We start from the raw sequence: 54,022 nt of genomic DNA on the forward strand, positions 1-54,022 counted from the left end.
CGTCTGCTTGTTGGACAGAATGGCCTGCAGCCCGACGACATCCTTGGCGAGCGTCTGGATATTGTTCTGTGCGGCATCGATGACCGCCAGCCGCTCCTGCAGCCGCTGCAGGTTCTCATGCGTCGATTTCGTCTGCTCGGTGATCGTCGAGCTGACGCGCTGCGACATGCCGTCGAGGCGTTGGCTGATCGTCTGGTTGAGTTCGCTCTGCCGCGCGCCGAAGACCTCGGTCATCGCCGCGATGCGGCCCTGCATCTCCGCCTGGATCTTCAAAAGCTCTGCCATCCGCGCTTCGTTTTCCTCAGCACGAAAGCTCGCTTCCTCCGCCTGCTCGCGGCGAAGGCTGGCGCCGCGCAGGAGAAGCACGATCACCAGCACGAAGAGGACGGCGAGGGCCCCGCCGATAAGCGCCAGCATGGCCGGGCTGATCGAGGCAAGGGAAAGAGCGAGCGATTCGGAATGGATGGTCATGCCCCGAGCATAACAGAAGAAATGGCAATATATAGATCAAAACGTGAACGGAATGGGCGGCCCCCAATATCCTCGCAAGCTATCGCTCTTCCTCGCTCGGGGAGAAGAAATCGCCGTCCGATTTAACGATTGCTCAACCATATTGGCCAAAACCTGCGGCGCAGAAATTCCTTCCCGCGCGCGTCGCGCCAAGTACAGAGATCCCCATGACCGCCCAGCAGACCGACAGTGCCCTCAGGCAGCGCCTCGATTTCATCGAACTGGATGAGGCAGCGCGCAAGTCGATGCGGGATCTGCGCCCTGTCATATCAGAGCTGATCGGCGGCGCCCTCGATAAATTCTACGCCAAGATCGCCAAGACCCCCGCTGTCGCAGGCTTCTTCGCCGATAGGAACCATGTCGGCCATGCCAAGAAGCGCCAGCAGGATCATTGGGCCAATCTGGCCGGCGGCGCGTTCGACGAGAGCTATGTCAACGGCGTGACCGCGGTCGGCCGGACGCACGCCCGCATCGGGCTGGAGCCGCGCTGGTATATTGGCGGTTACGCCATCGTCATGTCAGAACTCGTCAAAGGCATCATGGAGAAGCAGTGGCCGTCGATGTTTGCGCGCCAGCAGGGCAAGCAGTTGGCCGAGAAGCTGTCGGCCGTCATCAAGGCCGGCATGCTCGACATGGACTATTCCATCTCGGTCTATCTCGAGACGCTCGAAGCAAAGCGCCGTGCCTTGGAAGAGGAGCGTGCCCAGGCCGAATCCGATCAGGCGATCGCGCTGGAGCAGCTGCGCCGCGGTCTGGAAGCGCTGTCGAACGGCGATCTCGAAGCCACCCTGCCGTCCGACCTGCCGGGCAATTTCCAGCAGATGGCCGAGGACTACAACCGCGCCGTCAGCGCCCTTCGCCAGTCCTTCGCGTCCGTGCGCGAGACTTCTGGCCATATCATGAGCGGCGCCGACGTCATTTCCAATGCAACCAACGATCTGGCGCTGCGCACTGCCCAGCAGGCGGCAGGCGTCGAGGAGAGTTCGGCCGCCCTGCAGCAGCTGTCCGTCAGCGTCGGCCAGACGGCCGCCAATGCCGAGAAGGCTTCGGACGCCGTGCGCGAGACGCAAGAGAAGGCGAAGAACTCCGGCGAACTCGTCACTAGCGCCGTCTCGGCGATGGCCGGCATCGAGAAATCTTCGACGGGGATCTCCAAGATCATCGGCGTCATCGATGAGATCGCCTTCCAGACCAATCTGCTGGCGCTGAACGCCGGCGTCGAGGCGGCCCGCGCCGGTGATGCCGGCAAGGGTTTTGCCGTCGTCGCCCAGGAAGTCCGCCAACTCGCCCAGCGCACCGCGGAAGCGGCCAAGGAGATCAAGAACCTGATCTCGCAGAGCTCGACCCAGGTCAATCAGGGTGTCGGCATCGTCTCCAGCACCGGTGAGGCGCTGAACGACATGATCAGTCGCATCGACATCATCAACCGTTTCGTCGCTGATATCGCCGCCGCCGCCCGCGATCAGGCGACCGGCGTCAACGAGGTCAGCGTCGCCGTCCGCAACATGGGTGCGATTACCCAGCAGAATTCGGACATGGTCGAGCACTCCTCAGCGGAAACCCGCCGCCTCAAGGACGAGGTGGAAACCCTGATCGAGCTGCTGCGGCGCTTCCGCGCCCGGCCGGATGGCCGTTCCGCCAGCGCTGCCCGCCGGGCGGCCTGAGGCGAATATGGCGAAATTCCAGGCGGGGATGCAAAAAAGCGTATTCCCCGCCTGCCGGATAATTCCATAGTCGGAAAAGATGGGTTATGGGAACGCCATGACCATCAAGCCACTCATCATTCTTCCCGATCCCGTTCTCCGCCAGCTGTCCAAGCCGATCGAGCGGGTGGACTCCGACCTGCAGCGTCTTGCCGACGATATGCTGGAAACCATGTACGACGCGCCGGGCATCGGCCTTGCCGCCATCCAGATCGGCGTGCCGCGCCGCATGCTCGTCATCGACATCTCGCGCGAGGGCGAGGAAAAGCAGCCGCAGGTCTTCATCAATCCTGAGATCGTCAAATCCTCCGACGAGCGCTCCGTCTATGAGGAAGGCTGTCTTTCGATTCCGGATTATTATGCCGAGGTCGAGCGCCCGGCTGTCGTCTCGGTCAAATATCTCGACCGCAACGGCAAGGAACAGACCGTGGAAGCCGACGGACTGCTCGCCACCTGCCTGCAGCACGAGATCGACCACCTGAACGGCGTACTCTTCATCGATTATATCTCGCGGCTGAAGCGGGAGATGGTCATCAAGAAATTCACCAAGGCGGCAAAGTCCAAGGCGCTCTGACGCTGCGTTGAAAATTCACCGGCCAGGCACTATGATATCACTGATATCATGACGGAGGTGCCGAATGGGTGATTTTCTGATCAGAAATATTTCCGAAGCAATGAAGCGAGACATTGCGGAATCGGCGCAGCGGAGCGGAAACAGCCTTTCTGACGAGGCCAAGGAGCTTCTGCGGGAAGCGCTGAAAAGAAAAACCGAAGCAAGGCCCGAGACCTTGTCGGCGTATGAAGCAATACGCGCCGCTTTCGTCAGCGAAAACGCAGTAGACAATGAATTCGCTGCAATCATGGACGAAATCGAGGCCGCGCGGAAAAAGGATTTCGGCCGACAGTTCGAGGATTTCGAATGATCGTTCTCGATACGAATGTGATTTCCGAGTTCGCCAGGCCATTGCCGAGTGAAAAGGTGAAGGCCTGGATATTGCGGCAGGATGGCTCGAGAATCTGGCTTTGCACGGTCGGTTTGACGGAGCAGATTCACGGAGCCGAAAGGGTTTTCTTGAAGACAGGATCGGACCGCTTCTTTCGCGCGATCGAGAATTTGGTGAAAGGCCAGTTTCGCGATCGTATCGTCGGCTGGGATTTGGAAACGGCTATGGCAACCGGTCGCTTGCGAGCGAAACGCGAAAGCATGGGGCGGCCTATTTCGGTCCAGGATGCTATGATTGCCGCCATCTGCCTTGCAAACGGCGCGACGCTTGCGACCCGCAACACCAGAGATTTCGAGGGGCTTGATCTCAAGCTCGTAAACCCGTTTGAAGACGGGTGATCCTCAATTGGCGAGATAAAATGTCTCTTCGCATCATCTTCATGGGAACGCCGGAGTTCTCGGTCCCGACCCTGCGCCTGCTCGTCGATGCCGGGCACAGGATCGTTGCGGTCTATACGCAGCCGCCGCGGCCGGGCGGGCGGCGCGGCCTCGATCTGCAGAAATCGCCGGTGCATCAGGCGGCCGAACTGCTCGGCCTCCCTGTCTTCACGCCGGTCAATTTCAAGGACCCCGAGGAGCGCGAGAGGTTTCGCGCTTTCAATGCCGATGTCGGCGTCGTCGTTGCCTACGGATTGCTGCTGCCGGAGGCGATTTTGAACGGCACCCGGGATGGCTGCTACAATGGTCATGCCTCGCTGCTGCCGCGCTGGCGCGGTGCTGCTCCGATCCAGCGGGCGATCATGGCCGGCGATACAAAGACCGGCATGATGGTGATGAAGATGGACAAGGGTCTGGATACCGGCGCCGTCGCACTGACCCGCGAGGTCGAGATCGCCCCGAATATGACGGCTGGCGAGTTGCACGACCGGCTGATGCTCGTGGGCGCCAAGGCGATGGCGGAGGCCATGGTGAAACTCGAGATGAACGACTTGCCGCTGACGCCGCAGCCGGAAGACGGCGTGCTCTATGCCGCCAAGATCGACAAGGCCGAGACGCGCATCGATTTTTCCAGGGATGCCAAGGACGTGCACAATCACATCCGCGGCCTGGCGCCGTTTCCGGGGGCCTGGTTCGAGCTCGAAATCGGCGGCAAGCCGGAGCGGGTGAAGGTGCTGGCTTCCGAACTGGCTGAGGGGCAGGGTGCTGCCGGGCAATTGCTGACGGATGATCTCGTGGTCGCCTGCGCTTCGGGCGCGGTGCGGCTGATCAGGCTGCAGAAGGCCGGCGGCAAACCGCTGGCGGCGGCCGATTTCCTCAGGGGCACGCCGCTTGCGGCGGGCACGAGGCTTACCTGATGCCGCGTTTCCGCATGACCGTCGAATATGACGGCGGCCCCTATGTCGGCTGGCAGCGGCAGGAGAACGGGCCCTCGGTGCAGGGCGCGATCGAGGCCGCGGTGTTGTCGCTGACCGGCGAGACGGTGTCGATCCGCGGCGCCGGACGCACTGATTCCGGCGTCCACGCCATGGGGCAGGTGATCCATGCCGATCTTTCGAAGCAATGGTCGCCCTACCAGCTGCAGAATGCCTTGAACGCGCATCTGAGGCTCGCTGGCGAGCGCGTCTCCATACTCGACGTTGAGGCGGTTGCCGATTTCTTCGATGCGCGCTTTTCGGCGCTGCGGCGCCATTACCTCTATCGCATCGTCAGTCGCAAAGCGCCGCTGGCGCTCGAAGCCGGTAAGGCCTGGTGGGTGCCGAAGGTGCTCGATCACGAGGTTATGCACGCTGCCGCCCAGAGGCTGGTCGGCAGGCACGATTTCTCCACCTTCCGCGCCGCCCATTGCCAGGCAAACAGCCCGGTGCGCACGCTCGACCGGCTGGATGTGACGCGCAACGGCGAGCTGATCGAGATCCGCGCCACGGCGCAGAGTTTTCTCCACAACCAGATCCGTTCCTTCGCCGGCACGCTGAAGCTCGCCGGCGAAGGCAAATGGACGCCCGATGATGTCGAGGCGGCGCTTAAGGCGCGCGACCGCAAGGCCTGCGGCCCGGTGGCGCCGCCGGACGGACTCTATTTTATGCAGGTGGATTATCCCGAGGTGATCGTCGATCGCCGAAGGCCGGTCACCGATACCGATGATGATCTGTCATGAAAATACCGCTCCAGCAGGAGCCTGATCAGGCGGGATAGATGCCGAGGAAGTGCTGCAGATATTCCGAAAGGATCATCGATGGCACGAGCAGCACCAGTGTCAGCGCCCCGACCATCAGCGCGTGACCGTGGCAGATCATCCGGAGGATGCGCGCCAGCACGAAGACCTGCGCCAGCATGAAGGCGAGCAGCAGCAGCGAGACGAGGCCGACGGAGCCGGGCAGGAAGAACACCAGCGCCAGCAGCAGCCCGTTAATATAGGAGAGCGGCACGCCGAGCCAGTTGACGCTGACGACGACCGGGGCGAAACGCTCGCCCATGCGGACGGCAAGCAGCAGCAGTCCGGCAAAGACCAGCGGCACGAACCAGTTGGCGACCTCGACGAGGCCGAGCCTGATATAGAAGGCAAAGTCGACATCGGCTTCCGGCGGCATCGACCGCAGGAAGGCCTGCCGCCACCAGAGCCAGGAAATACCCATCGGCGGCAGGCACCAGAGCATTGCCCAGAACGAACGGTTGACCCCGCGCTCGGACATATCGAGGTAGCGGAAGCCGCGCGGATCCAGCCGGATCAGCAGCCAGAGGCCGGCCAGGTAATATTGAACCTCCCTAAAGCCCGGCATTGGCGAACCAGCGGGCGATGAAGGTTTCGTAGATCGCCGTCAGCGTCTCTAGATCGGCGACAGCCACGCGCTCGTCGACCATGTGCATCGTCTGGCCGACGAGACCGAACTCGACGACCGGGCAATAATCCTTGATGAAGCGCGCATCCGATGTGCCGCCGGTGGTCGAAAGCCGCGGCGACTGGCCGGAAACGCTTTCGACGGCTGAAGACAGCGAAGCGATCAGCGCATTGTTGCGTGTCAGGAAGACATGGCTCGGCCGATCGGCCCAGACGATATCGTAGGCCACCGGTTCGCGGCCCGGCCGCAACGCGCCATCCCGGGCGGCAACGTCCAGACGGCGCAGGATTTCGGCACGCAGCGTTTCGACGGTCCAGCTGTCGTTGAAGCGGATGTTGAAGCTTGCCGATGCCTTGGCCGGAATGACGTTGGTCGCCGGATTGCCGACATCGACCGTGGTCACTTCGAGGTTCGACGGCTGGAAATCGTCGGTGCCGCCGTCAAACGGCGGGTTCATCAGCGCGTGAGTGAGCTGCAGCATGCCGCGCACCGGATTGTCGGCAAGATGCGGATAGGCGGCATGGCCCTGGACGCCGTGAACGGTGATTTTACCCGACAGCGAGCCACGCCGGCCGATCTTGATCATGTCGCCGAGCCTGTCCGGATTGGTCGGCTCGCCGACCAGGCAGGCATCCCAGCGTTCGTCGCGTTCGGCCGCCCATTGCAGCAGCTTGATCGTGCCGTTGATCGCCGGCCCTTCCTCGTCGCCGGTGATCAGGAAGGAGATCGAGCCGTTGGGCGGCCCGTTTTTCTCGATATGCCGGGCGACGGCGGCGACGAAACAGGCGATGCCGCCCTTCATGTCGACGGCGCCGCGGCCGAAAAGCTCGCCCTTGGAAATCTCGGCGGCAAACGGCGGATGCGTCCAGGCAGCTTCGTCGCCGACCGGCACGACATCGGTATGGCCGGCAAACATCAAATGCGGGCCATCCTTGCCGAGGCGAGCATAGAGGTTTTCGATGTCGGGTGTCCCGGCCTCGCTCGCCTTCACCCTGTCGACCGAAAAGCCGAGCGGCGCAAGCATTGCCTCCAGCGCCGATAGTGCGCCGCCTTCGGCGGGCGTCACGGACGGGCAGCGAATCAGCGTCTGAAGATTGGCGACGGGGTCGGTAGCGGTCATGGCGGTCGAACTATCCGGCGGGAATGGCAAAGACATGGCAAGGCGGGGCCGCCTCGCGTAAAAAGACGCCGTCTATTTACCGGATCAACGTCCCGGTGTCATCAATCTCTGAGCAGCTCGTTGATGCCGGTCTTCGAGCGAGTCTTCTCATCGACACGCTTGACGATGACGGCGCAGTAGAGATGCGGCGCCGGCTGGCCGTTGCCCATCGTCGCATTGCCCGACGGCATCGAGCCGGCGACGACGACGGAATAGGGCGGCACTTCGCCGTAGGTCACCTCGCCGGTGGCGCGGTCGACGATCTTGGTCGACTTGCCGATATAGACGCCCATGCCGAGCACCGAGCCTTCGCGGATGATGCAGCCTTCGACCACCTCGGAACGGGCGCCGATGAAGCAATTGTCCTCGATGATCGTCGGGCCAGCCTGCATCGGTTCCAAGACGCCGCCGATGCCGACGCCGCCGGAGAGATGCACATGCTTGCCGATCTGCGCGCAGGAGCCGACCGTTGCCCAGGTATCGACCATCGTGCCTTCGCCGACATAGGCGCCGAGATTGACGAAAGAGGGCATCAGGATCGCGTTCGGGGCGATATAGGCCGAGCGGCGCACGACGCAGTTCGGCACGGCGCGGAAGCCGGCAGCGCGGAAGTGGTTCTCGCCCCAGTTTTCGAATTTCGAAGGAACCTTGTCCCACCAGCTCGAGTTGCCCGAGCCGCCCTTCACCACATCCATGTCGTTGAGCCGGAAGGACAGCAGCACGGCCTTCTTCAGCCATTGATTGACCGTCCAGGCACCGTCGGCGGAGCGTTCGGCGACGCGGGCCTGGCCGGCATCGAGCAGATCGAGTGCTGATTCGACCGCATCGCGAACCTCGCCCTTCGTCGACGTGTTCACATTGTCGCGATTGTCGAAGGCGGCTTCGATGATCTTTTCGAGGGATGCGAGGTCGGTGGCGCTCATGAGAATTCCTTAAACTTCGATCTTTATCGTGGAGACGGGGTGTCTCCGGAAGTGCGGTTGGCGGGGTTTACCCTGCTCTACAGCATGAAGCCGTAGAACGGAATGATTTTTCCGACAAGATCATACCTGGATTCAAGGCGTTGTAGCGACATATCCGGCTTCGTAGCCGGCAATACCGAAAGGCATTTCGACATGGCGAAGGGACGAAACGGCGGTTCGCGGCGCAAGGATGGCGTATGGGACCCGCTGAAGAGCAGCTCGACCGATAGGCAGCGCGCCGAAGCCGTGCCGAAGACGCCGCAGACGATGTCGCCTGCCTACCGCCTTGCCTATGTCGACGAGGATTTCCTCTGCCGCGAGGAGCTGCGGCCGATCCGCCTGCAGCTGGAACTGATGAAGCCGGAGATGATGCTGACCGAACGCGGCATCAAGTCGACCGTCGTCATGTTCGGCGGCGCCCGCATTCCCGCCCCCGGTCAGAGCGCCTGGGCGGCCCGTAACGATATCCAGCGCGTCAACCTGGAGGCCGCTTCCGTCTATTATGACGAGGCGCGCAAATTCGCCCGGCTCTGCTCGAAATATTCGGCCACCTTCAATTTCCACGAATATGTCATCGTCACCGGCGGCGGCCCCGGCGTGATGGAGGCCGGCAATCGCGGCGCGGCCGACGAGGGTGCCCCTTCGATCGGCCTCAACATCGTGCTGCCGCACGAGCAGGCGCCGAACGCCTATGTCACGCCGGAACTCAGCTTCAACTTCCACTATTTCGCCATCCGCAAGATGCACTTCATGGTGCGCGCCAAGGCGATCGCGGTCTTTCCCGGCGGCTTCGGAACGCTCGACGAATTCTTCGAATGCCTGACGCTGATCCAGACCGGCCGCATGGAGCGCCTGCCGCTGATCCTCTTCGGGGAGGCGTTCTGGCGGAGCATCATCAATTTCGACGCATTGGCGGAATTCGGGACGATTGCGCCCGACGACGTCAAGCTGATCAGCTTCGTCGACACCGCTGAAGCCGCTTGGAAGATCGTCCAGGATTTCTACGAACACCGCGAATAGGCGCTTCGGAGGGACGAGCTGCAGAGCCTCTCCCCGCTGAGGCGGGGAAAGGCAAGGGGAAGTCGCCATCCTGTTCTAGAGCAACGGCCGGTCCGGCATGTCGTCGATCGAGATGACGCCATCCTTGTTGCGGTCCATCCGGGTGAACAGCTTGTCGAAGGCGGTTTCAGCTTCCTGTTTGGAAATCTGACCGTTCTGGTCGGTGTCGATCCGTTGCATCATCATCGAGGCGCGCATGAAATTGCCGCCATGGCGCATCCAGCGATGCCCGTCACGACCATCGTGACCTTCGCGAGGCGGCCGTCCCTGGTCGTTATTGTCTGGCGTCGCGGCTGCGGCATTCGCATCCTTATTTTCGCCGGCCTCCTGCTTGCGCTGATCTCTCATCGCCTGCATCTGCGTTTTCCGATACTCACGGATTTCGCCCGGGGTCAGCGAACCGTCCTTGTTGGTATCGATCGCGGCGAAGATCTTGTCGAGGCCGGCGGTCGCCTCGTCCTTGGAGACCTGTCCATCCTTGTTCGTATCGAATTGCTTCAGCATGCGGACATAGGTGATTTCGCGGAAGGCTGCAGGCCCCGGACCGTGCCTGCCGGGGTGCTGACGCGGCCCGTCACCGGGTGCGGCAAAAACTGCCCCGGCGGCTGCGCCGAAGATGAGGGTGGAGGAAAGCGCTGCCAGTATCAGCTTGTTGCGGTACATCATGTTTGCCTTTCGTAAGGTGTCCCCTCACGAAAGAAGATATGGCCGCAGGCCCGGAAGACCCAGTTAAACATCGGTAAGCTGAGTGAAAACTTCGTAATGCTTCAGCCGGTAATCTTGCGGAGAAAAGCGGCGAGATCGTCGGTGACGAAATCGATGTGATCCTCCTCGCCGCTGGTCTTTTCCCACCATTCGACCACCGTCTCTTCCAGATTGCGCGGCACGAGCAGCACGGTCTGCATGCCGAGCGCTTTGGGCACCGTCAGGTTGCGCGGCAGATCCTCGAACATGGCGGCCTTGGTGGTTTCGACCCGCTTCAGCGCCGCGAACTTGTCGTAGGTCGCCTGCGCCGGCTTCGGCACGTAATCGGCGGCGACGATATCGAAGATGTCGTCGAAATGCTCGAGAATGCCGAGCGCCTCCGCCGTCATTTCGGCATGCTTGACGCTGCCATTGGTGAAGATGAACTTGCGCCCCGGCAGCGCCTTGATTGCCTCGCCGAGTTCCGGCTGCGGCGTCAGCGCCGTGTAGTCGATCGCATGTGCCTTTTCGAGGAAGTCGTTCGGGTCGATGCCGTGATGGATCATCAGGCCCTGCAGCGTCGTGCCATGCTCGAGGTAGTATTGCTTCTGCAGCTTGCGCGCCTCTTCCCGCTCCATCTGCAGGAGTGCCGCGACATAGGCGGTCATGTTCTTGTCGATCTGCGCGAAGAGATTGACATGATGCGGATAGAGCGTGTTGTCGAGGTCGAAGACCCAGTCTGTGACGTGCTCGAAATCGGTTTTATCAGGCGTGCGGTCGATCTTGGTCATGGCGGTCTTATGGCACGGCTTATCCGCCAAGGAAATCGACAAGAAAGAATAGACGCCCGATTTTCGGCGGACGGCGCGGGGGCGGGATGCTAGAAAGCGGTCATGCTTTTCGAACGCCCCGACGATGATACGCTCTATGATGCCCTGATCGCGCGCAGCGCCGATTATGAGGGGCAGGCCTATGTCTGCGTCAAGACGACAGGCATCTTCTGTCGTCTGACCTGCCCGGCACGCAAGCCGAAGCGGGAAAATACGCTCTTTTTCGATACGATCGCCGCCTGCATGCATTCCGGCTTCCGCCCGTGCCAGCGCTGCAGGCCGCTGGAGCAGCCGGGCAGGGAGCCAATCGTCGACGAGCTGCTTGCCGCTCTCGACCGCGAGCCGCAGCTGCGCTGGACCGAAGATGAGCTCGTGCGCCGCGGCCACGATCCCTCAACCGTGCGTCGCGCCTTCAAGCGGGCGCTCGGCATGACCTTCCACGATATCGTCCGCTATCGCCGGTTGGGCGAGGCGGCCCGGCAACTGGCTGATGGCGCGCGCGTCATCGATGCGCAGCTTGAGGCGGGATATGAATCTCCAAGTGGTTTCCGGACGGCTTTTCAGCGGCTCGTCGGCAAGGCGCCGGCGCTCTCGCAGAACCGTGAACTTCTCTTTACCGACTGGTTCGAGACACCGCTCGGGCCGATGGTGGCCGTTGCTGACCGGACGCATCTGCATCTTCTCGAATTCCACGACCGTAAGGCACTGCCGACCGAGCTCGAGGCGCTACAGAAGCGCGTCCGCTCCTCGGTTGCGATCGGCCGCACGCCGGCGATCGACCAGATCGAGGCGGAGATCCGGGATTATTTCGAAGGGCGGCTGACAGTCTTCAAGACGCCGTTGGCGCTCGGCGGCGCACCCTTCGAAAAACATGTCTGGGCAAAGCTCATGGATATCCCTGCCGGCCAGACGCGCGCCTATGGCGATCTTGCAAGGGAGATGGAAAGGCCGGAGGTCGTGCGTGCCGTCGGCCGCGCCAACGGCGCCAATCAGCTTGCCATCGTCGTGCCCTGCCATCGCATCCTCGGCGCTGACGGTTCGCTGACGGGATATGGCGGTGGGCTCTGGCGCAAGCAATGGCTGCTGCGGCATGAAGAGAAGATCAGCGCACAAGCACCCAACATGGAGGAGACGGCATGAACCAGACTGAAAAGGCCAAGGCATTCGGAGCATTGCACCGTAAGGGCGACCCGGTTGTTCTTTACAATATCTGGGATGCCGGCACGGCCAAGGCCGTCGCCGATGGCGGCGCTAAGGCGCTTGCGACGGGAAGCTGGTCGGTGGCCGCTGCTCATGGTTATGCCGACGGCGAGAAGCTGCCGATGTCGGTGCTGGTCGAAACGGCGAAGTCCATCACTGCTGCGGTCGATCTGCCGCTTTCGGTCGATTTCGAAGGCGCCTATTCGGCCGAACCTACGGGAGCGGCCGCCAACGTTGCCAAACTGGTGGAGGTTGGCGCTATCGGCATCAATTTCGAGGATCAGGTGCTCGGCGGCGATGGCCTCTATCCGGTGGAGAGGCAGACGGCCCGCATCCGCGCCATTCGCGAGATGGCGGAGGGCAAGAATATCCCCTTCTTCATCAACGCCCGCACCGATCTCTTCCTGGCCGAGAGCGATCTTTCCAAACATGCCGGTCTGGTGGACGAGGCGATCGAGCGAGGCAAGGCCTATGCGGCCGCAGGCGGCAGCGGCTTCTTCGTTCCTGGCTTGATCGATCCCGCCTTGATCGAGAGGATCTGCGCCGCATCGCCGTTGCCGGTCAACATCATGATGCGGACAGGTGCCCCTGATGTGAAGACGCTGGCCAAGCTCGGCGTCGGCCGCGTCAGTTATGGTCCGGGGCCTTACCGGTCGATGATGGAAAAGTTGAAACAGGAGGCGGCGGCGATTTATAGCCTGCTCTGACGTCGAATGCCCGAGGGCCGCAGGTCTGGTGCGAAAGGCTGCAGCCCGCAATGAAATCCCGTTCCGCTCAGGAACGGAAGCGCAGATTTCGCCGGCTGAGCTGGCTGACCGAGGTGCAGCCCATCAGCTTCATGCCGCGCTCGATCTCGGTGCGCATCGTCTCCAGCGCCCGTTCGACGCCGGGCTGTCCGGCAGCGGCAAGCGGGAAGAGATAATAGCGCCCGAGCCCGACGGCCTTCGCCCCCAGCGACAGCGCTTTAAGAACATGCGTTCCCCGCTGCACGCCGCCATCCATCATCACGTCGATCCGGTCGCCCACGGCGTCGACGATCTCGGCCAGTTGGTCGAATGCGCTGCGCGAGCCGTCGAGCTGACGTCCGCCATGATTGGAAAGCACGATGCCGCTGCAGCCGATCTCGGCCGCGCGCTTGGCGTCTTCGACCGACATGATGCCCTTCAGGCAGAATGGCCCGCCCCATTCGCGCACCATCTCTGCCACGTCGTCCCACGACATCGAGGGGTCCAGCATCTCGGTGAAGTATCGGCTGATCGACAGCGCGCCGCCATCCATCTTGACGTGGTTTTCGAGCTGCGGCAGCCGGAAACGCTCGTGCGTCAGCCAGTCGATCGCCCAGGAAGGCTTGATCGCGAACTGGGTCATGCCGGCAAGATTGAGCTTGAAGGGAATGGCAAAGCCGGTGCGCTTGTCGCGCTCGCGGTTGCCGCCGGTGATGCTGTCGACCGTCAGCATCATTGCCTGCACGCCGGCATTTTTCGCCCGCGCCATCATCTCGCGGTTGAGGCCGCGGTCCTTGTGGAAATAGAACTGATAGACTTGCGGCCCGTTGCTGATCTTTCTGGCTTCCTCCAGGCTGATCGTGCCGAGCGAGGAGACGCCGAACATCGTGCCGTGTTTTGCCGCCGCCGCCGCGACCGCCCGCTCCCCCTGGTGGTGAAAAAGGCGCTGCAACGCCGTCGGTGAGCAATAGACCGGCATTGCGAGCTTCTGCCCCATGACGGTCACCGACATGTCGACCTCGGCCACACCGCGCAAAACGTCGGGCACCAGATCGCAAGCCTCGAACGCCGCCGTATTGCGCCGGTACGTCACCTCGTCATCGGCACCGCCGTCGATATAGTCGAATATCGGCCCGGGAAGACGCCGTTTGGCCATGCGCCGGAAATCGTGAAAATTATAGCAGTCTGTCAGGCGCATTGCTTTCCTCGATACCCTGTTCCCGTGTCAGGAAGATCCGCCCTTGGCAAGTGAAGGGCGCAGCCTGGTTCAGGGAACGATCAGCGTTCCGACGCCGTGCTCGGTGAAGATCTCGAGCAGCACGGAATGGGCGGTCTTGCCGTTCAGGATGACGACGCCCTGCACGCCGGCCTTGATCGCATCTATGCAGGTCTCGACCTTCGGGATCATGCCGCCCGAAATCGTACCGTCGGCAATCAGCGCATGCGCTTCGGCGACGGAAAGCTCCTTGAGGAGCTGGCCGTTCTTGTCGAGCACGCCCGGCACATCGGTGAGGAACAGCAGACGGGTGGCGTTCAGCGCCCCGGCAATGGCGCCGGCGAAGGTATCGGCATTGATATTGTAGGTGGCGCCGTCACGGCCAGGCGCCACGGGGGCGATGACCGGGATCATCTCGGAGCGGGCGAGCAGATCGAGCAGCGTGCGGTCGACCTCGACCACTTCGCCGACGAAGCCGAGATCGAGCACGCGCTCGATGTTCGAATCCGGATCCTTGACGGTCTTGCGCGCCTTTTCGGCGAAGACCATGTTGCCGTCCTTGCCGCAAAGGCCGATCGCCCATTCGCCGGTCTGGTTGATGAGGGCGACGATTTCCTTGTTGATCGAGCCGGCGAGCACCATCTCGACGATCTCGACCGTCTTCTGGTCAGTGACGCGAAGCCCGCCCTCGAATTTCGATTCGATGCCCATCTTGCTCAGCATGGCACCGATCTGCGGGCCGCCGCCATGAACGACGATCGGGTTGACGCCCGATTGCTTCAAAAGGGCGATGTCGCTGGCAAAGGCCTTGCCGAGCTCGGGATTGCCCATGGCGTGGCCGCCATATTTCACGACAATCGTCTTGTTCTCGTAACGCTGCATGAAGGGCAGTGCCTTGGCCAGAAGCCGTGCCTGCATTTCGCTTTCGGTTTCGTTCATGGGAACCCCGCAGAATTGTTCGCGGCCTTTTATCGCAAGTTTCTGACTGAGGGAATAATCCAGAGGGCAATAGTTTTTCGTATCTGGCGCGGAGCCGGACGCCGTTACGGTCTGGCGCACGCAAGCTTGAGATGAGGAACGGCATGCAAGGCGATGACATCGCAGACCTGATCGGCCGCGTTGCACTCGGCGACCGCAGGGCTTTCGTGGCCCTCTACAATCAGACCGGACCGAAACTTTTCTCGATCTGCCTGCGTATCTTGAAGGATCGCACGGAAGCCGACGAGGCCCTGCAGGAAGTCTATATCAGCATCTGGCAGCGCGCTCGCAGCTTCTCCGTCGCCTCGGGTTCGTCATCGGCATGGCTCGCCGCGATTGCCCGCAACCGGTCGATCGATGCGCTGCGGGCGCGCAAGCCCGTCGCCGACGAATTGGACACGGTCTATGATCTTGCCGATGCCGGGCCCGACCCGGAAATGCAGACGGTGACGAAGGATGAAGGAAGGCGGATTGACACCTGCATGGAAGAGTTGGAAGCTGATCGTGCGGTCGCGGTGAAACGGGCTTATGTCGAAGGGCTGAGCTATCAGGAACTGGCCGATCAGTTTGGTGTCCCGCTGAACACGATGCGGACCTGGCTCAGGCGCAGCCTCTTGAAACTGAGAGAGTGCATGGAACGATGACATCGCCCGACAAAAGCAAGGGAGACCGCTCCCGCGACGAGGTTCTCGCCGGCGAATATGTGCTTGGCGTCCTGTCGCTGCAGGATCGCCGGGTGGTGGAAGAGCGCATGCGCCACGATCGGCCCTTCGCTGCGATCGTCAGCCGTTGGGAAACCAACCTCTCCTCCTTCAACGACGAGTATGAAGCCGCCGCTCCGAACCGGGAAACCTTCAAGCAGATCGAGGCGCGGCTTTTCGGCGATGGCCAAAAGCCCGCATCCTTTTCGCAAGGGCTCTGGAATTCCGCCGTTTTCTGGCGCTCGCTGAGCTTTGCCTGCATCGTCGTCGCCGTCAGCGCCGTCATCTTCGCCTCCGGCGTGGTGCCGGAGCCGCAGGGACCGGCACCGCTGGTAGCCTCGCTTTCGGGCCAGAACAGCACCATCAATCTTCTCGCCTCCTATGAGATGCAGAGCGGCCGCCTGAAGATCGTGCCGGTCGCCGCCGGAAAGCCGGAGGAGAAGTCGCTGGAACTCTGGCTGGTACCGGGCAGCGGCATGACGAGATCGCTCGGTGTGTTCCAGCCGGGCGAAAGCGGCGAACTTGTAATTCCCGCCGATCTGCGCAGCCAGGTCGCCGATGGCGCAACGCTTGCCGTGAGCCTTGAACCCTTCGGCGGCTCGCCGACCGGACAGGCGACCGGTCCGGTGATCGCAAGCGGCCCCCTGCACCGACCCTAATCGCACCGGCCATGATCGTGCCGACATCATCGTGCCAGTCGTCAATCAAATTTCTCCTGTCTGAAACTCTTCGGCGTAGCCCTCCGTAGTTCGAATTGTCCGGACGACGCTCAGGCATAAAGCCCGCGGATGGTGTCCGGTGAGGAGAAAATCATGATCAAGTCCGTATTTCGCGGCTTCGCGCTCGCCACTGCCATGTCCGCCGTCGCCTTTGCCGCCGCCAAGAACCCGGTGGTCGGCGGCGCTGCGATGTTCGATAGCAAGAACATCATCGAGAACGCCGTGAATTCCAAGGATCACACGACGCTGGTCGCCGCCGTCAAGGCCGCCGGCCTGGTCGGCACGCTCGAAGGCAAGGGCCCCTTCACCGTCTTTGCGCCGACCAACGAAGCTTTTGCCGCGCTGCCGAAGGGCACCGTCGATACGCTGCTGAAGCCGGAAAACAAGGCGACGCTGACCAAGGTTCTGACCTGCCACGTCGTTGCCGCCGATGCGATGGCCAAGACCGTTGCCAAGATGATCAAGGATGACGGCGGCGAGCACGACATCAAGACCGTCGGCGGCTGCGTGCTGAAAGCCAAGGAGAGCATGGGCAAGATTACGCTGACCGATGAAAACGGCGGCGTCTCCCATGTGACGATTGCCGACGTCAAGCAGTCGAACGGCGTCATCCACGTCGTCGACAAGGTGCTGCTGCCGAAGATGTAAGCCCGCTCGTATCGACAGACGCATTGGGGCGCTCTTGGGGGCGCCCCAAACACACATTGATGTGGTGGCTAGCGCACAAAGGATTACGCGCAGATTCAAAGTGATAGAGCGTCCTTAGCGCGTCTGAAAAGACGCGCGGCGCTCTATCGGGCCGCTTCAACTCTGGGGAAGACGAGGGAGACACTCATGCCGGTGTCAGGGGACGAGCTCACTTCAACCTCGGCGCGGGCATTCTGTCTCAGCGACTGTACGATCATCGCGCTCAGCTTTCCCGGCTGCGGCCAGGTCACATCCTGGGGAAGACCGACGCCGTTATCAGCAACGGTGATCCTGCAGCCGGTATCGCTGACGACACAGCGGAGCGTGATTTCGCCGCCATCACGCCCCACGAAGGCATGCTTCAGCGTATTGGTGAGGAGTTCGTTGATGACGAGACCGGCCGGCATGGCGACATCGACCGAAACCGGCCAGGTATCGACCTTCATGTCCAGCCGGATCCCTTCCACCGCGTGGGCCGCCATCACCGAGGCGGCAATCTGGCTGACATAGGTGCCAAGATCGACTGTGGCGCCTTTCTCTTCGTCTGACAGCGAGCGATAGAGCAGGGCCAGGGCTTCAATCCGCCCGGCAAGCCGTGCAAACCTTTCGCTTTCCTCATTCTGTTGAGCATTGCGCGCCTCCATGCGGATGAGCGCCGTGATCATCTGAAGATTATTCTTCACGCGATGCTGAAGTTCCCGCAGAAGGACATCTTTCTCCGTCAGCAGTTCGCTGAAGCTCTCGGCGGCCGTCGCCTCATTGCGGGCAGCAAAGGCCACCAATCGGAAAAGCGGCGTGTCATCATCGTCGACGATCGTATTCGACCAGACATCGATAATGACGGTGCTCTCGGGTTCGGCCACCAGCGAGAAGGCACCAATATACTCTTCCGCAGAGGTCACAGCGGCCGTGAGCGGCACCTCTCCGGAGACAGCGGTGGACTTCAATTCAATTTCCGGCCAGGGTTTTCCCTGGACCTCGGTTGCCTCAAGCGCCGTCAGACGTTCGAATTCGAGGTTGACGTAAATCAGCGGCTCGTCGCCACCGAGTTCGGAGACAGCCACCGCGAATGGCACATGATCGAGAAAGTGTCGAAACCGGTCGTCATCAAGGGCTTCGGCAAGATGGGGCAAGTTGCCGACGCCTTCCGGCGAAATCGGCTGGTCTTTGCTATCGGTCATCAAATATTACTCTTGGACGCGGCTGCTCCCGCACGGCAGGAGAACTAGGGTTGCTTTAAAAACTGCGGGGACGCAAGCGTTGATCGGCGGCACGTCCATTGATTGCCGGCCACAGGGTGATTTAAGCCCGGTCATAGGTAAATGACGTCAGCAGGGTCGTGACGAAATTGCTCGCCCTTTCCTTGACCAGGACTTCCGTCCATTCATCTGTCCCGCGCAGCCGCAAATCCGTGTAAATGCTGTCGACGGCCGCTTCTTCGATGCGCTTGATATGGGTCCTGAACGACGCTTCGCCGCCGCCGTGATACATGTCTCTGATCACCATGCGCAGGATCTCCTGAATGGCGATCTGCCAGGCCGTATTGATCGATTGAAGTTCGTTCGCAGTCTCTGCCATTGACGCTTCCTTGGTGCGAGTGAATGCCAGCACGGCTTCGGCCACGCTGCAGCGCGCGATCTGCAAGCCCGTCATTTCAGACGCGGTTTAAATCTCGAGCCTTGTCGATCGGCTTGTGATCTCAGCGGGCCCTGGCGCGTTTGGCAATGAGGGCAGAGGTTGCCGACACCCGGTCACTCTGTTCCCTCGCAAGCCGGGCTTCCCGAAGCCGCAACGTCTTTGCCTGTTGCGATTGGGCGTCGGATTCGAGCTCTTCGGCCGCCTGGTTCTTCGCGAAGAATTGGGTCTGGACGTTGCCGAAGGCAATCTCCGCCCGCTGGCGAGATTTGCTGTGTGTCTCAGTCATGTTGGCTCCGATACTGGAGGGCTCGACGCGCGAGCGAAAACAAAAAAAGCCAGGCAAATCGCCTGGCCTTGGATTGATAACGTGCTTCCGGCAGTGCCAGTACATCCGTGGTCAAAGGGAAGCAGATACCGATTTAAGCGTTCTGGAGATTGCAAGCGGACATCTTGCCCGACTTGTTGTCACGCTCGAGGTCGAAGCCGATCTTCTGGCCTTCGACGAGGTCGCGCATTCCGGCGCGCTCGACGGCGGAGATGTGAACGAAGGCGTCGTCGCCGCCATTATCAGGCTGAATGAAGCCGAAGCCTTTGGTGGAATTGAACCATTTAACTGTGCCAGTGGCCATGATGATGAACCCTTTCGTAGCAATATTGAAGAACCGCAACGCCAAGGCGATGCGGATGGTGATAGCGATTTTTGAAAGGAAGTTCGTTCAGGGCGCGGTGCCAATCGCGCGATAACCAAGCCAGCAAGCAAAATTCGATGCCCGCTATCTAGCTCATCAATCTTGCGCCGTCAACCGTTAGTTTTCCATTGACGCAATGTTCAACTGTGGGATGTCGCGGAGACCTTTACACCAAACAGGGCTCCGCGTCCGGCGCGCGTACGCCTTCTACTTCCAGCGGGCGATGCCGACGGTCTCGGCGATCGCCTGGCGCAGTTCGTCCAGCCCATCGCCCTTTTCGGACGAGGTGGACAGCACGCCGGGATAGGCAGCAGGGCGCTTACGGATCTTTTCCGCCGTTTCGGCAAGCAGCTTCGGCACACCAGCCGCCTTGATCTTGTCGGTCTTGGTCAGCACGATCTGGTAGGAGACGGCGGCCTTGTCGAGCAGATCAAGCACGTCATCGTCGTTCTTCTTGATGCCGTGGCGGCTGTCGATCAGCACATAGACGCGCTTCAGCGTCGCGCGGCCGCGCAGGTAATCGAAGACGAGCTTGGTCCACTTGTCGACCTGCTCCTTCGGCGCCTGCGCATAACCATAGCCCGGCATGTCGACGATCGCCGTCGGCGGCAGGTCGCCGCCTTCGCCGGAATAACCGTCCGGCACGAAATAATTGAGTTCCTGCGTGCGTCCCGGCGTGTTCGAGGTGCGCGCCAGGCCCTTCTGGCCGACCAGCGCATTGATCAGCGAGGATTTACCGACATTCGAGCGACCGGCGAAGGCCACTTCCAACGGCCCTTCCGGCGGCAGGAAGTTCAGGGACGGTACGCCGCGGATGAAGATCCATGGGTGGCCGAAGAGCGGCTTTTCGGTTTCGGGCATGCGGGCTCTGCAATCTTTGGGTTGGGTCTTTTACCGGGCTTCGTGGTTTTGCGGGCGGATGTCAAGCTTCGAGGCCGTTTGCAGCCTATTGCTTTGCCTCCTTCTTCCGCTGCCGGAAAAGAAAAGCCCCGCCGGAGCGGGGCTTGGCAAGCGTCATTTCGACGGCGCCGTTTTTCGTCGGAACAGACCCTTCAGATTGTCGAAGAGCTCGACCTTGACGCCGTGGCGCTTCATGATCACCGACTGCTGCGCCACCGAGAGCGTGTTGTTCCAGGCCCAGTAGATGACGAGGCCGGCCGGAAAGCTTGCCAGCATGAACATGAACACCAGCGGCATCCAGGTGAAGATCATCGCCTGCGTCGGATCGGGCGGCGTCGGGTTCATGCGCATCTGCAAAAACATCGTGATGCCCATGATCAGCGGCCAGACGCCGAGATGCAGAATGGTCGGCGCCTCGAAGGGCAGCAGGCCGAACAGATTGACGATCGTCGTCGGATCGGGCGCCGAAAGGTCCTTGATCCAGCCGAAGAACGGCGCGTGCCGCATTTCGATGGTGATGTAGATCACCTTGTAGAGCGAGAAGAAGATCGGGATCTGCAACGCCACCGGCCAGCAGCCGGCGATCGGATTGATCTTCTCTTCCTTGTAGAGCTGCATCGTCGCCTGCTGCAGCCCCATGCGATCATCGGCGAATTTCGCCTTCAGCTCCTCCATCTTCGGCTGCATGCGCTTCATGTTCGCCATCGAAGCGTACTGCTTGCTGGCGAGCGGGAAGAACAGAGCCTTGACGACGATGGTCGTGCACAGGATCGCCACGCCGAAATTGCCGAAGTAGCGGAAGAAGAAGTCCATCAACTTGAACATCGGCTTGGTGATGAAATAGAACCAGCCCCAGTCGATCAGCCGGTCGAACTTCGGGATCGAGTAGCTGGCCTCATAACCGTCGATGACGGGCACTTCCTTGGCACCGGCGAAGACGAGGTTCTTCAGCTCGATCGATTGACCCGGCGCGACGGTGAAGGCATCGTCCTTGTAATCGGCCTGATAGCGCGGCTGGCCATCGGCAAAGTGCGAGAAGCGCGCCTCATAGGCAGCACTCTGCGGCGGAACGATCGTCGCGGCCCAGTATTTGTCGGTAATGCCAAGCCAGCCGCCGGTGGATTTCGCCGGCATCACGGCTTCCTTTTCGGCGGCGCTATATTTGGTTTCGATCAGGCCGTCTTCGCCGATGACGCCGATGAAGCCTTCATGCAGCACGTAGACGGAGGGCGTCGTCGGCTTGTTGTAGCGCGTCACGCGGCCGTAGGAAGAGAGCGCGGCTGGCGCCTGGCCGGTATTGGTGATCTTGTCGGCGACGGTGAACATGTAGCGTTCGTCGACCGAAATCGTGCGGGTGAAGGTCAGGCCCTTGTCATTGGTATAGGAAAGCGTCACCGGCGTCTTTTCGGTGAGCTTGGCGCCCTCAGGTGCCGTCCAGAGCGTCGAGGCGCCGGGAACGTTGCCCGTCGTGTCGCTGCCGATATAGCCAAGCTCGGTGAAATAGCCGTCCTTGGTCTCGGCCGGGCTGAACAGCGTGATGATCGGGCTCGAGTCATCGACGGTCTCGTGATAGCCCTTGAGCTTCAGATCGTCGAGGCGGGCGCCGGCCAGGTTGATCGAGCCGGAAAGCGCCGGGGTGTCGATGACGACGCGCGGGGTCTTTGCCAGCGCCTGCTCGAGCGTCGCCGTCGCGGCTGCCTGGCCGGAAGGTGCCGTACCGCTCGGCTGGGCCGGCGTTTCGCCGCCTGCTGCCGGCTGCTGCACCTGCTCGGTCTGCTGCTGCGCCTTCTGGGCTTCCTGCGCCTTGCGCTGGGCCTCGATGCGCGGATTCATATAGAGAAACTGCCAGCCGAGGACGATCAGCACCGAGAGAGCGATCGCAATGAAGTAATTGCGGTTGTTTTCCATCATACGTTCCTGGGGCGTCCGTCTCCGGAGCGCCGATGTTTCGGCCTGGTTTCCACGCGGGATTTTAGTTCCGCGGCCAATTCCTGGAAGGACGCGTCAAGCACGTCCCTGCGCGCGACAACCACATAGTCGTGTCCGGGCTGCATTGCAAACCCCGCATGAAGCCGCACCGCCTCTTTCAGGCGGCGGCGCATGCGGTTCCGTTCGACCGCGTTGCCATGTTTCTTCGTGACTGTAAAACCGACGCGTGCCTGGCTGTCGGGTTCCTTCCGGTCGAGGACTTCGAGAAGGAAGATGCCGCCTCGGCGTTTTTCGCCCTCGCGCACAGCAAGAAACTGCGGGCGGCTCTTCAGCCGCCCGACAGTGTGTTTCTTTTCACTGGTCGTCAATTCGCCCGCCATCTCTTACCGGGCAACCCGGCCTTACGCCGACAGACGATTGCGGCCCTGCGCGCGGCGGGCTGCGATGACCTTGCGGCCACCCTTCGTGGACATGCGCGCACGGAAACCGTGGCGACGCTTGCGAACAAGCTTGGATGGTTGGTAGGTACGCTTCATTTATTTTAAACACCGCGGAGTGCGGCCCTTCTTGAATTTGCATAATGCAAGGAGCGTTGTTTTTCGAACGGGCGGGCCATGAAAGGCTTGAGTGACCGAACGTGCGCGGGCTTATAAGGATGAAGCCCGTAAAAGTCAATTATGCCGGATGATTTCACTCTGCACTGCCGGCCCCGAAAGTAATTTCGCACTCTGGTGTTAAGAAATGAGGCTTGCCCCGAGTGGTTGTAGTTTTGCGCCGCGGCAGAGCGATCGCCCCGGTTTTCAGGCGTTTCCGCCTTCCCGCCGCATTCGGCATCGATCATTTCCGAAGCCATAATCGTAAATATTAGAAATCTAACTTTAATAAATTTCGCCGATATTCAAAGCATCGACTGGGAATTTGCTTTCCAGGCAGTGGCGTAGCTAGGAGCATTGCATTGAAGATCCGGGGCAAAATTAATCTGCTGGTTTGCGTGATGGGCGCGGTCGCACTTCTGATCGGCGCAACGGCATTGTCCGCTATGCACGAATACAGTCGCAATCTGACGGCTTACGAGCATGCCGCCGCCCGCGCCTATGCCGGCGAGCGGCTCAACCGCTTCGTCACGGCGGTGGTCATGGAATCGCGCGGCATCTATGCCGCCAAGACGATCAAGGATACGCCGAGCTTCGCCAAGGGCCTGATGGCCGACCTCGACGAGATCGACAAGGTCGTCTCGGGCTGGGCGCCGCTCGTTCCCGAGAGCCAGAAGGCCGATTTTGCCAAGCTTGTCGCCCGCGCCGCGGAATTCCGCACCTTCCGCACGGAGACCGCCCGCCTCGGCACGGAAGTCGGCCCCGAAGCCGCCGGCCAACAGGGCAACAATGACGCCAACCGCGCCAACCGCAAGGCATTCCAGGCGGAAATCGATGCCGTTGTCGCCACCGACAAGGCAGCACTGGAAACCGTCAATGCCGAGATCGAGAGCTTCCGCACCCAGGTGCTGATGCTTGTGCTCAGCATCACCGCCATCGGCATCGCGGTCGGCATCGGCATGGGCTTCTATATCGGCACCAGCCATCTCAGCCGCCCGATCAAGCGTGTCACCCATGCGATCAAGGAAGTCGCCGACGGCAATTTCGACGCCGAGGTCCCCTTTGCCGGCCGTCCGGACGAAATCGGCGAGATGGCCGCAGCGGTTGCGGTCTTCAAGGCGAACGGCCTCGCCATCAAGCGCTTGAACGCCCAGGAGGCGGCGATGCGCGCCAAGAGCGACGACCTGCAGTCGAGCATGTCCGTCGTCGTGGCCGCGGCTGCGGCCGGCGATTTCAGCCATCGCATCAGCAAGGACTACGAGGACGATAACCTCAACCAGTTTGCCGGCAACATCAACACGCTGCTGTCGAGCGTCGATGCCGGCATCGGCGAGACCCGCCGCGTCGTCGCAAGCCTTGCCGAAGGCGACCTCACCCAGACGATGAGCGGCAACTTCCAGGGCGCCTTCGCCGAGCTGCAGCAGAACGTCAACAATACCTTCGTCACCCTACAGGCGACGATGCGCGAAGTGCGCGAGACGACGGAAGCGATGAACGGCAACACCGCCGAGCTGCGCAATGCCAGCGATGACCTGTCGAAGCGCACCGAGCAGCAGGCAGCCGCCCTCGAAGAGACCTCGGCGGCACTCGACGAGATCACCGCCGTCGTCCAGAATTCGACCGAGCGGGCGCATGAAGCCACCATCATGGTGTCCGAAGCCAAGGAGAATGCCGGCCGCTCCGGCGTCGTCGTGCGCAATGCCGTCGAGGCCATGGGCCGCATCGAGCAGGCCTCGCGCGAAATCAGCCAGATCATCAACGTCATCGATGAGATCGCCTTCCAGACCAACTTGCTGGCGCTGAATGCCGGCGTCGAGGCGGCACGCGCCGGCGATGCCGGAAAGGGCTTCGCGGTGGTGGCGCAGGAAGTGCGGGAATTGGCCCAGCGTTCGGCAACGGCTGCCAAGGACATCAAGGCGCTGATCACCAAGTCGGGCAACGAGGTGCAGGTTGGCGTCAAGCTGGTCCAGGCGACCGGCGAAGCACTGGCCGAAATCGGCACCCGCGTTATCGCCATCAACGACCATATCCATTCGATCGCGACGGCTGCGACCGAACAGTCGACCGGCCTCAAGGAGGTCAATACCGCCGTCAACCAGATGGACCAGGTGACACAGCAGAATGCTGCGATGGTGGAAGAGACCTCCGCCGCCACGCACAGGCTTTCGGCCGAAGCCGGTGGGCTGGTGCGCCTCATCGCCCGCTTCAAACTGTCGGATGATGCGCCGGCACCTGTGGCTCTTGTCCGCAACGAGCCGCAAAGACCGGTTGCCTCGCCCGCCCGCCGGGCGATCGCCAAGGTCGCCCGCGCCTTCGGCGGTAATGCGGCCGCAGCCGAACAGAGCTGGGAAGAGTTCTGATCCTCTGAGCAATTCCAGGAAAGGTGTGAAGCGGTTTTCCGTCCGGAATTGCGTAAAATAAAAGACTCGAGTCAAAGCGCCATTTCAACGCCGCCTCCGGGCGGCGTTTTCTTGTGGCGACATGACGCTGCTCGCAAAGATTTGAAAGCGGAGCGTATTGGTCTAATATAGAGCTCAGCGGTAGGGGCGGCTGACGTGCTGCCGATCGGGCGAGACCAGAATGCCGATTCAAGATCAGGGCGATAATCCCTCGGCGGAAAACCCGGCGGCCGGCGAGGCTGCAAGGGCGCCGTGCCCGCCTGCCGGCCTGTTCGGCGGCCTTTCCGGCAAGCTGCTCTGGCTGACCGTCGTCTTTATCATGCTCGCCGAAATCCTGATCTTCTTTCCCTCGGTCGCCAGCATGCGCGTGCGCTGGCTGCAGGACAGGCTGAATACGGCCGCTGCCGCCGCCATCGTCATCGATGGGCTGCAGCCGGTCGAGCTGCCGCGCGCACTGCAGAAAGAGACGTTGGAGGCGACCGGCACCAAGGCGATCGTGCTGCGCAAGGACGGCACCTCGCGGCTGCTGGCGACGACCGATATGCCGACCTCCGTCGACGAATCCTACGATCTCACCGACGTGCCGCCGGTAACGGCAATCCGCGATGCGCTCGACACGCTGGTTTTCGGCGGCGGCAGGATGATCCGCGTTTATGGTCCCGTCGGTGACACCAATACCGGCGTCGAGGTGGTGATGAAGGACAGGCCGCTGCGCAGGGCGATGTTCGTCTATTCCCGCAATGTCCTGTTGCTGTCGGTGCTGATCTCGCTGTTCACGGCGACGCTGATCTTCTTTGCGATCAACCGCATCCTCATCGGCCCGATTCGCCGGCTGACCGGCAGCATGCAGCAATTCTCCTCCGATCCCGACAACCCGGCCCATATCTATATCGGTGATGGCGGCCGCGACGAACTGGCGGTCGCCGGCCGAAACCTCACCTCGATGCAGATGGAGCTGCAGAAGACGCTGAAGCAGCAGAAGAACCTTGCCGCTCTCGGCCTCGCCGTTTCCAAGATCAATCACGACATGCGCAATATCCTGGCGTCTGCGCAGCTGATGTCGGACCGGCTGGTCGATGTCGATGATCCGATGGTCAAGAGCTTCGCGCCGAAGCTCTTGCGCACCATCGACCGCGCCGTCGGTTACACCACCGAGGTGCTGTCCTACGGCAAGGCGAGCGAATCCGCGCCACGCCGCCGCCACATCCGCCTTTTGGAACTGACCCAGGACGTCAAGGATATGCTGGCGATCGATCCGCTGAGCGGCATCGAATTCGCAGAGCAGATCGGCGCCGAGCTTGAGGTCGATGCCGATGGCGAACAGCTTTTCCGCGTCATCCACAATCTCTGCCGCAACGCGCTGCAGGCGCTGACGTCGCCGGGCGAGGGCGGCCCGGGTTCCGTCAGGCGCATCACCGTCTCCGCCCAGCGCGTCGGCAGCGTCGTCAGCATCACGGTGGATGATACCGGCCCCGGCATGCCGCTGAAGGCGCGCCAGAACCTCTTTGCCGCCTTCCGCGGCTCCGCCCGTTCCGGCGGCACCGGCCTCGGCCTCACCATCGCCCGCGAGCTGGTGCTCGCCCATGGCGGCACCATAGCGCTGGTGGAAAAACCGACGGTCGGCACGCAGTTCCGCATCGAGATCCCCGATCGCCCGGTTTCGCTGGAGGATTACCGCAGCCGGACGCACATCGAGAAGTGACGTGATTTCCGAAGGCGCGGCTGCTGGCAGACAAACACGCGATTTTTTCAGAAATGCTCTTGCATTGTCCCGAAGGACGTTTTAGAGGATCGCCACGCAAGCGGCACCGCCGCATTTTGCACGCACCCGTAGCTCAGCTGGATAGAGCACCAGACTACGAATCTGGGGGTCAGGAGTTCGAATCTCTTCGGGTGCGCCATTCTTCCCAATCACTTAGCCCGCTGCCGCAGGCTCCCAGCATGACCGGGCGCGCGTTGGTGGCATCTGTGCCAGAGCCCCCTGGCCTCATTCCTTGATCGGTATTCCGGCTTCGATCGCAGCTTCGATGAACGCCTGTCGCGCCTCTTCCCGGTTCCGTTTTCCCGACATCACATCCGCGCAAACCGCACAGGCCCTATCCAAGGCGGGGCCTTCTTCGGTCGGCCAGTCCTCAACCAACGCCCATGTTGCCGCCTGGGTCGTCTGTATCACCACCCACTGGTCCGGGCCTTCAAGGGCAAGCGTCACCGGCTTCTTCCAAATGGTTTGCATGATCTCGGGATCTCCGCTGCGTGCTCTCTGTAGGCTGCTCACATAGCGCGGTTCATCCAGCGTGGCGAGGTGAGGGGATGAACGAGATGCTTTTCTTAAGCAGCGAACTGCTGGGACGTGCTTTTCGAAAAGGGATTCGTGACGCCGTTTTACGCGCTTATGCGACGCCTCTTAGAACTCCTGCACGAATTCACACGCCAGTAAGGTTTTGCCTGGCAGGGCGTTGCCTTGGCGGGCAACGATGGAGACCTTTCCGGGGCCGGCCATTCCGGGTTCCGGCTGCAGATCTGCCGGCAGCTCGCGCGAATAGCCCTTGGTGGATGTGCCGAGGAGCTCCGAGGTCTCCCGCTTCAAACCGTACTTTGCGGCCAGATCGTCAGCGCGCTCGCCTTCGACCAAAATTCCAACCGCGTTGCTTGCAAAGAAAACCTCGGTCGACTTAAAGCCGTCGCGGTCTATCTGGTTCGGGAGTTTGTAGATCGCCGCACCCAAAGACGACGTGTCCGGTTTGGCCAAAGCTTCCACGACATCATAGATCTTCATTGCCGATGTCATCGAATAGGGTGGCTTGCAAAGGGCTGCGTCAAAGAACTTGTCATTGGCCGAATCGGCCAGAACCTGTCGGGCCTGGAATGCCGCAAAAACGACGCATGCGGAGAAGGCAGCGAGGCGAATAAATTTGGCGTTGTGCATGAAACATTCCCGAGAAAGTGGCTGTAGCGGATTTGTGTGTTACGAGTTCGAATGCCTAGGGGATTCGAAGTAACTATACCACCCCAAGTTTAATCTCTCAGCTCCACTCTTCTCTTCCGTCTGGTCGTGCTCATGGGTAGGATGTGGAGACGGGAGATCGCAGCGCCGATCCAGAGGCAGGAGAGCCAATGATCGCAGCCTATATCGATGAAATCATCATGTTTTGCGCCGGCCTGTGGATGGCGTCCGTCGGCTTTGGTTATCTGCCGTTTCCCGGCAATCCGGCCAACCGGCCGCCGGTGGTTCGCCACTTCAAGTGGATGGGTCCCTTGCTGCTCGCGATCGCCATCGTTCTGGCCGCCGCCTCCTAGAGCATGATGCCGAAAGGTGTGAGCGGTTTTCGGACGACATCATGCTCTAACTATATAATTTAGAACAGGATTCAGATTTTAGGCCGGCCCGGCCTAAAATCATCCTGTTCTAGAGCCGCGTGCTCATGCTGGAGTGAAACAATGACCAATATGTTGGCCTGTCCCTCGTGCGGATTGGACAAAACAGAATCGATCGTCCACCGCGGTTCGTACATTCTTCGCTGCGCCGCCTGCGGCGAAGCGATTGTCGCCACATCATTCATGGCGATGCTCGACTCGGATCACCAGTGTTCGGCCTTTATCGATCCGGGTCCCGGAAAACACCCTCCGCCAGCGACGCTCGTTGCGCGGGGACCGCTCCGGCAGATCACATCGGCAATCAGCGCTGCGGCGAGTGACGGAACTCTGATACGTCTGATCTCTGAAGCGAAGGATTGAGGCCCCGCGCCGTTCACCCTTTTATTTTGCCGTCGGCGACCGACCCAGCGGCTGAGATGAAGGGCAGCTCACCAAGGCGCGGCCGATGATGCCGCTCGGAACGCGAACGACACAGGTGGCGCCCTCACGGGCGTAACCGGACGAGAATCTCGGCCCCGGGAACCCTCAGCTGTTCCGCCATCGCTTCCAGATCTTTCCTATCCGTTCCCGCCAGAACGATGCGCCCATCCATGATCGGCTCCCTCATCCAGGGTTCCATGACGACCTTGTCGTTGATCAGCATCTGCGTTTGTCGTCCCAATACCGCCTGCGTGAAATCGCGGAATTTGGCGGCGCTTTCCGGGGTGAGCACGATATTCAGGCCATGGTTGTAGGACACGGGGGACAGGCTTACCTCCGCACTCTTCACCTCAAGCGAGACAGGTGCGATCGCCTTGGCCGCGTCATTGTCTGCAGCAACGGTCGTATCTTGCGATGCCGTCGGTGGGGCAGGCAGTGTCGAAAGCTCATCTAGGATGCCCGGCCCGGCCTTGGCTGATGGCAGCGGCTCGATATGCAAATCGGGCGTCTGCAAGGCTTTTGCCGTCAGCACGGCGGGAAGCTGCAGGCTGGCCGGCATATCCTCGCGTTGGATGTGGGTGTATGTGCGCAACGTCGTCCCTGCTGCCTCAACGGTTACGATCTCCGACGCTTCGAGCGTTGAACCATCGTTCAGGGACACCACAAGCTCGACGCTTCGGTTCTTGCTGGCGTGTTTGAGGGAAGCCAGCTGATCGGCCGTGAGGTTCTTTGCCCGCTCGGGAAAGCCGGTCATCAAATTTGCGATCGCCGGTTGCTGCGACTGGCTGAACGCTGCGCCGTCGGCTTCCTCCGACAGCGAAAGGGTTGCCGTGCGTGCGGTTGCGTCGGTGGATTCCAGGGTCCAGGTCGAGGTCACCGGGACACTGAGGCCGCCATAATCTTCGTCCCGGGAGGTCGCTGAGGCCTGACCAATCTCCATGGTCTCTGCCTGATAGGATTGCCCTGTGGCAAGCAGTTGCGCCTCCGGCACCAAGGCGGCAACAATCTGAAGAGGGTTTGCCTCCAGCTTGGCGATGATGTCATCGAGCCCGCTTTCCCGCGCCGTGGAGGCGCCAGCCGCGGGAACGCCACCCGGTCCATTGGCCGCCATCGCCCGCATGTGCGCCACGATCTGATCGACACCGGAGAGATCGCGCGGGTTGCCGTTCAGGTCGGTTTCGAGTTCGAGCGCAGCGGTGCCATAGGCCGTGAGGGAATTACGATAGAGCAGGTTCATCTGATAGCTGTCGGCAAGGCCGGTAATGCCTTCCGGCAAATCGGCGCTGAGGGACCAGCGGAGCCGCATGCTGCCTTCATCCCGCGACAGGACGGTCATACGCTGGCGAAACGCGCCGCGCACTGTCATGGCCGAGGCGCCTGGCTTGTCGAACCAGAACGACATATCGGTCTCGGTCGCTTTTTGAACGCGGTAGCTGCGCTCCACACCCGTCGCCGGCGCGTAGCCCGGGATCTCGATGCCGCCGGCGGACCATGCCGGATGGGAGAGTGTGAGGCAAACGCAAAACCAGACAAATCTCTTCCAGTGCAGTGATGTCATGCGGGCAGGGCCTCTGAACATTGTAGGTTGTGGGGCGCCGTCCGGCCGCCAGCCGCGAGCATATTTGCTGATGAAGAGGATGGGTAGTGCCGTTGCCGCAATAATCGTTTTGCGCGAAACTGCTTCAGGTTTCAGGATTGAGATCGGGAGATCAAGGCTCAGCTTCTTTCTTCGACTAAAGGGTTTCTATCAACCCCCGAATTCTCTTTTCCACGACGCGCCGCTGCAAATGAGATAGGAGCCGTCCGGTCGGAATTGGCAGGCAAACCGTCAGCCTAGTTTCGCGCAACCTTCCTGATGTATCCGCAGGTTTGATGATCTTTGAGGCGCTTCAGCCGGAGGAATGCATGACGGTGGGAATTTTTCGGGCTCTGGCTGCCCTGGCGATGATGACGGGCCTTGCCGGCTGTATCGACCATGCCAATGATCCCGTGCTCCTGGCGGTCGGCGTGCCGGTCAATCCGCCTGCTGTTGCGCACGGCCTTTGCATGACCGACGGCAACGCCATGTATGACGAGGCGAGGAAGCAGTATCAGCTGCGCGCCAAGCTGACCGGATATGCCGGGGCCGATGAGCTGGAGGCCGAAACGACGGCGCGCGCCGCCGCCCATCGGCAATATGTCGCCTGCCTCTCCGGCCAGGGCTACCGGACATTATACGCGAATTGAGAACAGAGAATTCACGTTTCCTCACCAGCGCCGTTTGAGCCCTCTTCCTGATCGCGACTTTTCACGTTTTTCGGCGATTTAGTCACGCCGGATCGCCTGCAATCACGAGTTTTGGAAGTTGCAGGCAACGGCGGAACTCCGCACGCGGGAAAGGCATTCTCTCGAGATAAATCCAGTAAGGAGGGTTTATCATGAAGATGCTCACTCTCACTCCTTCCACCGCCGCACTCGGCGCCCTTCTCGCCCTCGCGTCGATTGTCCCCGCGCGAGCCGCACCCGTCCTGACGGTTTCCCCGCCAACCGTCTCGGACGTGAAAATGGTGCAATATAAACCACATGCCGGGTACTGGCATGGCTATCAGGGCTTCCGCACCGAGCGCCCCGGCACCCGCCGCCATTCCGATGGCTACTGGTATCCGCTTGCCGCTTTCGGCGTCGAGGCCGGCACCACGGGCTCCATCGTCCGCCAGCCGGTGAACAGGCCGGCAGCTCCGGAAGTGTGCAACCCTACGTTTTCCGGATCGATCGGCCCCGGTAGCATGCCTTGCGATAACGGCTATTGAGCCGGCAAATGAAAGAGGCGGCGATGAGCCGCCTTTTTTTCGATCGGGCCGCCGCTCACATATCCGTGACCTCTGCTTTGGCACCGTAGTATGTGACAGATCGCCTTCCTAACTCCGGGGCGTAAATTCCACGAATCCTCCCAAGGAGACGATTATGACCACGACTTTCAAGAACGGCCTGATGGCCGCTGCCTTCGGCGCAATCCTCGGCCTCTCGGCCTTCTCCGCCACGGCAGCTCCCCTTCAGTCAAGCGCGACAGAGCAGGGCGCAGCCACGCGTCCGGTTGCCCAACAAGAAACCAAGGTCGAGCACGACAGGCGCACGACCGGTTCGATCGGCGAGCGCGCTTCGGAGACCACAGGCTCGACACATTATATGATGAACCCAAAGAAGCCGCTCAACCAGGATTGCAAGCTCGGCTTCAACCCGACGAGCAGCTCCAGCTGCAATTACTGACGAGACGCTCGGCGTTTCCGCGATCGTGAGCGGCCCGCAATGGGCTGAAGGGGCGGCCTCAGGGTCGCCCTTTCGCATGCGGGGTGACTGGTTGCGCTGGGTCGATTGTCGCCCGCCTGGAAAATGTTGCGCTGAATGCAAAAATGCAATAAGTACAGAATCATGCAAACTGGTGACAGTGGGTGTTGCGAAAAGCCGCAGCGAAGAGCGATTGACGCGTCTGCCTTGGAATTGCCACGCTCGCCGCGATGGTCGCATTTCATAATCAATCGAATTTCAGACAGGTGGGATAGTCATGACTGCAAAGTCCGCACGCGCCGATTTCCTGCATTTTTTCCGCTCCTGGATCAGCAATCCGCTTCGGGTCGCGGCCATCGCGCCGTCGGGGGATTCGCTTGCCAGGATCATGACCAGTGAAATTGCCGCACTCGACGGTCCGATCATCGAGCTCGGCCCGGGAACCGGCGTCTTCACCCGGGCGCTTCTGGCGCGCGGGGTGAGCGAGGCGGATCTGACGCTGATCGAGTATGGTCCCGAGTTCATCAATTCGCTGCAGGCGCGGTTCCCGAAGGCGCGCGTGTTGCAGATGGATGCCGCCCATCTGACCCATGCCGATATTTTCGAAGGCGAACCGGTCGGCGCAGTTGTCAGCGGCCTGCCGCTTTTGTCCATGTCGCCGCGCAAGATCGCCTCGATCATGGCCGGCGCCTTCGCCTATATGCGGCCGGGTGGGGCCGTTTATCAGTTTACCTATGGTCCGCGCTGCCCGGTGCCGCGGCCGATCCTCGACCGTCTCGGCCTGAAGGCGGTGCGCATCGGCGGCACGGTGCGCAACCTGCCGCCGGCCTCCGTCTACCGGATTTCGCGTCGCAAGCCGCTGGAACTGTCGCGCGAGCGCATCAGCTATCGCCAGAGCGAGACTGACATCGACGACGTCGCCGCCTTTTCCAACGAAACCGGCGGCTGAACGATGATGCCGGGCCGGAATGGCTGAGAACAAGCGGACGGAGACGACCGAAGGCAGGCGGGAACGCAAGCGGCGGCAGACGCGCGAGCGCATCGAGCATGCGGCGATGACCCTTTTTCTGCAGCGCGGCTTTGAGGCCACGACGATCGAGGACATCACCGAGGCGGCCGATGTCTCCAAGCGCAGTTTCTTCGATTATTTCCCTTCCAAGGAAGAGGTGGTTTTCGCCTGGCAGGATGCCTTCGCCGATCGCCTGATGGCGGCGGTCGCGGCAAGGCCGGCGGCAGAATCCTCGGTCGCGGCGGTCGAGGCGGCAATCACCGCAACCGTCATCGCCTCGGTTGACGAGCCCGGCCTGGCGCTTGGCGAACTTATCCATCGCACGCCGGCGCTGAAGGCCCGCGATCAGTTGAAATACGGCAGGCTCGAACAGAAGCTCGCCGAGGCGCTGCTGCTGCGCAAGGGAAATGATCCAGAGCAGCGGTCGCGCATGCGCCTCCTTGCGGCGATCGTCATCGGCGCGCTGCGCGTCGGCGGCGAACTCTGGCAGCAGCGCCCGCCGGGCGCCTCGCTTGAGGACTTTGCCCGTGAGATTTTCGCCGACCTCTGGAAGATGCTGGCGGAATTCGGCGACGAGGCGAGGACCAGGCTTTGACGCAGACCGCTTAAGGATCGGTGCGCGCTCCCCAAGCGTCGGTTCGATGTCGATGTTTCCGCTCATCTCGTTCATCGAGCCCTGTCATCAGGGCTGTTCCGTCCTATATGTGCAAGCGTCGCAGCGGCCACATTCTGCTGATCCCCGCGAGGGGCGGATCATCACCATGGCGGGCATCGCTTTCGATCAAGGCCGACATTCGCGCTCGAAGGCATCTCCGAAAGCCTCGGCATCCGTGCCGCAGCTGTTGAACCCGCCTCCGACCGTTCCACCGATTTCAATGATTGATTGATAAGAGAGGAAAGACCATGTCCAGTTACAATGCAGCCAAGTCAGGCACCTTCAAGATCGGCGGCGATATCGAGATCAACCGTCTCGGTTTCGGCGCCATGCGCGTCACCGGCAAGGGCATCTGGGGCGAGCCTTCCGATCATGCCGAATCCATCCGCACGCTGAAACGCCTGCCGGAACTCGGCATCAACTTCATCGATACGGCCGATTCCTACGGCCCCGATGTCTCCGAATGGCTGATCAAGGAAGCGCTGCATCCCTATGGCGGCAAGTCGGTCATCGCCACCAAGGGCGGCCTGACCCGTCACGGTCCCGACATCTGGCTGCCGGTGGGACGTCCGGAATACCTGATCCAGCAGGCGCATAAGAGCCTGCGCAATCTCGGCGTCGAGCAGATCGATCTCTGGCAGCTGCATAGGATCGATCAGAAGGTGCCGGCCAAGGAACAGTTCGATGCGATCAAATCGCTGCTCGATAGCGGCCTCATCCGCCATGCGGGTCTGAGCGAGGTGTCCGTTGCCGACATCGAGGCCGCCTCGAAGCACTTTACGGTCGCGACCGTCCAGAACCGCTACAATCTCGTCGATCGCACCAGCGAGGACGTGCTCGATTACTGCGCCAAGCACAATATCGGCTTCATCCCGTGGTATCCGCTGGCCGCCGGCGACCTCGCCAAGCCCGGCTCGCTGCTCGATACGATCGCCAAAAAGCACAATGCCGCGCCAAGCCAGATCGCGCTCGCCTGGGTGCTGAGGCGCAGCCCGGTCATGCTGCCGATCCCCGGCACCTCCAAGGTCAAGCATCTCGAGGAAAACGTCGCGGCCGTCGACATCACCCTCTCGAACGAGGAATTCTCGGCCCTCGACGCCGAAGGCCGGAAGCTCTTCAAGGCTGCTTGACGGGCGAACCCACGACTGTCCGGTTTGCGCAAGTAGCTGCCCCTCACCCTAACCCTCTCCCCGTTCTGACGGGGAGAGGGGACGTGCCCTGCGAGGGGTAACGGGAATCGAGAGGGCGCGGCATATCCCCTTCGCCCCGTTTACGGGGTCCGAAGGACGGGTCGAGACCCGTGGCTCGACCCCGGTTGGTGCCGGCAGGCGGATGAGGGGCAAGCCATCGGCGATCCCCGAGGCTCCAAATTTTCGGCATAAATTTGACCATCCGGTCAAACATGCTGCAAAATGAGGCGGTGACCTGTTATTTTGAGGGCAAGCATTGCGCCTAGTGCATTGCTGCATTGCGGTATTTTCGCTATTCCGAATCAAAAGAATTGGGTATTACTATCTTCGTAAGCAGCGCACTCCTCCTCCCAGCGCTCTTACATCGGACTGACAACACTCCTCCTCCCAGTTGTCAGTCAGGATCAAGAGCCCGACGCACCTCCTCCCGCGTCGGGCTTTTTTCTTTTCCCCCAAGTCGAAATCGATCAATCGCCGATCCGGGCAGCGCTGGTCCTGCGGTTTTCACGAGGGATTGCACAAAACAAAGGCTTCCACCTCCCGCGGTTTGACTCGGCAAGCTTCGTCGGACTATTTGAACGGGCGCCGCCTGTCCGGTGCGTGAACCGATTGGAGTTTGGTCATGATCGGCAAAAGGCGCGCCTCGCGCGCGGCCCTGACAGGTCTTCTGGTTGCAACGATGGGGCTCGCCGGCTGCGGCGGCAGGCCGGTGGGTGTCATGCAGGCGGCCGGCACCGTCGCCCCCGGCACCTCCAAGGTCGATCTTCTCGTCGCGACGACGCGCGCTGCCGACGACAATCCCGCCGTGCTTTTCTCCGGTGAGCGCGGCACCGGGCTCGCCGTCAATGCCGTCGACGTCTCGATCCCGCCGGAAGCCAATCGCAAGGTCGGCCAGGTGCAATGGCCCAGCCGCCTGCCGGCCGATCCGCTGCGCGACTTCGTCACCGTTTCCGTCGATCCCCTGGAAGGCGAGCGGGCCGGCGAGACCTGGCTGAAGACCCATATGCCGAAGAGCCGACGGGTGCTGGTCTTCGTGCACGGCTTCAACAATCGCTACGAGGATGCCGTCTACCGCTTCGCGCAGATCGTCCATGATTCGCATGCCGACGTCGCGCCCGTCGTCTTCACCTGGCCGTCGCGCGGCAGCATCTTCGATTATAATTACGACAAGGAAAGCACAAACTATTCCCGTGACGCGCTGGAGGAGTTGCTCACCCGCACCGCCGCCAATCCCGCCGTCAGCGACGTCACCATCATGGCGCATTCGATGGGCACCTGGCTGACCGTCGAAGCGTTGCGGCAGATGGCGATCCGCAACGGTCATGTCGCCTCGAAGATCAACAATGTCATCCTCGCTTCGCCGGATCTCGATGTCGACGTCTTCGGCCGCCAGTTCGCCAGCCTCGGCAAGGAAAGGCCGCACTTCACCATCTTCGTCTCGCAGGACGACCGGGCTCTGGCGCTGTCGCGACGCATCTCCGGCAATGTCGACCGGCTCGGCCAGATCGATCCCTCCGTCGAACCCTATCGCAGCAAGCTCGAGGCGGCCGGCATCACCGTGCTCGATCTCACCAAGCTCAAGGGCGGCGACCGGCTGAACCACGGCAAGTTCGCCGAAAGCCCTGAAGTGGTGAAGCTGATCGGCGACCGGCTGATTGCCGGCCAGGCGATCACTGATTCCAATGTCGGGCTCGGCGAGGCCGTCGGTGCCGTGGCGATGGGCGCTGCCCAGACCGCCGGAAGTGCTGTCAGTGTTGCCGTCAGCACGCCGATCGCGATCTTCGATCCGCGCACCCGGCGCAACTACGATGCCCAGCTGAAGCGTCTCGGCCAGTCGATGAATAATACCGTCGGTTCGGTCGGCGACAGCGTCGGTGCCGGCCTGCCGGAAAGCCAGTAAAAATTCCACAGAGCAATTCCAGCAAAAGTGCACAGCGGTTTTGCGCTTCGGAATTGCGAAAAACAAAGAGGTAGGGAATTTCCGTGATTCGGAGAAAACGGAAATTCTCTAGGCATCGCATCTTGATGTGATATATCAGATTCACGACGGCAATTCTGTCTGCCGTGCGATGGGTTGATGGCATGGCGGATGAGATGAAGAAGAGGGTGGCGGTCGTCGGCGCGGGCGTGATCGGCGCCTCGATCGCTTTCGAGCTGCAGCGGCGCGGCTTTGAGGTGACGCTGATCGACAAGGGCGAGCCGGGTCGCGGCACCTCTTTCGGCAATATGGCAAGCATCGCGCTGGATTTTGCCGCCGGTTCCGGCCCTTCGACCTGGAAGAAGATCCCAGGCTGGCTGCTCGATCCGGAAGGCCCGGTCTGGCTGCGGCCCTCCTATGCCGCCAGGATGCTGCCTTGGTTCCTGCGCTTCCTCGCCGCCGGCCGGCCCTCGAGTCTCCGAGAGATCGAGGATGCCGGTATGAGCCTGTCGAACCGCGCGCTCGGCGATTTCAGGCAGATGCTCCAGGCGATCGGCGCACCCGAATTGATGACCGAGGAGGGTTGCCTGGCGATCTACGAGACGGAGGCGGAATTCGCTGCCGATCGCGGCCATCTCGCCATGATGCAGCGCTACGGCCTCGAATTCGAGGTTTTGAGCAACGGCGCCATCCAATATTACGAACCCACCCTGTCGCCAGCGATCGCCAAAGCCGTGCTGCTCCCCGACAACAAGTCGATCCGCGACCCCTATAAGCTCGTGGTGAAACTCGCCGATGCCGCAAAGGCTGCGGGCACGACCTTCGTCTCCGGCTCTGTGCGGAATATCGAGCGCCGGGGCGATGGCACAGCCATCGTTCTCCTCGAGGATGGCAGGCGGATCGAGGCCGGTTCGGTCGTGCTTGCCGCCGGCGTCCACACCCGTTTCCTTGCCGAAAAGCTCGGCGAGCCGATTCCGCTCGAAACCGAGCGCGGCTATCACACGCAGATCATGAAGCCCGGCATCTCCATGCGCTATTCGGTGATCTGGCCGCATCGCGCCTTCATGGTGACGCCGACGGCGGGCGGCATCCGGGTCGGCGGCAATGTCGAGCTCGCCGGTCTCGATGCCGCGCCCGATTTCCGCCGTCCGCGGGTGTTGGTGCGCCATGCCCAGCGCGCGCTGCCCGGCCTGAAGGTCGAGGAGACGACGGAATGGATGGGGCATCGCCCGGCGCTGCCCGATACGATCCCGATCATTTCGCCGTCGTCGAAGATGCCGGGCGTTTTTTATGCGACCGGCCACGGCCATCTCGGCTTGACCTTTTCGGCAACGACAGCGCTCGTGATCGCCGATATGGTGACCGGGCTCAAACCACCCCTCGATATGACCCCGTTCCGCATAGACCGCTATTAGGAGGCCCCGATGTCCGATACCACCAAACCCGTAGCGCTGATCACCGGCGGCGGCCGCGGCATGGGCGAGGCAATCGCCCGCGAGCTCTCCGCGCAGGGCTATCAGCTGGCGTTGATGTCGCCGTCGGAAAGCTGTGAGAAGCTCGCTGCCGAACTCGGTGGTGTCGCCTCGCGCGGCGTGGCCGAAAAGGCCGATGATCTCAAGGCGATCTTCGACCTGACGATGAAGACCTATGGCCGCATCGACGCCGTCGTCAACCTGAGCGGCCATCCGCCGAAGGGCGACCTGCTCGATATTTCAGACGAGGACTGGACGCTCGGTTCCGACATGATGATCCTGTCGCTGGTGCGCATGGCCCGCCTGGTGACGCCGGTCATGCTGAAACAGGGCAAGGGCGCCTTCGTCAACATCACCACTTTTGCGGCCTACGAGCCGTCGCTGGTCTTCCCCGTTTCCTGCACCTACCGCGCCGCTGCCGGCGCCTTCACCAAGCTCTATTCCGATCGTTATGCGGCCGACAATATCCGCATGAACTGCATCCTGCCGGGTTATATCGATAGCCTGAACCACAAGCCCGAGACCGCCGAGAAGGTGCCGATGAAGCGCATCGGCCATGTGGAGGAGATCGCCAAGACCGCGGCCTTCCTGCTCTCCGACGGCGCGGGTTATATCACCGGCCAGAATATTCGCGTCGATGGCGGCGTCACCCGTCACGTCTGATCTGGAGTTTTCGATATGAGATGGAAGCGCACTATCCAGCTGCTGGATGTCCACGCAGAAGGTGAGATCGGCCGCGTCGCGATCGGCGGCGTGCCGAAGATCCCGGGCGATACCATTGCCGCCCAGCTGCATTGGCTGAACACCGATCCGAAGGGTGACGAACTGCGCCGCTTCCTTTGCCTGGAGCCGCGCGGCGCGCCGATCGGCTCGGTCAACCTGCTGCTGCCGGCGCGCCACCCGGAGGCCGACGCCGCCTTCATCATCCTGCAGCCCGACCAGGCGCATGCGAGCTCCGGCTCGAACTCGATCTGCGTCACCACGGCATTGCTCGAATCCGGCATCGTCGAGATGAAGGAGCCGGAGACGATAGTCACACTCGAAACCGCCGCCGGCCTCGTCAAGGCGACGGCAACCTGCCGCGACGGGCGCTGCGAGAAGGTCCGGCTGACCATGGTGCCGTCCTTCGTGCACGAGCTCGATGTCGCAATCGACACGTCGCATTGGGGAAAGATCAAGGCCGATATCTGCTATGGCGGTATCTTCTATGCGCTGGTCGACGTCGGCCAGATCGGTCTGACGATCGAGAAGGCGAATGCCGCCGGCCTCGTCCAGGCCGGCATGATTCTCAAGGAGCTGATCAACCGCGACATCAAGGTCGTCCATCCCGAGATCCCGGCGATCTCGGGCGTCGCCTATGTCATGTTCCGCGATACGGAAGCCGATGGCACGGTGCGCACCTGCACCACCATGTGGCCGGGCCGGGCCGACCGCTCGCCCTGCGGCACCGGCAATTCCGCCAATCTCGCCACGCTTTATGCCCGCGGCAAGGCCAAGGTCGGCGACGTCTTCACCTCGAAATCGATCATCGGCTCGGAATTCGAGGTCGGGCTGCAGGCAGTGACCGAGGTGGCCGGCCGCCCCGCCGTCATCCCCACCATCACCGGCCGCGGCTTCACCTTCGGCCTGACCCAGGTAGCGCTCGACCCCTTTGACCCGCATCCGAACGGTTTTGCGCTGACGGATGTGTGGGGACCGGCGGCTGGGGAGATTTGACTGCGAGGAGCATGGTGCCGGAAGTGTGAAGCGGTTTCCTGACCGGTTTGCTTCAATGGCTGCCCTTCACCCTAACCTACCGGGGTCGAGCCACTCGTCTCGACCCGTCCTGCGGACCCCCGTAAACGGGGCGAGGGGACGTGCCCCGCGAGAGGCTGGCGAGGAACGGAGAGGTCGCGGCGGGGGCCCTTCGCCCCGCGAGCGGGGAGAAGGTGGCGGCAGCCGGATGAGGGGCAGCGCCACACGCCGGCGATCCTACCAAGCTGCCGCGAGCAACTAACCAAAGGTGACACAGGAGCATCCGCGTAGCGATATTCGAAACGCGGTCAGCCCAGCCTGCGCTCAGCATCCCCGGTTCGAGTGTCCCAACCCAGCATGGCCAGCTCGGCGACGGCCTCCAGTTCGCCGCGGGTCGCTTCGTCGCGGGCCAGGATCGACATGCCATTCTGAACGGTCTGCACGAAGCGGGCAAGCGCGTGGATGTCGGTCGAGACCGGAATTTCGCCTTCTGATATCGCCTGGTTCAGGCGCAGCTTCAGGCGGTCGAGCGTGACGGCGCGGGCGGCTCGTACGAGTTCGCCGAGTTCCGCGTGGCCCTCGCTGCCGACCGAAGAGAGCGCCACCATGCAGCCGCGGGGAATATCCACGACACAGCCGGTCAGGGCAGCGGCCGAATCCATCAGAAACGACCTCACCGCCTCACGGGCCGTGCCTGCGGAAAAGAAGCCGGCCCAGACGAGCGCCTCGTTGTTGTCGCGATAGTGGCGCAGCGCCTCGGCATAGAGCGCCTCCTTCGAGCCGAATGCCGCGTAAAGACTCGGCGATCCGATCCCCATCGCCTCGGTGAGATCGGCGATCGAAGTCGCCTCGAAGCCTTTGATCCAGAACAGGCGGGTTGCCCGCGCCAAGGCTGTTTCCCGATCGAACGCCCGCGGCCGCCCGCGACTGCGGGCGGGGGTTTTATCGACTTCCGCGATCTCATCCGATTTTTGCATCGATCATTATATAAACCCATTGACACCCCATCGCAACGTGCCTAGCTATTTATGTGTCGATCACTACAGAAAGAGAAGATCATGACAGAACTGGCTGGAAAGCGTGCCCTGGTAACAGGTGGCTCGCGTGGCATCGGTGCCGCCATCGCATTGGCGCTTGCCGACAAAGGCGCTGATGTCGCCATCACCTATGAGCGTTCGGCCGATCGCGCCGCCGAAATCGTCCGGGCGATCGAGCGCAAGGACCGCAAGGCGCTTGCCATCCAGGCCGACAGCGCCGATCCGGCAGCCGTGAAGCGCTCGGTCGACGAGGCTGCCCAGGCACTTGGCGGTCTCGACATTCTCGTCAACAATGCCGCAATCGCGCTTTATGGTGCGATCGCCGACGTCAGCGTCGAGCAGATCGATGCGCTGCTTGATGTCAATGTGCGATCGCCTCTGCTCGCTTCACAGGCCGCCATTCCCTATCTGCAGGCGGGAGGCCGCGTCATCACGATCGGCTCGGTCGGCGCCGAACGCATCGTCGGCGACACCGGTACGGTCTATTTCATGACAAAATCCGCGCTCCACTCGTTTACCCGCGGCCTCGCGCGGGAACTGGGATCTCGCGATATCACCGTAAACCTCGTCCAGCCGGGTTCGACCGACACCGATATGAATCCCGCAGACGGCGACTTCGCCGACTTCCAGCGTGCCCTCATCCCACTTGGCCGTTATGGCGAGCCGGAAGATGTGGCGGCCGCTGTGGCTTTCCTCGCAAGCCCTGCTGCAAGGCACATCACCGGAACCATCCTCACAGTCGATGGCGGCTTGAACACCTGAATCGGGATATGTTGCCGCGGGCCTGCAAAAAGACAGGGACCGACAGATGTCGGTTCCTTTCTTTCGTTGAGAGGGGCAGGGTTTGGAGGATATCGAACCGTATCCGCGGCCTGAGCGATCGACGAAGCGCGCTAGCCGGACGGGGTGACGGCCTGGATGGTGTCGGAGAGCCTGCGGCCGGGCGTGGGGGTCGCGCGCAATGCGCGCTCCGCGTAGCTGTGCAGCAGCGCAGGATCGTCGATCACATGTGCCGGGACTGCGTAGTAGCGGCGAACCGTCACCTCCCTGCCGGCGGCGCGGTAGCTGAACGGTTCGGAGCCATCTGCCTCGAACTTCGCGCGCATCGCTTCGTCGACGCGGAGATACAAAGTGCCTTTCATGACGAATCCGAACTGCGCGCCGTTTCGGACCAGGGCGGATCCGCCGAAGAAGCGCCTGATATCGATGCAGCCGGCTGGGGCGATCTGGCTCGCAAAGTCGAGCGCCAGCCCGCGTGTCGCCTCGCTACTCATAGTGCGGCTCCGCCAGCAGATCGAAGAAGCCGGTGATCGCGCCGAGCCGGCCATCGGAAATCACCCCGAAGCTCGTGCCGGTCTGCAAGACCCTCTCGTCTTCGTGGCGCAGTGCCCAGCGCGCCAGCGAACGGTCATTATGGTGGAGGACGCTCAATATCTTGAACCGGCCTCCCGGCATGCTCTCCTTGAAGCCGGCCATATAAGCCGAGAGACCGGCGCGCCCGGCGATCGCTCCATTCGGGTCGCAATAGGTCACATCGTCCGCGAGGCAAGCCAACATTTCCGGCTCACGAGCGTCAGCATCCAGCGACCAGACGGCCGCATATCGATTCCAGAGTGCCTCAGGTGTCATGACATCGTCTCCAGTTGATTGAATTCGTCTTCTATCGCCTGCCGCAGGCCGGCCTTGTCTTCGCCACCGCGAATGAGCACGAGGAGGCCCTGATAGAAGGCAAGAAGGCGGGTGGCTGTCCTATTCGCCTTGGCTCCATCACCCTCCCGAGTGAAGGTCGACGCCTCGGTCAGTCTCGCGTGGAACGTGGTGCGAAGGAGGCCGAGCGCTGCCTCGACACGGGGGTGCGGATTGACACCACCGCCGAATTCCACCGCCATATTGGTGATCAGGCAGCCGAGGGAACCATTGTCGGGCTCATGCAGGAGCGAGAGGAACAATTCGCGGAGGCCCCGAAGCCCGCTTCCTGGCGGCGCAAACCGCTCGATGCGGCCCTCCAGCACCGCCCGGTTGTAATGCCCGAATGCCGCGTCGAAGAGGCCGGCCTTGTCGCCGAAGGCGTGATAGATGCTTCCGCCCTTGAGCCCCGTCGCCTCCTCGAGGTCCCGGATCGAGGCACCTTGATAGCCGTGCTTGCGAAAGATGTGCATCGCCCCCTTCAGCACCGCTTCCTCATCGAATTCCCGCGTTCGGCCCATCGTTACTCCGATTCTTTATCGATTGTTCTAGAATGACTGATAAAGAATACGAACGCAACGGGCTCCCGTGACTTTCGGCGAAAATTCTCGCCTGGACGACCTCGGTCATCCCAAGCGCGTGGGCGTCCGTCGCTTAAGGTTTAGGATGATATTTCGGAGAGCGTGGAACGGCCGGTCGGCCAGGTGGACAGCGCTTGCTCGACGACGGCTCGAGCATCTCGCGGCTGAATCCGACATACCGCGGCCCCCATCAACCGCGTTGCAAAATTCTGGCGCTGACCTGGCCTGTGGCAAGCTTCTCGGCCGGCGCTGGCCTGCCAAGCAGATACCCTTGGCCGATGTCGCAACCCAGATCCTGAAGCCGCTGAAGCTGGCTCTCCTCTTCGATACCCTCGGCGGTTATCGTCACGCCAAGTCCCACACCGAGAGCGATGATCGCCTTGATCACCTTGTCTTGCTTATCATTGGTCTCGAATGAAGAGACGAAACTCCTGTCGATCTTGATCTTGTCGAACCGGTAGTTGGATAGTTGTGAGAGGCTGGAATAACCTGTTCCAAAGTCGTCGAGAGCAATCCTGACCCCCGCGTTCACCAGATCATCGAGGACGATTCGTGCCGTAACAGCGTCCTGGATGATGGCGCTCTCCGTCACCTCCAGCTCGACCCTGTGCGTCGGCAGACCAACATCGCCCAATATCTTGAGAATTCGCAGGCCCAGCAACCGATCGCTCAGTTGGATCGGCGAAAGGTTGAATGACAGGACGAGCTCATTTGGCCAGGAAAGCGCATCGGTGCAGGCGTGGCGAAGCAGTTGGTCTGTCAATTCGACGATCAGACCGGCTTCCTCTGCCACCGGAATGAATTCGTTCGGTGGAATGAATTCGCCGGAGGCCGTCTTCCAGCGTGCCAGCGCCTCGAAGCCGATAATCCTATTCGTCTTCAGGTCCACGAGCGGTTGATAGTAAGGAACGATCTCGGCCTTCTTGATGGCTGCTCTCAGATCAGCTTCCACTCGAATCCGCTTCGCCAACTCGTCCTGCATCGAAGGCACGAAGGGCTTCACCAGATTGCGCCCCTGCCTTTTCGCCACATACATCGCACAGTCGGAATGTCGAATGACTTGACTGAGGTCATCGCCGTTCTCCGGAAAAAGCGCGAAGCCGACACTGGCGCCGAGGTCGACGGCGACACCGTTGAATGTGAACGGCTTGCCGATCACGGTCACTATGCGGTTCCCCAACGCGACAAGATCGGGATTTCCGATGCGCCGCGCCAGAACAACGAATTCGTCTCCACCAAGGCGGAAAACGTGCTCACGGGGAAAGAGGGAAGAGAGCCGCTGGGCAACAGTCTTCAGCACCGCATCACCGTGATCGTGCCCCAGGAGATCATTGATCTTCTTGAAGCCGTCGAGATCGATGCTGAACACGGCGTAGGTTTCTTCTGCCCTTTGATCGGTCATCGCCTGCGCGCATACGGAATCCAGAAACCTACGGTTAGGCAGTTCGGTCAGCGTGTCGTGACAGGCAATCCAGTCTACGTTCTTTTCGGCCTGCAGCCGGCGATTGACCTCCCTCGAAAGATCCCGGATCCTCAGCGCGGAATAAATGAGCCCGAGAAACCCGGAGATATTAAGGGCGAGGAGCGCGTGGTCCAGCGGATAGTCATGATGCTTTTCGATGAACCCATCCAGCCCTTCATGCCAATGGAAGAGCCACGATATACAGAAGAGAAGCAGGAAGATCGCGAGCCAGGCAACGATCTCCATCTGCGGTCTGGTTGGTTGGATGCGAGGCATATGAACAGGCTCCTGTTGTGTGAAGAGCCGTCATGGCCAGTTTGGTACGCTCGCATCAGCGAATGCCGACGACGGATGGCGCAACGTCACAGCATCGGCGGTCCCACGCCGTGACCGAAGACCGCCTCAATTCATTCGGGCGGAATTAAGAGGGCCGATATCGCGGTGGCTGATGAAGCCGCGCAGCACCGACAGATCCCAAAGATAGTCTGTGCGCTTGCTAGGTTAATGGTGGGTTGCCTTTACGAAGGCACGGGAGTTTCGCTGCGCACAATGGATATCTTTGCCGCAAATCGGATGAGGATTCGGTTCCAGGTGTCTACCGGTCGCCGCAATCTTCCGTTCTTTCGAACGGCTGAAGAATCCGCCGGATGGGTGCAGGGCGCATACCAGAGCCGATCAACCTGACAGCATGTTATCTGCCAGGCTGTAGCAGTGGCTCGCCTGATAGGCGTTCCGACCACATTGAAAGTCCGAATGGCGCGCAAGATGCGGCGCTCCGCGAGGAATTTGCGGATCGAGGCCGAGCCCCGCACATTGATGCCGAAAATGTCCTCGCCGCGCGGAAAAAAATAACCGACGTGTTCAGGCGTCGTGACGCAGTGCTCGAGAAAAGCCTCGTCCAGCTCGCCCTGCGCGGGGGAATGGTCGGTGGTGAAATGTGAAAGATGCACCAGGAATCGTGCACGCAGACCTTCGCCATCGGCGTAGAGCGTGAAAAGCTCCATCCAACTCGCATTAACGCGAACGAGCCGCTTGTCGGAAGTCGAGGGCAGACACGAAACCGACCAGTAGTGACGCTCGGTCTTGCGCGGGATGGGGATGCAGGTCTGCCCGTATACCCCGAGAATTTCCAGAACGTCTTGCGCCTGCGGGCGACGCAGCAGCTTCTGGAACCGTGCGACGTACTTGAACCGCTGTTCCAGGGACTCCAAGCGCTCTTCGGCGTCGATCAAGTCCGCCTCGCCTTCTATCCAATCCCGCTGCTGCTCAGGACCCAGAAACTTGCACAGACCGGTGGTGCTGCGACGAGGGGTCGTGCTCATGTCAGGTGCCATGTGAGATCCGTCCCCTCATCGCTTCACCGGCCTGATCCCGCCGGTCTCTATGAGCCGCGCGACGTCGGCTCCTGGAGGTGAGGCTCCGCGGTGGACCAACGCACCGGCCGCACAATAACATCCATCGAATGAATGGCGAAAGACTGACCTTCGGCCGGCCCGAAAGCCCAACCGGTCGTTTTAAAGTTCCGCCTCTCGCAGCAGCTCGTCCAGGCGGGTGGCCCATTCCTTGTTGCCATCTCTGAAAGGACCAAGCGCATCACCGGCAGCTTCGGGAAGGTCGCTGGCCGCCGCAGCAAAGCGGCGAGCCTGCTCACGATGTCCCACGGCCGTATGGCAGCACGCCTGAATGCGCAGAAGCGCCGGCCAGTCGGGCCGCGCCTTTAGCGCCGTACGCCCCATTTCGAGCGCGTTCTCCACGTCGCCCGAAAAGAACAATGCAAGTATCAAGAGGCTGAACCAAACCCCATTCTGCGGATCATGGGGGTTGAGTTCGAGGCCGCGGCCCAGGGGCTTGCGCGCGCCGGCCGCATCTCCCGAAAAAAGACGGGCCATGCCGAGGACGAGATAGCCCAAGGCGAAACTCGAACCGAGTTCGATGGACCGTTCCGCTGCGAGGATCGCCTGGTCAGCCCTGTCTGTATAGGCCGACACAATCGCCAGCGCATAGTGCGAGTACGGGTTTCGCGCATCGAGATAGATCGCTCGCAGCGCCGCATCCAATCCTTCCTTCCCGTCCGCGGCGGGGTTATCACTCCAGCCGTAGGCAATGAGGCCCGCATTGACCCGCGCCCGCCAGATCTGCGCCTCCGGCAGCATGGGATCGAGCCCCGTGGCCTCGCGGAAAAATCGCCGTGCGACAAGGTGGGTGGACTGCGTGGCCTTGTGGAAATGGAATGTGCCTTGCCGGACAAGATCCCAGGCAGTGATGTTGCCGGTGTGCGGAGCCACCTGAAGCCCATGGCGCAACAGCAGCTCGGGCTCGACCGCCGCTGCAATCCGCTCGGCGATGGCATCTTGCACCGCAAATACCTCGGCCACCTGAAGATCGTAATGTTCGGACCAGACGGTGGCGCCTTTCGCGGCGTCGGCGAGATGCACCGATATTCGGATCCGATCGCCGATATACCGAACAGCTCCATCCACGAGAAAATCGACGCCAAGTTCGCGCGCGATAGATTGCGGATCCCTCGAGCCATTCCTCCTTGTGAAACTTGCCCCACGTGACGCGACGCGGAACCATCTGAACCGGACGAGCGCCATGATCAGGTCGTCGGTGATGCCGTCGGCCAGATACTGTCTTTCACCATCGCCGCCGAGATTTTCGAACGGCAGTACCGCAATCGCCGGGATCGAACCGGTCTGCGCATGCCATCCGCTATCGGCTGCGTCGGTCCGACTCTCCACCGGACCGGAGAATCTGTACCCGACCCGCGGGACGGTGACGATCCATTCGCTGCCGTCTGATGCAGGGCCGAGCAGCTTGCGAAGGGCAGCAATCTGAACGGAAAGATTGCTTTCCTCGACGGCCAATCCCGGCCAAACGGCATCCATCAGGGCCGACTTTGAGACGACACCCCCCTGTGCCGAAAGCAGAACGGCAAGCAGCGAAGCACCTCGGGCGCCGATAGCGACAGGCCTATTGTCGCGAAACAGGCATCCGTTCTCGGCAATGAACTCGAAGTGGCCGAAGGCAAGGTGCTGGGTGTTCATGGCTGGGAATGATACCCCGATTTCGCAGCTTTTCGGAATTTTTCGGCCGCGCTTCAGGACTTGCGCCGGCTGAGCGCGCAGATTCTGCTCCAGTCCAGCGGTTGAAGTGGTGAGAGCGATGAAGAACGAAGCAACGCAACCGAAAAATCCGCAGATATCTAGCGCGAAAGTCGTACGCGGGAGCGGCAGCCATGTCGCCGAGCAGGGGTCTGTCTATCGCTCGGGCGTCTCGGCGGAAAGCGTCGGATCAACCATGCTGTGGCTCGGGACGATTTCGCTACCCGCAGGCAGGCGAACCAGGGCCCATCGCCATGAGGGACACGAGACTGCCCTTCTCATGACCGCGGGCCAAGAGATCGAGATCTGGTCGGGGTCGGAGCTCGAACAGTGCGAATTGGTCCACGCCGGCGACTATCTCTTCATTCCGGCCGGCGTTCCCCATGTGGCCGTCAATCGCAGCACCGAAAACGCCGAGTTCCTCGGTGCCCGCAATGACCCCGCCGCCAACGAGAGCGTCGTTCTGATGCCGGAGCTCGACAACATCGTACCTTAATCACGCCGGGAGGTGCATCATGGCCATCATCGAACAACGTCTGGCCGAAATGGGTCTGGAATTGCCCGAGCCTTTGAAAGTTCGCGAAGGGCTGCGAATGCCCTTCGCCTGGGTTCGGGTGCGCGGCAACCGCGCCTATATTTCGGGTCACGTCGCGTGCAATCGCGATGGGACATTGGCAAGTCCGCTTGGCAAGGTCGGAGTGGAGGTCTCGCCAGAACAGGGTTACGCGTCGGCCCGGCTCGTTGCCCTGGCCCATCTCGCCAGCCTCAAACGCGCTGTCGGAGACCTTGATCGGGTCACGGCTTGGCTGCGCGTCTTCGCCATGGTGAATGTTGCTCCGGGTTTCGATGAGACGCCGCTGGTCACAAACGGCTATTCCGATCTGATACTGCAGCTGTACGGGCCCAACGTTGGCGCCCACGCCCGCTCGTCCATCGGCATGGCCATCCCTTTAAATGCGCCCGTAAACTGTGAAGCGGAAGTCGAAATCGACGGGTGACCGCTAGTAGACGAACGGATCGACCCCGGCCGCCGCATGGGTGCCCGGCTCTTTCGGATAGATCACGCCCTTGCGCAGGATGATGTTGGCATAGAGCCTGGGCTCGCCGGTCTGGATCAACGCATGGGCGGTCTTCACCCTTCCGTAGAAATCCTGGCCTATCAGCGGCACCACCTGTCGGTGCGGTTCGTGGCGCGCGCAGCAGTCGATCATCTCCTCATGCACGGGGTCGAGCTTGTCGCGCTCGGCCCTGACGGTCGAGCGGAAGATCGCTTCCGCCACGAAATCGTCGATCGGCAGCACGCTGAGCACGGCGTTGAGAACCGGGATGAGGTGGTGGCCGTCGAGCCGGATCAGCCGGCGGGCATGTTCGACGCCGGGATAATTACCGTCGACGATGGCGATCTCGTCGCCGTGGCCCATGGCGCGAAGCGTAAAAAGCAGCTCCGGGCTCAACAGCGGATCAAGTCCTTTCAGCATGGTCTACCTCCTTGAAGAGTACGTTCTGGTCGGTGAGGTAACGCGCAAAGATCGGCAGGCTGGCGCCGCCGATGGCGCGCGCCTGCGCGCCGACCGCGCCCTCGATGATTTCGGGCATGACGACGCCCTGCAGGTCGAGCTTGGCGGCTTCGTCGATCGTGGCCTGGACCACACGGCTGCGCACCCAATCGGGAAAGCCGCCGTCGATGACAGCCGCGCTGAAATCGACGATCGAGGCGGCGGCAACGATCGCCTGCGCCAGCGCCTTGGCGCTATCCTGGATCCAGGCTTCCATCGGTTCGCCGAAATCCACCCAGCCGTCGGCGGAATACCAGAGCGGCTCGGGATCGATGCCGCGCTCGCGCAGCATGTTTTCGAGCACGAAAATCGAGGCGATTTCAAGCAGCTGCATCGTCTCGCCGTTCTTGCCGCGCACGGGCAGCGGCCCGATCGCCCCCGCCGTGCCGGTGCGGCCGGAAAAGATTGCCGAATTCAGGACGATGCCGCCGCCGATGAAGGAGCCGATGAAGAAATAGACGAAATCCGGATAGGACGGTCCGACGCCGAAGACGAGCTCGGCGCCGCAGGCGCTGGTCGCATCGTTCTGCATGAAGACCGGATGGGAGACGCGGGCGGCGATGTCGGCCTGCAGGTCCACGTCGCGCCAGACCTCCATGGCGCCTGGCGGCGCACCCACTTCTTCGGCCCAGTTCCAGAGCTCGAAAGGGGCGGCGATGCCGAGGCCGGCGATGCGGCTGCGCTGCTTGTCGTCGAGCCGGTCTTCGAGCTCCCGGATGCCCGAGGTGACGAAGGCGAGGATTTCATCCGGCAGCGGATAGGCATAGGTCCGGTGCAACTGCATGCGGATGCGGCCGACGAAATCCATCAGCACCAGATCGGCGCTGCGCCGGCCCATCTTCAAGCCGAAGGAATAGACGGCGTCGGGATTGATATGCATCGGGATCGACGGCTGGCCGACACGGCCGCGCACCGGTTCCCCGCGCGACAGCAGCCCTTCCTTTTCCAGCACCCGCATGATGACGGAGACGGTCTGCGCCGACAGCCCGCTGCGGCGCGCAATATCGGCCTTCGACAGCGTGCCGTAGAGACGCACCAGCGACAGCACGAGCCGTTCGTTATAGGCTCGCACCCTGACCTGGTTTGCACCGCCGGCCGGATTCAGAATTGGTGGCGGGACCGGCGTGTGTTCCGGTCCATCCAAGGACGACATGGCCGCTCCTCCCGATTGTTGGCCTATGCCCTAATTCGATGGAGCATGCCACATCGAATTAATAATTCAATTGGATTTATTTATTGACAAGCCAATTTCTTTTCGCTCTTAATTGCCGTCGTCAAGGGCACGGGACCGCTGGGAGGCATTAGCGATCCACGGCGAAGTGTCATATCTTAAGCTTCCGGCCCCGCAGGGGCGGCGCCGGCAAACTCTGGGAGGAGTTCCATGAAGAAATCTGTTCTCGCTTTCGGCGCGCTCGCGCTTGGTGTCACCTTTTCCGCTCCTGTCATGGCGGCTGACGTTGCTGCCTGCCTCATCACCAAGACCGACACCAACCCCTTCTTCGTCAAGATGAAGGAAGGTGCGACGGCCAAGGCCAAGGAACTCGGCGTCTCGCTGAAGTCCTATGCCGGCAAGGTCGACGGTGACAGCGAAAGCCAGGTGGCCGCGATCGAAAGCTGCATTGCCGACGGCGCAAAGGGCATCCTGATTGCTGCTTCCGACACCAAGGGCATCGTGTCTTCGGTCAAGAAGGCGCGTGAAGCCGGCCTGCTGGTCATCGCTCTCGACACACCGCTCGAGCCGGCCGATGCCGCCGACGCCACCTTCGCCACCGACAACCTGCTCGCCGGCAAGCTGATCGGCCAGTGGGCCAAGGAAACGATGGGCGACAAGGCCAAGGATGCCAAGGTCGGCTTCCTCGACCTGACCCCGTCGCAGCCGACGGTCGACGTTCTGCGCGACCAGGGCTTCATGATGGGCTTCGGCATCGATCCGAAGGACCCGAACAAGATCGGCGACGAGGACGATGCCCGCATAGTCGGTCATGACGTGACCAACGGCAATGAAGAAGGCGGCCGCAAGGCCATGGAAAACCTTCTCCAGAAGGATCCGAGCATCAACGTCATCCACACGATCAATGAGCCGGCCGCTGTCGGCGCCTATCAGGCGCTGAAGGCCGTGGGCATGGAAAAGAACGTGCTGATCGTCTCGGTCGACGGCGGTTGCCCGGGTGTGAAGTCGGTCAAGGAAGGTGTCATCGGCGCCACCTCGCAGCAATATCCGCTGATGATGGCAGCCCTTGGCGTCGAAGCGATCAAGAAGTTCGCCGACAGTGGTGAAAAGCCGAAGCCGACCGAAGGCAAGTCCTTCTTCGACACCGGCGTCTCGCTCGTCACCGACAAGCCGGTCTCCGGCGTCAAGTCGATCGACACCAAGGAAGGCACGGACAAGTGCTGGGGCTGAGCCCTGATTGCTGAAAGCAGACCGGCCGGGGCTTGATCCCCGGCCGTTTTCGACGGACGATGTTCCGTCGCCTCACGAACCGGCTAATCAAAGACCGGATGGATATCGGTGACGGCCCCCGCGCGAGTTCGGTGCGCGGATGCGGAGGAGGAACCATGACCGGAACACAGGAATTCGAACGTGTCCTCGACGGCAGCGACAAGAGCGTTGCCTCCTTCGAGCACGAGAAAGTCTCGCTGATCAAGCGCGCGCAGCATTTTCTGCACTCGACGCCGGCCGCCGTGCCGCTGATCGTGCTGGTGCTGGCGATCATCATTTTCGGGATCACCATCGGCGGACGGTTCTTCTCGTCCTATACGCTGACGCTCATCCTGCAGCAGATCGCCATCGTCGGTATTCTCGGCGCCGCCCAGACGCTGGTCATCCTGACCGCCGGCATCGATCTTTCGATCGGCGTCATCATGGTGATCTCGGCGGTGATCATGGGCAATGTCGCCATCACCTACGGCATACCGACGCCGATCGCGGTCGCAGCCGGCATGCTTGTCGGCGGCCTTTGCGGATTGCTGAACGGCTTCCTCGTCGCCTACATGAAGCTGCCGCCCTTCATCGTCACGCTCGGCACCTGGAACATCGTCATGGCGACGAATTTCATCTACTCCGCCAATGAGACGATCCGCGACACCGACGTCGACGAAAAGGCGCCGCTGCTGCATCTTTTCGCCGTGAGCTTCAAGCTCGGCAGCGCCGTGCTGACCCTCGGCGTCATCGCCATGGTGCTGCTCGTCCTGGTGCTCTGGTATGTCCTCAATCACACCGCCTGGGGCCGGCATGTCTATGCGGTCGGCGACGATCCGGAGGCAGCCAAGCTCTCGGGCATTCAGACCAAGAAGGTGCTGCTGACCGTTTACGCCATATCAGGCGTCATTGCCGGCTTGGCCGCCTGGGTCTCGATCGGCCGTAACGGCTCGATCTCGCCGTCCTCGGCCGTCACCGATTTTAACCTCCAGGCGATCACTGCGACTGTGATCGGCGGCATCTCGCTGTTCGGCGGCCGCGGTTCCATTCTCGGCACGCTCTTCGGTGCCATGATCGTCGGCGTCGTCTCGATGGGCCTCAACATGCTCGGCGCCGACCCGCAATGGAAAGTCCTTTTGACAGGCGTGCTGATCATTGCCGCCGTCGCCATCGATCAGTGGATCAGAAAGGTTTCGGTGTAATCATGGCTCGCGAACCCCTTCTCACCGCCCGCGGTCTCGTCAAGCGTTATGGCCGCGTGACCGCACTCGACAATGCCGATTTCGACCTCTATCCGGGTGAAATCCTCGCCGTCATCGGCGATAACGGCGCCGGCAAATCCTCGCTCATCAAGGCGATATCGGGCGCCGTCACCCCGGACGAGGGGGTGATCACGCTGGAAGGCCGGCAGGTGCAGTTCCGCTCGCCGATGGAGGCGCGCGACGCCGGCATCGAGACCGTCTATCAGAATCTCGCTTTGTCGCCGGCGCTGTCGATCGCCGACAACATGTTCCTCGGCCGCGAGATCCGCAAACCGGGCGTGCTCGGTTCGATGTTCCGCATGCTCGACCGGCCGGCCATGGAAAAGCTGGCGCGCAACAAGCTGTCCGAACTCGGCCTGATGACCATCCAGAACATCAATCAGGCCGTGGAAACGCTCTCCGGCGGTCAGCGCCAGGGTGTCGCGGTCGCCCGCGCCGCCGCCTTCGGCTCGAAGGTCATCATCATGGACGAACCGACGGCAGCCCTTGGCGTCAAGGAAAGCCGCCGCGTGCTGGAACTGATCCTCGACGTGCGCGCCCGCGGCCTGCCGATCGTGCTGATCTCCCACAACATGCCGCATGTCTTCGAAGTAGCCGACCGGATCCATATCCACCGTCTCGGCCGCCGGCTGACGGTGATCGATCCGAAGGAATACACCATGTCCGACGCCGTCGCCTTCATGACCGGCGCCAAGGCGGTGCCGACGGAGCCCGTCGCCGCATGAATGCACGCATCGATGAAATCGCCGGCGCAGTTCTTGACCGCGCCGGCCATTCCAAGCGTTTCCTGGTCGCCATCGCCGGACCGCCGGGTGCC

Annotated in this window: 60 protein-coding genes, 1 tRNA gene and 1 pseudogene (2 of these 62 cut by a window edge); 34 read left to right on the top strand and 28 right to left on the bottom strand. The window is 61.7% G+C overall.

The window, feature by feature from the left end; translation table 11 throughout:
* Window positions 1-471, bottom strand: partial view of a DNA recombination protein RmuC gene (locus tag ELH03_RS00275; protein ID WP_128400809.1) — the start only. It extends 753 nt beyond the left edge of the window; only the first 471 of its 1,224 coding nucleotides appear in the window; it begins with the start codon at window positions 469-471; its stop codon lies beyond the left edge, outside the window.
* Window positions 472-677: 206 nt separating this feature from the next.
* Here ELH03_RS00275 and ELH03_RS00280 point away from each other — a divergent pair, with 206 nt between their 5' ends.
* The 6 genes from ELH03_RS00280 to truA all read left to right on the top strand — a co-directional run bounded on the left by ELH03_RS00280 (window position 678) and on the right by truA (window position 5,311).
* Window positions 678-2,174, top strand: coding sequence for a globin-coupled sensor protein (locus ELH03_RS00280; protein WP_128400810.1), 1,497 nt, complete (start codon window positions 678-680; stop codon window positions 2,172-2,174).
* Between the two features lie 97 nt (window positions 2,175-2,271).
* Window positions 2,272-2,787 (top strand): peptide deformylase, encoded by a 516-nt coding sequence (def, locus tag ELH03_RS00285; RefSeq protein ID WP_020397424.1) that lies wholly within the window; start codon window positions 2,272-2,274, stop codon window positions 2,785-2,787.
* Window positions 2,788-2,851: 64 nt separating this feature from the next.
* Window positions 2,852-3,136 (top strand): FitA-like ribbon-helix-helix domain-containing protein, encoded by a 285-nt coding sequence (locus ELH03_RS00290; protein WP_128400811.1) that lies wholly within the window; start codon window positions 2,852-2,854, stop codon window positions 3,134-3,136.
* Window positions 3,133-3,555: a type II toxin-antitoxin system VapC family toxin gene (locus ELH03_RS00295; protein ID WP_128400812.1), complete on the top strand. Its 423-nt coding sequence runs from the start codon at window positions 3,133-3,135 to the stop codon at window positions 3,553-3,555. Before ELH03_RS00290 ends, ELH03_RS00295 begins: the two co-directional genes overlap by 4 nt.
* A gap of 20 nt (window positions 3,556-3,575) precedes the next feature.
* Complete coding sequence (fmt, locus tag ELH03_RS00300; RefSeq protein WP_128400813.1) at window positions 3,576-4,511, top strand: methionyl-tRNA formyltransferase; 936 nt, start codon at window positions 3,576-3,578, stop codon at window positions 4,509-4,511.
* A complete protein-coding gene (gene truA, locus ELH03_RS00305) occupies window positions 4,511-5,311 on the top strand; it encodes a tRNA pseudouridine(38-40) synthase TruA (protein ID WP_128400814.1) in 801 nt (266 codons plus the stop codon). Before fmt ends, truA begins: the two co-directional genes overlap by 1 nt.
* A gap of 25 nt (window positions 5,312-5,336) precedes the next feature.
* Here the strand turns inward: truA and ELH03_RS00310 are convergent, their stop codons facing one another.
* From ELH03_RS00310 to dapD, 3 genes are all read right to left on the bottom strand, one after another.
* Window positions 5,337-5,933 (bottom strand): hypothetical protein, encoded by a 597-nt coding sequence (locus ELH03_RS00310; RefSeq protein WP_128400815.1) that lies wholly within the window; start codon window positions 5,931-5,933, stop codon window positions 5,337-5,339.
* Window positions 5,920-7,113 carry a succinyl-diaminopimelate desuccinylase gene (gene dapE, locus ELH03_RS00315; RefSeq protein WP_128400816.1) on the bottom strand — a complete coding sequence of 398 codons (1,194 nt, stop codon included), beginning with the start codon at window positions 7,111-7,113 and terminating at the stop codon, window positions 5,920-5,922. The genes ELH03_RS00310 and dapE overlap by 14 nt, the downstream gene beginning before the upstream one ends.
* A 101-nt stretch (window positions 7,114-7,214) precedes the next feature.
* Window positions 7,215-8,075 (bottom strand): 2,3,4,5-tetrahydropyridine-2,6-dicarboxylate N-succinyltransferase, encoded by an 861-nt coding sequence (gene dapD / locus ELH03_RS00320; protein WP_128400817.1) that lies wholly within the window; start codon window positions 8,073-8,075, stop codon window positions 7,215-7,217.
* Window positions 8,076-8,267: 192 nt separating this feature from the next.
* Between dapD and ELH03_RS00325 the strand changes: the two genes are divergently transcribed.
* Complete coding sequence (locus ELH03_RS00325) at window positions 8,268-9,134, top strand: LOG family protein (RefSeq protein ID WP_027681965.1); 867 nt, start codon at window positions 8,268-8,270, stop codon at window positions 9,132-9,134.
* A gap of 75 nt (window positions 9,135-9,209) precedes the next feature.
* On the opposite strand, the gene ELH03_RS00330 is transcribed toward ELH03_RS00325, so the two are convergent.
* Both ELH03_RS00330 and ELH03_RS00335 read right to left on the bottom strand, forming a co-directional pair.
* Entirely contained in the window at window positions 9,210-9,836 is a 627-nt protein-coding gene (locus ELH03_RS00330; protein WP_128400932.1) for an EF-hand domain-containing protein, read from the bottom strand.
* A 104-nt stretch (window positions 9,837-9,940) separates the two neighbouring features.
* A complete protein-coding gene (locus tag ELH03_RS00335; protein WP_128400818.1) occupies window positions 9,941-10,648 on the bottom strand; it encodes a pyrimidine 5'-nucleotidase in 708 nt (235 codons plus the stop codon).
* A 102-nt stretch (window positions 10,649-10,750) separates the two neighbouring features.
* Here ELH03_RS00335 and ELH03_RS00340 point away from each other — a divergent pair, with 102 nt between their 5' ends.
* Both ELH03_RS00340 and ELH03_RS00345 read left to right on the top strand, forming a co-directional pair.
* A complete protein-coding gene (locus ELH03_RS00340; RefSeq protein WP_130765851.1) occupies window positions 10,751-11,827 on the top strand; it encodes a bifunctional transcriptional activator/DNA repair enzyme AdaA in 1,077 nt (358 codons plus the stop codon).
* Complete coding sequence (locus ELH03_RS00345; protein WP_128400820.1) at window positions 11,824-12,594, top strand: isocitrate lyase/PEP mutase family protein; 771 nt, start codon at window positions 11,824-11,826, stop codon at window positions 12,592-12,594. Before ELH03_RS00340 ends, ELH03_RS00345 begins: the two co-directional genes overlap by 4 nt.
* Window positions 12,595-12,661: 67 nt before the next feature.
* Here the strand turns inward: ELH03_RS00345 and ELH03_RS00350 are convergent, their stop codons facing one another.
* Window positions 12,662-13,810 carry an alpha-hydroxy acid oxidase gene (locus tag ELH03_RS00350; RefSeq protein WP_105004765.1) on the bottom strand — a complete coding sequence of 383 codons (1,149 nt, stop codon included), beginning with the start codon at window positions 13,808-13,810 and terminating at the stop codon, window positions 12,662-12,664.
* 69 nt (window positions 13,811-13,879) lie between these two features.
* A complete protein-coding gene (gene argB / locus ELH03_RS00355) occupies window positions 13,880-14,767 on the bottom strand; it encodes an acetylglutamate kinase (RefSeq protein WP_018068726.1) in 888 nt (295 codons plus the stop codon).
* 143 nt (window positions 14,768-14,910) lie between these two features.
* Between argB and ELH03_RS00360 the strand changes: the two genes are divergently transcribed.
* From ELH03_RS00360 to ELH03_RS00370, 3 genes are all read left to right on the top strand, one after another.
* On the top strand, window positions 14,911-15,450 hold the full coding sequence (locus tag ELH03_RS00360; protein WP_018244545.1) for a sigma-70 family RNA polymerase sigma factor: 540 nt from the start codon (window positions 14,911-14,913) through the stop codon (window positions 15,448-15,450).
* The gene (locus ELH03_RS00365) at window positions 15,447-16,166 is read left to right on the top strand and encodes an anti-sigma factor (protein ID WP_128400821.1); all 720 of its coding nucleotides are present in this window, start codon (window positions 15,447-15,449) and stop codon (window positions 16,164-16,166) included. The genes ELH03_RS00360 and ELH03_RS00365 overlap by 4 nt, the downstream gene beginning before the upstream one ends.
* A 153-nt stretch (window positions 16,167-16,319) precedes the next feature.
* Window positions 16,320-16,874 (top strand): fasciclin domain-containing protein, encoded by a 555-nt coding sequence (locus tag ELH03_RS00370; RefSeq protein WP_128400822.1) that lies wholly within the window; start codon window positions 16,320-16,322, stop codon window positions 16,872-16,874.
* 143 nt (window positions 16,875-17,017) lie between these two features.
* Here ELH03_RS00370 and ELH03_RS00375 read toward each other — a convergent pair whose 3' ends face one another.
* The 8 genes from ELH03_RS00375 to rpmH all read right to left on the bottom strand — a co-directional run bounded on the left by ELH03_RS00375 (window position 17,018) and on the right by rpmH (window position 22,605).
* Window positions 17,018-18,094 (bottom strand): sensor histidine kinase, encoded by a 1,077-nt coding sequence (locus tag ELH03_RS00375; protein ID WP_128400823.1) that lies wholly within the window; start codon window positions 18,092-18,094, stop codon window positions 17,018-17,020.
* 121 nt (window positions 18,095-18,215) lie between these two features.
* A complete protein-coding gene (locus ELH03_RS00380; protein WP_024323874.1) occupies window positions 18,216-18,491 on the bottom strand; it encodes a hypothetical protein in 276 nt (91 codons plus the stop codon).
* A gap of 121 nt (window positions 18,492-18,612) precedes the next feature.
* Window positions 18,613-18,837, bottom strand: a complete 225-nt coding sequence (locus ELH03_RS00385; protein WP_128400824.1) for a hypothetical protein — start codon at window positions 18,835-18,837, stop codon at window positions 18,613-18,615.
* 133 nt (window positions 18,838-18,970) lie between these two features.
* The gene (locus ELH03_RS00390) at window positions 18,971-19,180 is read right to left on the bottom strand and encodes a cold-shock protein (protein WP_018244551.1); all 210 of its coding nucleotides are present in this window, start codon (window positions 19,178-19,180) and stop codon (window positions 18,971-18,973) included.
* A gap of 267 nt (window positions 19,181-19,447) precedes the next feature.
* Window positions 19,448-20,101, bottom strand: a complete 654-nt coding sequence (yihA, locus tag ELH03_RS00395; RefSeq protein ID WP_011650240.1) for a ribosome biogenesis GTP-binding protein YihA/YsxC — start codon at window positions 20,099-20,101, stop codon at window positions 19,448-19,450.
* Between the two features lie 153 nt (window positions 20,102-20,254).
* Window positions 20,255-22,048, bottom strand: a complete 1,794-nt coding sequence (gene yidC / locus ELH03_RS00400) for a membrane protein insertase YidC (RefSeq protein ID WP_128400825.1) — start codon at window positions 22,046-22,048, stop codon at window positions 20,255-20,257.
* Window positions 22,048-22,449: a ribonuclease P protein component gene (gene rnpA, locus ELH03_RS00405; RefSeq protein ID WP_128400826.1), complete on the bottom strand. Its 402-nt coding sequence runs from the start codon at window positions 22,447-22,449 to the stop codon at window positions 22,048-22,050. Before rnpA ends, yidC begins: the two co-directional genes overlap by 1 nt.
* Before the next feature lie 21 nt (window positions 22,450-22,470).
* Window positions 22,471-22,605, bottom strand: a complete 135-nt coding sequence (gene rpmH / locus ELH03_RS00410) for a 50S ribosomal protein L34 (protein ID WP_003545006.1) — start codon at window positions 22,603-22,605, stop codon at window positions 22,471-22,473.
* 419 nt (window positions 22,606-23,024) lie between these two features.
* On the opposite strand from rpmH, the gene ELH03_RS00415 reads away from it, so the two are divergent.
* The 3 genes from ELH03_RS00415 (at window position 23,025) to ELH03_RS00425 (ending at window position 26,962) form a co-directional block, all read left to right on the top strand.
* Window positions 23,025-25,022 carry a methyl-accepting chemotaxis protein gene (locus ELH03_RS00415; RefSeq protein ID WP_128400827.1) on the top strand — a complete coding sequence of 666 codons (1,998 nt, stop codon included), beginning with the start codon at window positions 23,025-23,027 and terminating at the stop codon, window positions 25,020-25,022.
* A 220-nt stretch (window positions 25,023-25,242) separates the two neighbouring features.
* The gene (locus ELH03_RS00420; RefSeq protein WP_128400828.1) at window positions 25,243-26,763 is read left to right on the top strand and encodes an ATP-binding protein; all 1,521 of its coding nucleotides are present in this window, start codon (window positions 25,243-25,245) and stop codon (window positions 26,761-26,763) included.
* Window positions 26,764-26,885: 122 nt separating this feature from the next.
* Window positions 26,886-26,962: transfer RNA gene (locus tag ELH03_RS00425), tRNA-Arg, on the top strand.
* 86 nt (window positions 26,963-27,048) lie between these two features.
* Here ELH03_RS00425 and ELH03_RS00430 read toward each other — a convergent pair.
* Entirely contained in the window at window positions 27,049-27,294 is a 246-nt protein-coding gene (locus tag ELH03_RS00430; RefSeq protein WP_003588894.1) for a DUF982 domain-containing protein, read from the bottom strand.
* A gap of 171 nt (window positions 27,295-27,465) precedes the next feature.
* The gene (locus tag ELH03_RS00435) at window positions 27,466-27,987 is read right to left on the bottom strand and encodes a hypothetical protein (RefSeq protein WP_128400829.1); all 522 of its coding nucleotides are present in this window, start codon (window positions 27,985-27,987) and stop codon (window positions 27,466-27,468) included.
* 188 nt (window positions 27,988-28,175) lie between these two features.
* Between ELH03_RS00435 and ELH03_RS00440 the strand changes: the two genes are divergently transcribed.
* Together ELH03_RS00440 and ELH03_RS00445 are read left to right on the top strand one after the other, a co-directional pair.
* Window positions 28,176-28,358, top strand: coding sequence for a hypothetical protein (locus ELH03_RS00440; protein WP_018447731.1), 183 nt, complete (start codon window positions 28,176-28,178; stop codon window positions 28,356-28,358).
* 141 nt (window positions 28,359-28,499) lie between these two features.
* Window positions 28,500-28,796 (top strand): hypothetical protein, encoded by a 297-nt coding sequence (locus ELH03_RS00445; RefSeq protein WP_128400830.1) that lies wholly within the window; start codon window positions 28,500-28,502, stop codon window positions 28,794-28,796.
* Window positions 28,797-28,920: 124 nt separating this feature from the next.
* Here ELH03_RS00445 and ELH03_RS00450 read toward each other — a convergent pair whose 3' ends face one another.
* Window positions 28,921-30,414 carry a hypothetical protein gene (locus tag ELH03_RS00450; RefSeq protein ID WP_128400831.1) on the bottom strand — a complete coding sequence of 498 codons (1,494 nt, stop codon included), beginning with the start codon at window positions 30,412-30,414 and terminating at the stop codon, window positions 28,921-28,923.
* Window positions 30,415-30,761: 347 nt separating this feature from the next.
* On the opposite strand from ELH03_RS00450, the gene ELH03_RS00455 reads away from it, so the two are divergent.
* The 10 genes from ELH03_RS00455 (at window position 30,762) to ELH03_RS00505 (ending at window position 40,080) form a co-directional block, all read left to right on the top strand.
* Complete coding sequence (locus ELH03_RS00455) at window positions 30,762-31,082, top strand: hypothetical protein (RefSeq protein ID WP_130658293.1); 321 nt, start codon at window positions 30,762-30,764, stop codon at window positions 31,080-31,082.
* 191 nt (window positions 31,083-31,273) lie between these two features.
* On the top strand, window positions 31,274-31,645 hold the full coding sequence (locus ELH03_RS00460; RefSeq protein ID WP_128400832.1) for a cell surface protein: 372 nt from the start codon (window positions 31,274-31,276) through the stop codon (window positions 31,643-31,645).
* Between the two features lie 154 nt (window positions 31,646-31,799).
* Window positions 31,800-32,102: a hypothetical protein gene (locus ELH03_RS00465; protein ID WP_128400833.1), complete on the top strand. Its 303-nt coding sequence runs from the start codon at window positions 31,800-31,802 to the stop codon at window positions 32,100-32,102.
* 295 nt (window positions 32,103-32,397) lie between these two features.
* Window positions 32,398-33,069, top strand: coding sequence for a class I SAM-dependent methyltransferase (locus ELH03_RS00470; protein WP_128400834.1), 672 nt, complete (start codon window positions 32,398-32,400; stop codon window positions 33,067-33,069).
* A 19-nt stretch (window positions 33,070-33,088) separates the two neighbouring features.
* The gene (locus ELH03_RS00475; protein WP_128400835.1) at window positions 33,089-33,724 is read left to right on the top strand and encodes a TetR family transcriptional regulator; all 636 of its coding nucleotides are present in this window, start codon (window positions 33,089-33,091) and stop codon (window positions 33,722-33,724) included.
* Between the two features lie 308 nt (window positions 33,725-34,032).
* Window positions 34,033-34,914, top strand: coding sequence for an aldo/keto reductase (locus ELH03_RS00485; protein WP_128400837.1), 882 nt, complete (start codon window positions 34,033-34,035; stop codon window positions 34,912-34,914).
* Window positions 34,915-35,596: 682 nt separating this feature from the next.
* Complete coding sequence (locus ELH03_RS00490; protein ID WP_128411957.1) at window positions 35,597-36,874, top strand: alpha/beta hydrolase; 1,278 nt, start codon at window positions 35,597-35,599, stop codon at window positions 36,872-36,874.
* Between the two features lie 182 nt (window positions 36,875-37,056).
* Window positions 37,057-38,307 (top strand): NAD(P)/FAD-dependent oxidoreductase, encoded by a 1,251-nt coding sequence (locus ELH03_RS00495; RefSeq protein ID WP_128400839.1) that lies wholly within the window; start codon window positions 37,057-37,059, stop codon window positions 38,305-38,307.
* 9 nt (window positions 38,308-38,316) lie between these two features.
* Entirely contained in the window at window positions 38,317-39,027 is a 711-nt protein-coding gene (locus ELH03_RS00500) for an SDR family oxidoreductase (protein ID WP_128400840.1), read from the top strand.
* Between the two features lie 15 nt (window positions 39,028-39,042).
* Complete coding sequence (locus ELH03_RS00505) at window positions 39,043-40,080, top strand: 4-hydroxyproline epimerase (RefSeq protein ID WP_128400841.1); 1,038 nt, start codon at window positions 39,043-39,045, stop codon at window positions 40,078-40,080.
* Between the two features lie 326 nt (window positions 40,081-40,406).
* Here the strand turns inward: ELH03_RS00505 and ELH03_RS00510 are convergent, their stop codons facing one another.
* Window positions 40,407-41,075: a TetR/AcrR family transcriptional regulator gene (locus ELH03_RS00510; RefSeq protein WP_128400842.1), complete on the bottom strand. Its 669-nt coding sequence runs from the start codon at window positions 41,073-41,075 to the stop codon at window positions 40,407-40,409.
* Between the two features lie 81 nt (window positions 41,076-41,156).
* Here ELH03_RS00510 and ELH03_RS00515 point away from each other — a divergent pair, with 81 nt between their 5' ends.
* A complete protein-coding gene (locus tag ELH03_RS00515; RefSeq protein ID WP_128400843.1) occupies window positions 41,157-41,897 on the top strand; it encodes an SDR family NAD(P)-dependent oxidoreductase in 741 nt (246 codons plus the stop codon).
* A gap of 131 nt (window positions 41,898-42,028) precedes the next feature.
* Here ELH03_RS00515 and ELH03_RS00520 read toward each other — a convergent pair whose 3' ends face one another.
* From ELH03_RS00520 to ELH03_RS00550, 6 genes and pseudogenes are all read right to left on the bottom strand, one after another.
* Window positions 42,029-42,409 carry a TfoX/Sxy family protein gene (locus tag ELH03_RS00520; RefSeq protein ID WP_128400844.1) on the bottom strand — a complete coding sequence of 127 codons (381 nt, stop codon included), beginning with the start codon at window positions 42,407-42,409 and terminating at the stop codon, window positions 42,029-42,031.
* A complete protein-coding gene (locus ELH03_RS00525; protein WP_128400845.1) occupies window positions 42,402-42,764 on the bottom strand; it encodes a nuclear transport factor 2 family protein in 363 nt (120 codons plus the stop codon). Before ELH03_RS00525 ends, ELH03_RS00520 begins: the two co-directional genes overlap by 8 nt.
* Window positions 42,761-43,342: a TetR/AcrR family transcriptional regulator gene (locus ELH03_RS00530; protein WP_128411959.1), complete on the bottom strand. Its 582-nt coding sequence runs from the start codon at window positions 43,340-43,342 to the stop codon at window positions 42,761-42,763. Before ELH03_RS00530 ends, ELH03_RS00525 begins: the two co-directional genes overlap by 4 nt.
* 250 nt (window positions 43,343-43,592) lie before the next feature.
* Window positions 43,593-45,140 (bottom strand): putative bifunctional diguanylate cyclase/phosphodiesterase, encoded by a 1,548-nt coding sequence (locus tag ELH03_RS00540; protein WP_128400847.1) that lies wholly within the window; start codon window positions 45,138-45,140, stop codon window positions 43,593-43,595.
* Between the two features lie 399 nt (window positions 45,141-45,539).
* Window positions 45,540-46,198: pseudogene (locus ELH03_RS00545) on the bottom strand (hypothetical protein).
* A 180-nt stretch (window positions 46,199-46,378) separates the two neighbouring features.
* Window positions 46,379-47,911, bottom strand: coding sequence for a winged helix-turn-helix domain-containing protein (locus ELH03_RS00550; protein WP_130765852.1), 1,533 nt, complete (start codon window positions 47,909-47,911; stop codon window positions 46,379-46,381).
* 118 nt (window positions 47,912-48,029) lie between these two features.
* Between ELH03_RS00550 and ELH03_RS00555 the strand changes: the two genes are divergently transcribed.
* Together ELH03_RS00555 and ELH03_RS00560 are read left to right on the top strand one after the other, a co-directional pair.
* Window positions 48,030-48,464 (top strand): cupin domain-containing protein, encoded by a 435-nt coding sequence (locus ELH03_RS00555; protein ID WP_128400850.1) that lies wholly within the window; start codon window positions 48,030-48,032, stop codon window positions 48,462-48,464.
* A gap of 19 nt (window positions 48,465-48,483) precedes the next feature.
* Window positions 48,484-48,966 carry a RidA family protein gene (locus ELH03_RS00560; protein ID WP_128400851.1) on the top strand — a complete coding sequence of 161 codons (483 nt, stop codon included), beginning with the start codon at window positions 48,484-48,486 and terminating at the stop codon, window positions 48,964-48,966.
* 3 nt (window positions 48,967-48,969) lie between these two features.
* Here the strand turns inward: ELH03_RS00560 and ELH03_RS00565 are convergent, their stop codons facing one another.
* Window positions 48,970-49,446 carry an RbsD/FucU family protein gene (locus ELH03_RS00565; protein ID WP_128411961.1) on the bottom strand — a complete coding sequence of 159 codons (477 nt, stop codon included), beginning with the start codon at window positions 49,444-49,446 and terminating at the stop codon, window positions 48,970-48,972.
* The gene (locus ELH03_RS00570; protein WP_128400852.1) at window positions 49,430-50,677 is read right to left on the bottom strand and encodes an ROK family transcriptional regulator; all 1,248 of its coding nucleotides are present in this window, start codon (window positions 50,675-50,677) and stop codon (window positions 49,430-49,432) included. The genes ELH03_RS00565 and ELH03_RS00570 overlap by 17 nt, the downstream gene beginning before the upstream one ends.
* A 228-nt stretch (window positions 50,678-50,905) precedes the next feature.
* Between ELH03_RS00570 and ELH03_RS00575 the strand changes: the two genes are divergently transcribed.
* The 4 genes from ELH03_RS00575 to ELH03_RS00590 form a co-directional block, all read left to right on the top strand.
* Window positions 50,906-51,925, top strand: a complete 1,020-nt coding sequence (locus ELH03_RS00575; protein WP_027681927.1) for a sugar ABC transporter substrate-binding protein — start codon at window positions 50,906-50,908, stop codon at window positions 51,923-51,925.
* Window positions 51,926-52,080: 155 nt separating this feature from the next.
* The gene (locus tag ELH03_RS00580) at window positions 52,081-53,145 is read left to right on the top strand and encodes an ABC transporter permease (RefSeq protein ID WP_065275864.1); all 1,065 of its coding nucleotides are present in this window, start codon (window positions 52,081-52,083) and stop codon (window positions 53,143-53,145) included.
* A 2-nt stretch (window positions 53,146-53,147) separates the two neighbouring features.
* Window positions 53,148-53,930, top strand: coding sequence for an ATP-binding cassette domain-containing protein (locus ELH03_RS00585; RefSeq protein WP_003556145.1), 783 nt, complete (start codon window positions 53,148-53,150; stop codon window positions 53,928-53,930).
* Window positions 53,927-54,022 carry the beginning of a nucleoside triphosphate hydrolase gene (locus ELH03_RS00590; protein WP_128400853.1) on the top strand. Its footprint extends 537 nt past the window's final position, so 96 of the gene's 633 nt are visible here — the first part of the coding sequence; the start codon lies at window positions 53,927-53,929; its stop codon lies beyond the right edge, outside the window. Before ELH03_RS00585 ends, ELH03_RS00590 begins: the two co-directional genes overlap by 4 nt.

The sequence above is a fragment of the Rhizobium beringeri genome, from assembly GCF_004306515.1.
GTDB classification, from domain to species: domain Bacteria; phylum Pseudomonadota; class Alphaproteobacteria; order Rhizobiales; family Rhizobiaceae; genus Rhizobium; species Rhizobium beringeri.

Bases quoted from the DNA above. Each gene is read 5' to 3' on its own strand.
- ELH03_RS00280 (WP_128400810.1), top strand. From the start codon at position 678: ATGACCGCCCAGCAGACCGACAGTGCCCTCAGGCAGCGCCTCGATTTC.
- def (WP_020397424.1), top strand. From the start codon at position 2,272: ATGACCATCAAGCCACTCATCATTCTTCCCGATCCCGTTCTCCGCCAG.
- ELH03_RS00290 (WP_128400811.1), top strand. From the start codon at position 2,852: ATGGGTGATTTTCTGATCAGAAATATTTCCGAAGCAATGAAGCGAGAC.
- ELH03_RS00295 (WP_128400812.1), top strand. From the start codon at position 3,133: ATGATCGTTCTCGATACGAATGTGATTTCCGAGTTCGCCAGGCCATTG.
- fmt (WP_128400813.1), top strand. From the start codon at position 3,576: ATGTCTCTTCGCATCATCTTCATGGGAACGCCGGAGTTCTCGGTCCCG.
- truA (WP_128400814.1), top strand. From the start codon at position 4,511: ATGCCGCGTTTCCGCATGACCGTCGAATATGACGGCGGCCCCTATGTC.
- ELH03_RS00310 (WP_128400815.1), bottom strand. From the start codon at position 5,933: ATGCCGGGCTTTAGGGAGGTTCAATATTACCTGGCCGGCCTCTGGCTG.
- dapE (WP_128400816.1), bottom strand. From the start codon at position 7,113: ATGACCGCTACCGACCCCGTCGCCAATCTTCAGACGCTGATTCGCTGC.
- dapD (WP_128400817.1), bottom strand. From the start codon at position 8,075: ATGAGCGCCACCGACCTCGCATCCCTCGAAAAGATCATCGAAGCCGCC.
- ELH03_RS00325 (WP_027681965.1), top strand. From the start codon at position 8,268: ATGGCGAAGGGACGAAACGGCGGTTCGCGGCGCAAGGATGGCGTATGG.
- ELH03_RS00330 (WP_128400932.1), bottom strand. From the start codon at position 9,836: ATGTACCGCAACAAGCTGATACTGGCAGCGCTTTCCTCCACCCTCATC.
- ELH03_RS00335 (WP_128400818.1), bottom strand. From the start codon at position 10,648: ATGACCAAGATCGACCGCACGCCTGATAAAACCGATTTCGAGCACGTC.
- ELH03_RS00340 (WP_130765851.1), top strand. From the start codon at position 10,751: ATGCTTTTCGAACGCCCCGACGATGATACGCTCTATGATGCCCTGATC.
- ELH03_RS00345 (WP_128400820.1), top strand. From the start codon at position 11,824: ATGAACCAGACTGAAAAGGCCAAGGCATTCGGAGCATTGCACCGTAAG.
- ELH03_RS00350 (WP_105004765.1), bottom strand. From the start codon at position 13,810: ATGCGCCTGACAGACTGCTATAATTTTCACGATTTCCGGCGCATGGCC.
- argB (WP_018068726.1), bottom strand. From the start codon at position 14,767: ATGAACGAAACCGAAAGCGAAATGCAGGCACGGCTTCTGGCCAAGGCA.
- ELH03_RS00360 (WP_018244545.1), top strand. From the start codon at position 14,911: ATGCAAGGCGATGACATCGCAGACCTGATCGGCCGCGTTGCACTCGGC.
- ELH03_RS00365 (WP_128400821.1), top strand. From the start codon at position 15,447: ATGACATCGCCCGACAAAAGCAAGGGAGACCGCTCCCGCGACGAGGTT.
- ELH03_RS00370 (WP_128400822.1), top strand. From the start codon at position 16,320: ATGATCAAGTCCGTATTTCGCGGCTTCGCGCTCGCCACTGCCATGTCC.
- ELH03_RS00375 (WP_128400823.1), bottom strand. From the start codon at position 18,094: ATGACCGATAGCAAAGACCAGCCGATTTCGCCGGAAGGCGTCGGCAAC.
- ELH03_RS00380 (WP_024323874.1), bottom strand. From the start codon at position 18,491: ATGGCAGAGACTGCGAACGAACTTCAATCGATCAATACGGCCTGGCAG.
- ELH03_RS00385 (WP_128400824.1), bottom strand. From the start codon at position 18,837: ATGACTGAGACACACAGCAAATCTCGCCAGCGGGCGGAGATTGCCTTC.
- ELH03_RS00390 (WP_018244551.1), bottom strand. From the start codon at position 19,180: ATGGCCACTGGCACAGTTAAATGGTTCAATTCCACCAAAGGCTTCGGC.
- yihA (WP_011650240.1), bottom strand. From the start codon at position 20,101: ATGCCCGAAACCGAAAAGCCGCTCTTCGGCCACCCATGGATCTTCATC.
- yidC (WP_128400825.1), bottom strand. From the start codon at position 22,048: ATGGAAAACAACCGCAATTACTTCATTGCGATCGCTCTCTCGGTGCTG.
- rnpA (WP_128400826.1), bottom strand. From the start codon at position 22,449: ATGGCGGGCGAATTGACGACCAGTGAAAAGAAACACACTGTCGGGCGG.
- rpmH (WP_003545006.1), bottom strand. From the start codon at position 22,605: ATGAAGCGTACCTACCAACCATCCAAGCTTGTTCGCAAGCGTCGCCAC.
- ELH03_RS00420 (WP_128400828.1), top strand. From the start codon at position 25,243: ATGCCGATTCAAGATCAGGGCGATAATCCCTCGGCGGAAAACCCGGCG.
- ELH03_RS00430 (WP_003588894.1), bottom strand. From the start codon at position 27,294: ATGCAAACCATTTGGAAGAAGCCGGTGACGCTTGCCCTTGAAGGCCCG.
- ELH03_RS00435 (WP_128400829.1), bottom strand. From the start codon at position 27,987: ATGCACAACGCCAAATTTATTCGCCTCGCTGCCTTCTCCGCATGCGTC.
- ELH03_RS00440 (WP_018447731.1), top strand. From the start codon at position 28,176: ATGATCGCAGCCTATATCGATGAAATCATCATGTTTTGCGCCGGCCTG.
- ELH03_RS00445 (WP_128400830.1), top strand. From the start codon at position 28,500: ATGACCAATATGTTGGCCTGTCCCTCGTGCGGATTGGACAAAACAGAA.
- ELH03_RS00450 (WP_128400831.1), bottom strand. From the start codon at position 30,414: ATGACATCACTGCACTGGAAGAGATTTGTCTGGTTTTGCGTTTGCCTC.
- ELH03_RS00455 (WP_130658293.1), top strand. From the start codon at position 30,762: ATGACGGTGGGAATTTTTCGGGCTCTGGCTGCCCTGGCGATGATGACG.
- ELH03_RS00460 (WP_128400832.1), top strand. From the start codon at position 31,274: ATGAAGATGCTCACTCTCACTCCTTCCACCGCCGCACTCGGCGCCCTT.
- ELH03_RS00465 (WP_128400833.1), top strand. From the start codon at position 31,800: ATGACCACGACTTTCAAGAACGGCCTGATGGCCGCTGCCTTCGGCGCA.
- ELH03_RS00470 (WP_128400834.1), top strand. From the start codon at position 32,398: ATGACTGCAAAGTCCGCACGCGCCGATTTCCTGCATTTTTTCCGCTCC.
- ELH03_RS00475 (WP_128400835.1), top strand. From the start codon at position 33,089: ATGGCTGAGAACAAGCGGACGGAGACGACCGAAGGCAGGCGGGAACGC.
- ELH03_RS00485 (WP_128400837.1), top strand. From the start codon at position 34,033: ATGTCCAGTTACAATGCAGCCAAGTCAGGCACCTTCAAGATCGGCGGC.
- ELH03_RS00490 (WP_128411957.1), top strand. From the start codon at position 35,597: ATGATCGGCAAAAGGCGCGCCTCGCGCGCGGCCCTGACAGGTCTTCTG.
- ELH03_RS00495 (WP_128400839.1), top strand. From the start codon at position 37,057: ATGGCGGATGAGATGAAGAAGAGGGTGGCGGTCGTCGGCGCGGGCGTG.
- ELH03_RS00500 (WP_128400840.1), top strand. From the start codon at position 38,317: ATGTCCGATACCACCAAACCCGTAGCGCTGATCACCGGCGGCGGCCGC.
- ELH03_RS00505 (WP_128400841.1), top strand. From the start codon at position 39,043: ATGAGATGGAAGCGCACTATCCAGCTGCTGGATGTCCACGCAGAAGGT.
- ELH03_RS00510 (WP_128400842.1), bottom strand. From the start codon at position 41,075: ATGCAAAAATCGGATGAGATCGCGGAAGTCGATAAAACCCCCGCCCGC.
- ELH03_RS00515 (WP_128400843.1), top strand. From the start codon at position 41,157: ATGACAGAACTGGCTGGAAAGCGTGCCCTGGTAACAGGTGGCTCGCGT.
- ELH03_RS00520 (WP_128400844.1), bottom strand. From the start codon at position 42,409: ATGAGTAGCGAGGCGACACGCGGGCTGGCGCTCGACTTTGCGAGCCAG.
- ELH03_RS00525 (WP_128400845.1), bottom strand. From the start codon at position 42,764: ATGACACCTGAGGCACTCTGGAATCGATATGCGGCCGTCTGGTCGCTG.
- ELH03_RS00530 (WP_128411959.1), bottom strand. From the start codon at position 43,342: ATGGGCCGAACGCGGGAATTCGATGAGGAAGCGGTGCTGAAGGGGGCG.
- ELH03_RS00540 (WP_128400847.1), bottom strand. From the start codon at position 45,140: ATGCCTCGCATCCAACCAACCAGACCGCAGATGGAGATCGTTGCCTGG.
- ELH03_RS00550 (WP_130765852.1), bottom strand. From the start codon at position 47,911: ATGAACACCCAGCACCTTGCCTTCGGCCACTTCGAGTTCATTGCCGAG.
- ELH03_RS00555 (WP_128400850.1), top strand. From the start codon at position 48,030: ATGAAGAACGAAGCAACGCAACCGAAAAATCCGCAGATATCTAGCGCG.
- ELH03_RS00560 (WP_128400851.1), top strand. From the start codon at position 48,484: ATGGCCATCATCGAACAACGTCTGGCCGAAATGGGTCTGGAATTGCCC.
- ELH03_RS00565 (WP_128411961.1), bottom strand. From the start codon at position 49,446: ATGCTGAAAGGACTTGATCCGCTGTTGAGCCCGGAGCTGCTTTTTACG.
- ELH03_RS00570 (WP_128400852.1), bottom strand. From the start codon at position 50,677: ATGTCGTCCTTGGATGGACCGGAACACACGCCGGTCCCGCCACCAATT.
- ELH03_RS00575 (WP_027681927.1), top strand. From the start codon at position 50,906: ATGAAGAAATCTGTTCTCGCTTTCGGCGCGCTCGCGCTTGGTGTCACC.
- ELH03_RS00580 (WP_065275864.1), top strand. From the start codon at position 52,081: ATGACCGGAACACAGGAATTCGAACGTGTCCTCGACGGCAGCGACAAG.
- ELH03_RS00585 (WP_003556145.1), top strand. From the start codon at position 53,148: ATGGCTCGCGAACCCCTTCTCACCGCCCGCGGTCTCGTCAAGCGTTAT.